A 56094-nucleotide genomic window follows, 5' to 3' on the forward strand; every position below is an offset into this window, starting at 1 on the left:
GCGATCGGATCTACGGCGAGCAGGCGTCCCGTATGGCCAACTTCGCCGAATACGACGAGAAGACCAGGGGAATTCGCACGATCCCGGTCGTGGCGCTGCGCCGCGCGTAGTCCGGCGCGAGGCCGCCGCCTCGGCGCATCCGATGCCCCGAGTGCGGCGGCCGATCAATAGGGCAACGGCGAATTGGCCGCGACCCAGGCCTTTTCGGCGTCGGTGCCGGTCCCGGGCGGCCACAGCCCCTCGATCATCCACAGGTCGCGCGGGGTCTCGTCGACATGGAATTCCCAGTGCAGACCGCGATCTCGCGTGTAGGGGAGCAGGATCGCATTGAGGCGCTCGGCCATCCGGATGCGCTGCTGATCATCGTCGAGATGACGCGCGATGTGGGCGACGTCGATGCGCACGGTGTCGCCCGTGGGCTTGCCGCCGACATAGAAATTCGACGGGGTGATCTCGTGGAACAGGACGACGACGTAGAACTCCGGAAGGCCCACTCTCGAGTAGATGCGGGTGATGTCGGCGGCGAAATCCTGCTTGTCCTGCTCGGAATATACCCCGGCCGGGTGATGGATATTCCACAGCGGCATGACGAATCCTCTTGTCTCGGTGTCTGTTTCGGTGGATGAATGGGCTGCGTCAGCGGCCGATCGAGAGGGCGAGGTTCTCCACCGGCCCCGACAGGGCAGCCTTCACCCGCCTGGTCAGCTCGTCGACCAGGACCTCGTTCTCGCCCTTCTCCAATCCATCGGCCACCGCCTCGGCGACCGCCCGCGGGCTGATCTTGTCCGCGGTCAGGTTCTTGACCATGTCGGTGTCGGCGAAGCCCAGATGCACGCCCATCACCTGCGTTCCCTGCCCGGCCAGCTCGATGCGCAGGGAGTTGGTCAGCGACCAGATCGCGGCCTTGGACGCCCCGTAGGCGGCGGACCCGGCGCCCCACGACAGCACCGAATGGATATCGACCAGCGCGCCACCGCCGTTGGCGCCGAGGATCGGCGCGAATGCCTGCGCGATGCGCAGCGGTCCGAAGACGTTGGTGTCGAACGTCGCTACGACGTCGGCGATATCGGCGCTCAGTAGCGGCGCCGGGCGCAGCAGGCCCGCGTTGTTGACGACGATGTTCACATCGGTCGCGCGCGCGGCGACGGTGGCGACCGAATCGGGGTCGGTGACCTCGAGGGGCAGTGGCACGATGCGCGCGTCATCGCTGTCGGCGGGCCGTCGCGCGGTGGCGTAGACCTTCGTCGCGCCACGCCGCAGCAGTTCCTCGACGAATGCGCGGCCCAGGCCGCGCTGTCCGCCCGTGACGAGCGCGGTGGCGCCTTCGATGCTGGTCATCCTGAGTCCTTTCGATGTGATCGGGCGCTCGCGGCGACGCGGATTCGGCCCGATCCGGCGATGTGCGTACCCTCTACTCAAATAGATTATTGCCATCATCTATTCCGATGCGCAAGACTGGAGACAGAGAGCCGAGGAAAGGGGACCACATGCCGCGATCGTCCCGAGCGCAGGCGGAAGTACATCGCAAGGAGGTCCTGGACGCGGCCTCGGCGCTGGTCCGGCGCGAGGGCGTCGGCGGCGTCACCGTGCCCGAGGTGATGGCCGCGGCCGGGCTCACCCACGGTGGGTTCTACCGGCACTTCAAGTCCAAGGAAGATCTTGTGGCGCAGGCATGTTCGGCGGCCAACGCGGAGAAGGAACGCGAACGCGAGCAGATCCGCGCGGCCGGTCCGGACGAACCCGCCGCGCGCCGCGTATTCATCGAGCGATACCTGTCCACCCCGCATCGCGACACCCCGGGGCAGGGCTGTGGGATCGCCGCGCTGGCGGGGGATGTCGCGCGTGCCGAGCCCGGCAGCCCGCTGCGCGAGGCCTACCTCGACGGCGTGCACGGAATCCTGGACGACCTGGCCAAGTTCGACGAAAATCGTTCCGGCGGTGCCGATCGCGACCATCTCGTCGAGCTCGCCGTGCTCGCGGGCGCGTTGATGTTGTCCCGGGCGACCGCGGACGATGAGCTGTCCGAACGAATCCTGGCCGCCGCCAAGGACTTCCTCATCGACGGCTGAGTATCGACTCGACCCGCCGCGGCGGATTCAGCCAGATGTTCGCCCGCGGGCCTCGGCCTTCGCGCGACCTTGCTCCGTGATCGGATATGCCGTGCTCGATGCCCCGCTGACTTCCGCGACCCGATCCGTCAGGCGCCACTGTGGCGCCGGTGACGGATCAGTGCCCCGATCGCATTGCCGCACCTAATGTTTCGTCGTCGATAGCCGGCCCGGACAGGGGATGGGCGGCGCCGCTGCGAAGCCCGTCGAGCAGCACGCCCATGTGCCGCCGCCAGGCCTCGGGTGCGCGCTCGCGGGCTCCGTCGGTCGCGCGCACGACCGACCACAGCAGCAGTCCGATATCGGTCACGTCCACATCGTCGCGCAGCGCGCCGGATGCCTGCGCCCGCGCGATCACCTCGCGAAACAGCCTGTGCCCGCGCATCTTCGTGATCTCGAGGGGGCTCTCGGGCGGCAGCGAGCGCACGCAGAGGTCGGTGAATCCGCGATCGACCGCCTGCCATTGGGCCAGGGCCGTCAGGTGATCGACCAGACCCGTCCACGGGTCGGGGGCCGCGAGCGCGGCCTCGGCGCTGCGCGCCGACCGTTCGACCCGCTCGAGCATCGCCTCGCCGATCAACGCGTCGCGGGTGGGGAAGTGGTTGTAGAGCGTTCCGATGCTGACCCCGGCATCGCGCGCGATCGCGTTCAGGGAGGCGTCCAGGCCCTCGGCGGTGAATCGGGCCCGGGCGGCGGCGATGACCTTCTCCCGGTTGTCGCGGGCGTCCCGGCGGCGCGGCCGCGCGCTGCCCGGGACCGCGTTCGTCGCCGTTCCGACCGCCTCGACCATGCCTCCAGCCTAACAACTTGAACGCCCCCTCGATTTCGCGCTAAGTTGAGAGGGTGCTCAAATTGAGTACCCTCTCAACTTCGTGAAAGGACATCCCCATGGCTCATCTCGCAGTCTTCGGCGCCGGTCCCGCTCTCGGCCTGTCGGCCGCGCGTCGCTTCGGCCGCGCCGGATACTCGGTCACGCTCATCGCCCGCAACCCAGACAGGCTCGAGCAGATGCGCGCCGTCCTGGCGGCCGACGGCGTCGAGGCCGATGTGCAGGTGGCCGATCTGGCCGACGACCCGCAGGTTGATGTCGCGCTGAAGGATTTGCGGGCGCACCACGGCATTCCGGATGTCGTGCTGTACAGCCCGTCCGGTCTCGATCGGCTTCCGGTGGATGCGCTCGCCCTGGACGCGGACACCCTGCGGGCCTGGCTGCCTACGAACCTGACGACCCCGGTCCGGATCATGCACGCCCTGCTGCCGGGCATGATCGAGCGCGGATCCGGCGCGATCCTCGTTGCGCAGGGCAGTTCGGTGCTGCACCCGCGGACGATGCTGGCCAGCGTGAGCGTGCCCCAGTCCGGCCTGCTCAACTACCTCTACTCGGTGGACCAACAGGTGCGCCCGCGGGGCGTGCGCGTGGGTAGTCTGCTGATCGGCAGGCTCATCGAGACCAGTGCGGCCGAGCAGGCATTCGACACCCGTCACTTCGACTCGGTGGACGCGGGCGAGTTCGAGCGGGTCCACCCGGACGCGCTTGCGCAGGATCTGTTCGAGATGGCGACGACGGACGCGGAGGTGGCACGCGAGGCATGAGCATACGGCGCCCGGCCGCGCATCGAGCGCGGCCGAGTATCGCGGCACGCGCCGGATTGTGGTGCGGCGCAGGCGGAGTCGTGGCTGCGCGCCAATGCCGAGCGTGCGGTGTCACGAGGCGACCGTGCGGCCCTTCCTGGTGCGCGACGAGGCCGTCCGGGGATACGACACTGCCCTCCGGTGGGTACCGGAGGGCAGGATGCGCGGAGCTATGCCGCTCGGCGTTCCTCGGTGATCGCCTCGGCCGCGGTCTTCTCGACCTCGGCGAATCCCGGGCGCCCGGTGCCGATGAAGGCGACCAGCCACGACATCACCGCGATGAACCGGTTGCGGAAGCCGACCAGGTAGAACAGGTGCACGGCCAGCCAGGTCGCCCACGCGATCAGGCCGGTGAACTTGATCTTGTCGTTGACCTTGGTGACGGCGCTGAAGCGGCTGATCACCGCCATCGAGCCCTTGTCCCAGTAGACGAACGGGGTGCCGGGCTGCTTCTTGCGGCGGATGATGTCCGCGACGTGGCGGCCCTCCTGCATCGCGGTCGGCGACTGGCCCGGGTAACCGTTGAGCGAGGTCATATCGCCGATGGCGTAGATATCGGCACGCCCGCCCACGGTGCAGTCCTGGTTGATGAGCAGCCGCCCGGCGCGGTCGGTCTCGCAGCCGGTGGCCTCGGCCAGCAGCGCGGCGAATCCGCCGGCCGCAACGCCCGCCGACCACACCACGGTCTCCGCCGCGATGCCCCGCTCGACGCCGTCCTTCGACTTGACGGTCACCTTGCCCTCGTCGATATCGGTGACGAAGGTGTCCAGCAGGACCTCAACCCCGCTGCCGCTCAACGATTCCCGCGCGTACTCCGACAGGGTGCCGCCGAACGGGGGCAGCACCGCGCCCGCGCCCTCGACGAGCGTGACCGAGATCTCCTGGTGGTAGTGCCGCTTGGCGAGCTCCTTCAGCTGACCGGCGACCTCGACGCCGGTCGGCCCGGCCCCGACGACCACAAAGCTCAGCAGCCGCTCCCGGGTGGTCTTGTCTGCTCCCGCGGCCTCGGCGAAGACGCGCTCGATCTGCGCGCGCAGCCGCGTGGCGTCGTCGATGGTCTTGAGCGAGAAGGTCTTCTCGGCGAAATCGTCACGGCCGAAATACGACTGGTTGGCGCCGGTGGCCGCGATCAGCGAGCCGTACCGGATCTGCTTCTGGCCCTCGGCCGTGTCGTAGGTGAGTACCGCGGCATCGGCGTCGACACCGACGACCTTGCCCAGGCGCACGTCCGCGCCCTTGTGGCGGCGCAGCACCTGCGCGATCGGCGGGGCAATGTCTGTGGCGGGGAGCACACCGGTCGCAACCTGGTACAGCAGCGGCTGGAAGAGGTGTTCGGGCGTACTCGAGATGAGGACGTAACCAACCCCCGACTTGCTCAACTGCTTCGCGGCGGCGAGCCCGCCGAAGCCCGATCCGACAATGACAACCTCTGCGGCTTCGATTCCCGCGTCCACGTTCTGCATGACATCCTCCTTCTGTCATTAGTAAACGCGATTCGGAAGCAGACTGTTTCACGGGTCAGGCGCATAATTTAGATGACTCTTATCTGGATCCCTCATGAATGGAGATCGTGATGGAACTGCGGCAGCTCTCGTACTTCGTCGCGGTGTGCGAGGAGTTGAGCTTCAGCCGGGCCGCCTCGCGGTGCTTCATATCGCAATCGGCTATCAGTCATCAGATCGCCAGACTCGAACATGATCTTGGTGTGCAGCTCTTCGAACGCTCGACGCGCTCGGTCGTCCCGACCGACGCAACCGCTCGGCTACTTCCCCTTGCGAAACAGATGCTAAGCCTCGAATCCGCCATTCGCGCAGCTGTGCGGGCATCCGGGCCGAGGATTCGCCTGGCCGCGAACATGTCCTTCGCAACAAGATCGCTGTCGGCCATCGCCGGCGCGAGGGAGGCGCATCCGGGTGCGGAGATCGAGTTCGTGATCAAACCGTTCCGCCAGCGCATCGCGGCGGTCGCGGACGGCGATTGTGATCTTGCTCTCATCCGCGGCAGCGTCGATCAGCCCGGTCTGACGGTCGAAGAACTGTGGGTGGAGGACCTCGTGCTGGCCGCCTCGACGACCCATCCGCTCGCCGGACGCGAGGACGTCACACTCACTCAGTTGGGTAGCTATCCGCTTCTGCTGCCCCCGGAACAGGAACAGGTGTTGCTTCACACGGTCGTCCGCGCCGCATTCGCGGACCTACCGATCCGTCCCACCTTCGGCCCGCCGATCCCGCCGGACCACACCGCCACCATGGAACTGATCAACCGCCCGGACGCCTGGACCATCCTGTACGCGAACAGTCCCCTGGAGGGGCTCGCGCGGCTCAACCTCGCGGGGCGTCCGCTGCGCATCCCGGTGTCCTCCGTCGTGCGCAGCGACGTGCGACTCTCGCCGATCTTGGTCACGCTGCTGGCGGCGCTGCACAGCTCCTGACCGCGCAGTCGGCCGGGCATGCCCGTGGCCGGGACCCGAGTGCCCGTCGCCCCGGCCGGAACATGGCGGGACGACGGGCACTCGAATGCCGGGACGACGGCGGGGGAGCGGTGCTCAGCCCTGCGACTGGCGGTGAAACAGATACTCCACCAAGGTGATCAGCGATCGCAGGCAGGTGCCCCGGTCCCGCGCGTCCAACGCGGTGAGCGGCGTGCTCGGCTCCAGATCCAGTGCATCGCGGATCTCGGTGAGCGGATAGCGCTCCGAACCCTCGAATTCATTGACCGCCACCGAATACGGCACCCCGCGCTCCTCGAGCACGGCCAGCACCTCGTCGGCCTTGTCGATGCGCCGGGTGTCTACCAGGACCAGCGCCCCTAGTGCGCCGCGCGACAGTTCCTCCCACAGCGGGACGAACCGGCGCTGTCCGGGGGTGCCGAACAGATACAGCGCCAGTTGCGGATTCAGCGTAATACGGCCGAAATCCATTGCGACGGTGGTGGTCACCTTGCCCGGTAGGCCCGCCATATCGTCGATGCCGACGCTGGCCTCGGTGATCGTCTCCTCCGTGCGCAGGGGTTTGATCTCGGACACGCTGCCCACAAAGGTGGTTTTGCCAACCCCGAAGTTACCGGCCACCAAGAGCTTGACCGACCGGGTCACTGTCTCGGGAACGTAGTCAACAGGGCGATTGGACTGCAGCGCAGGCTCAGACGGCGAGAGCGCGGAGCCCATTGAGTACCTCCTCGAGCAAAGCAAGCTCCGGCACGGCCGGAGCCGGGGCCGGTGTGGAAAGGTGGCCGCTGTCCAACAGGTCGGCGGCCAGGATCTTGATCACCGAGGGTGGCAGATCCAGATAGGCGGCGATCTCGGCGAGGGAGAGCACCCGGCTGCGGCTGCAGACTCCGAGTACCCGGCGCGCGTCGGGACTCGAGCCGGGTGACGGATCCTGCGCCGCCACAACGAGTGTCACCAAATCCAGCTCGCGACTGGGCCGCGATCGACCGCCGGTGCGGACATAGGACCGCACCAGATCGGGGTCGCGCCGGTGCCGACTCATCGCTTAGTGCTGGCGCGGTAGGCTACCGAGCTCGCGGCCGACCCGGCCGGCGAGCTCGTTCATCCGATGGGCAACCAGGCTGACATCGACCTCGGTGGTGGTGGAGACGCCGATGAGGGCGCCTTCGCCGGCCGCGGTGATGAAGATCATGCCGTCGTTGTACTCGGTCATGTTCTGCCGCACCGAATTCGCGGAGCCGCAGAACTCGCCCAGGGCCTTGCCTAGTGACCGTAGTCCGGAGGACGCGGCGGCGAAGCGTTCCGCGTCGTCCAGGGTGATCGCACCGACGTGCGCGATGCGCAGGCCGTCCTCGGACAGCAGGACCGCAAAGCGGACGCCGGGAACGTTGAGGTCCTCGAGCATCCAGGCCAGTTTGTTGCCGTCGGTGACGGCTGTACCAGGTGTGCCCATCAGGATGTCATCCCTTCGGTGTGTTCGTCGTAAGCGGCGCGGCCGCTCTGGGAACCGCGGTGCCACGCGTCGGCGATCTCAGGGTGTGGCAGTGCGGCGGAATCGGACTCGGGTCCGGCGGATAGGCGAGAGACGCTGGATACCGAGACAGTTCTGCGGCGTCGGCGCGGTAACCCGCCGGGGGTTATGTCGGAAACGGTCGAGGTGGTCATCGGCTCCTGCTTGATGACCGGTTCGTTCTCCTGGAACGGCACCGAGTCCAGGCCTGGCTCCGAATCGCGGGTAGATGACGAATCATGGACGGACACCGGCTCCAGCATAGGCACAGGCTCGCGAATCGGCTCGGGCTGCGGCATCGGTGCGGGGGTGATCGGCTGGGGCGCAACCGGTTCCACGGGTGCCACGGCGGATACGGTGGGCATCATCGGAGCCACGGACGGCACCGCCGTCGGGGGTGAAACCGCGGGGGCGATCGAGTCGGCGGACGGGCGCTCGGTCAGCAGCGACTCGGGCACGAACACCATCGCGCGCATGCCGCCGTAGGCGTTGGGCCCGTCGACGTAGACGCTGAATCCGTACCGTCGCGCCAGGGCCGCCACGCCGGGCAGTCCGACGCGGGGCGCGGGGCCGAGCTGGTGGATATCGATGGCGCGCTCGCCGGCCAGTACCTGGCGGGCCTCCTCCATCTGCTCCGCGTTCATCCGGACGCCCGCGTCGTCGATGATCACGGTGACGCCGTGGTGCCCCTCCTGAAAACCGATGTCCACGAAGGAGGTCGGGGGGGAGTAGCGCAGCCCGTTGTCCAGCAGCGTGGCCAGGGTGTGAACCAGCGGCTCGACCGCACGGCTGATGACGGTCCGCTCCAGCTGACCGGACCGCACGCGGGTGTAGTCACGCACACGGCCGATGGCGCCGCCGACGATATCGGTCAGCGACTGCTGGGGCCAGCGCCGGCCGGGCAGACCGCCACAGACGATGACGTAGGACTGCGCCTGACGAATCATCTGCTGCACGTTGTGGTCGATGATGGTGAGCGTCTCGTAGACATCGTCGCTGCGGTGCCGGCGCAGTGCCTCGCTGAGCACCTGGCCGACGTCGGCGCCCAGGCTCACGACCGAAGTGCCGAAGGAGCGCACGGCGGCACTGGTCACCTCCTGCGAGGTGGACTGCACATCCGAGCGCGCCTTATCCACCTCGGCCCGGGCGGCCTCGACCTCGGCGCGACCGGCGGCCTCGGCCCGCGAAACCGCCTGCTGGGTCTCGTAATCGGCCTCACGCCGGACCCGCTCCCGGGTCTCGGCCTGCATCGCGCGCAGATCGCCGATGTACCGCTCGGCCAGCCCGCGCAGCAGCCGCGGGAAGCGCTCCGCCCCGGCGGGCAGATCCACCTGGGCCTCCGCGTGCCGCCCCGCCTCGGCGGCGAAATTCATTGTGCTGGTAACGAAGTATTCGAGCTCGTCCTCGCGGGAGCGTAACTCGCGGGCGGCGGCTTCTGCCCGGGCGTGTTGCTGCGCAGCATAGAACGCCGCGTACACCGCCGCCACGACGGCGACGAGGAGTACTCCGGCGAGGGTCCACGAAATCGTCACGGCAGTAGATTGATTCATCAGTTCCCCAGTCGCCGGGTGCCCGGCCGCCTCGCCTTCCTGAACTTGTCGGCCGCGTTCACCGCGGCCCCGGACCACTCAATGCTCTTGTTCCGAAGGGCCACTGATGCCGTGCGCCCACCGGGAAGATCTAGAAATACCGACGGGCCAAGTGAATCCACGACCGACACCCACTGGAAATAGGACATCGATCGCTCCGTGGCCCGACGAGGGCCAACATTAGCAGCCTTTCGGGTCGGTAGCGACCGAACCGTTATAAACTCGACCCGCCGAAAACGCCAGTGGCCCCGGCTGTTTCCAGCCGGGGCCACGATAGGTGCTGCTCGCGAGCTAGCCCTTGTGCGCTTTGACCGCTTCGGTCAGCTGCGGGGCGACATTGAACAGGTCGCCGACAATGCCGTAGTCGCTGATCTCGAAGATCGGCGCCTCTTCGTCCTTGTTGACCGCCACGATGGTCTTGGAGGTCTGCATGCCGGCACGGTGCTGGATGGCGCCGGAGATGCCGAGGGCGACGTACAGCTGCGGGGAGACCGTCTTACCGGTCTGGCCGACCTGGAACTGACCCGGGTAGTAACCGGAATCCACCGCCGCGCGCGATGCGCCGACCGCGGCACCGAGCGCGTCGGCCAGCGGCTCGACCACCTTGTGGAAGTTGTCCTCGCTGCCGACGCCGCGGCCGCCGGAGACCACGATCGCGGCCTCGGTGAGCTCGGGGCGATCGCCGCCGACCACGGGCTCGCGAGAGATCACCTTGGTGACGCCCTCCTCCTGCGCGGGGACCTCGACGGTCACCTTCTCGCCCGCGGCCTGCTGCGGAGCGGCCTCGATGGCGCCCGGACGTACCGAGATGACCGGGACGTCGCCGGTGGCCTTGGCGTCCACGGTGAACGCGCCGCCGAAGATGGAGTGGGTGACCGAGCCGTCGGCCTTGACGTCGATGACGTCGACCAGCAGGCCGGAGCCGATGCGGGCGGCGAGGCGGCCCGACACCTCCTTGCCCTCGGCCGAGGCGGCGACCAGCACGGCGGCGGGGGCGGCCGATTCGGTCAGGCCTGCCAGCACGTCGACCTTCGGGGTGACCAGGAAGCCGTCGACGTCGTCGGACTCGGCGACGTAGATCTTCTCGGCGCCGGCCGCGGCCAGCGCGTCGGCGAGCTTGTCACCGGTGCCGGCGGGGCCGAGCACGACCGCGGCCGGGGTGCCCAGCGTGCGGGCGGCGGTGAGAAGTTCGGTGCTGACCTTCTTGACCGCACCGTCGGCGTGCTCCACGAGCACAAGTACTTCTGCCATTGTCTTTATCTCCTGGGGGTTGCTCGAGGGGCGGGAATCAGATGATCTTCTGGCCGACCAGGTAGGCGGAGATCTGGTTGCCGCCCTCGCCCTCGTCGACGATCTTCTCGCCCGCCGTGCGCGCCGGCTTCGGGGTGACGCCGGAGACGGCGGAGCCCGCGTTCGCGACGCCGACCGTGTCGGGATCCACGCCCAGGTCGGCCAGGGTGAAGGTCTGCACTTCCTTCTTCTTGGCGGCCATGATGCCCTTGAAGGAGGGGAAGCGCGGTTCGTTGATCTTCTCGGTGACCGAGACGATGGCCGGCAGTGTGGCCTCGAGCTTGAACACGCCCTCGTCGGTCTCCCGCTCGCCGGTGATCCGCTCGCCGTCCACGGTCAGCTTGCGCAGATGCGTGAGCTGGGGCAGGCCCAGGTACTCGGCGATGATCGCGGGCACGGCGCCGCCGCGGCCGTCGGTGGCCTCGTTGCCGGCGATGACCAGCTCGATGCCCTCGATCTGGCCGAGCGCGGCCGCGAGCACGTAGGAGGTCTGGACGGCGTCGGAGCCGTGGATCGCATCATCCTTGATGTGGATGGCCTTGTCGGCGCCCATGGACAGGGCCTTGCGGATGGCCTCGGTGGCACGGTCGGGGCCCATGGTGAGCACGGTCACCTCGCCGCCTTGCGCCTCCTTGATCAGCAGGGCCTCTTCGACGGCGCGCTCGTTGATCTCGTCCAGGATGGCGTCGGCGGCCTCCCGGTCGAGGGTGTAGTCACCATCGGTCAGCTTGCGCTCGGACCAGGTGTCGGGAACCTGCTTGATCAGTACGACGATGTTCGGCATTGGTCTTCGTCGACCTCCTGTTCTGGTGGCACGTGAAGTGGGGTCGCACGGGTGTCGTACGTCCACAAAGTAGCTCAGCTCGGGACATTACCCTACGTTAAGTTACCCATGGGTAACTTAGGATGTGATGTTCTGCATCGCCACCTCCGGGCGTCGGTGTGATACGGGCAACCACTAACGTCGGGTGAATGAGTGAGGCCGTTTCCTCCCAGTCCGATGCCCTCGATCCGCTGCCGCTGACCGGCGAGCGGACGGTGCCCGGCATCCCGGAGGAGAACTACTGGTTCCGTCGCCACGAGATCGCCTATGCGCGACTGCTCTCGCGCTGCGCGGGTCGCACGGTGCTGGAGGCTGGATCGGGAGAGGGCTACGGCGCCAACATGATCAGCGGTGTCGCGGCCCGGGTGATCGGGCTGGACTACGACGCGAGCGCCGTCGAACACGTGCGCGCCGCGTATCCGGGCGTGGAGATGCTCCAGGGGAACCTGGCCGAGCTTCCGCTCGAGGACGGCTCGGTGGATGTCGTGGTGAACTTCCAGGTCATCGAACATCTCTGGGACCAGGCGCAATTCCTGCGCGAATGCCTGCGGGTGCTGGCGCCGGGCGGCGAGCTGCTGATCAGCACGCCGAACCGGATCACGTTCTCGCCGGGCCGCGATACGCCCCTGAACCCCTTCCACACCCGCGAGCTCAACGCCGCGGAGCTGTCGGAGCTGTTGGTGCAGGCGGGATTCCGGGTCGAGGTGATGACCGGCGTGCATCACGGGCCGGAAGTGGTTGCGCTGGACCGCAAGTGGGGCGGATCGATCATCGACGCCCAGATCGAGCGCGCGCTGGCGGGCGAGCCGTGGCCCGCCGACCTGGCCGCGGACGTCGCGGCGGTGCGCACCGAGGACTTCGAGCTGGACCTCGCGCCCACCGACGGCTGGGATCCCCGCATCGATGCGAGCCTGGACCTGGTGGCGATCGCGGTGAAGCCGTGAGCGGAGCGCAGCGGAGCGAACCATCAGGCCAGCGCGCCACGCGCACGACGGAGCCGAGCGCCAGCGAGGTGGAGTCGTGAGCGGAGCGCAGCGGAGCGAACCATCGACACAGCGGGCGTCGCGCACGACGGAGCCGAGCGCCAGCGAGGCGGAGTCGTGAGTGAGGAAGTACCGGGCCGGTTCACGCTGGTCCTGCATTCGCATCTGCCATGGCTGGCCCATCACGGCCGGTGGCCGGTGGGTGAGGAATGGTTGTACCAATCCTGGGCCGCCTCCTACATTCCCGTCGCGCGGGTGCTGAAAACCCTTGCCGCCGAGGGTCGTTCGCGGCTGCTGAGCTTCGGGATCACCCCGGTGCTGGCCGCCCAGCTGGACGACCCGCACTGCCTGTCGGGGATGCATCACTGGCTCGGCAACTGGCAGCTGCGCGCGGACGAGGCCGCGATGGCGGGCAATCTCGCGCTCGGACGCCGCGAGCACGCCCTGGCCGCGGAGGCGCTGGCCGACTTCGAGGAGCGATGGCGGCACGGCGGGTCGCCGGTGTGGCGCGAGCTGATCGACGCGGGGACGATCGAACTGCTCGGCGGGCCGCTCGCGCACCCGTTCCAGCCGCTGCTGGATCCGCGCCTGCGTGCCTTCGAGCTCACCGAGGGGCTGGCCGATGCCCGGCATCGCTGGGGCCACACCCCCTCGGGCATCTGGGCGCCCGAATGCGGGTTCACCCCGGGCATGGAACGAGGCTATGCCGCGGCGGGTGTGACGCATTTCATGGTCGACGGGCCCGCGCTGCGCGGCGACACCACGCTCGGGCGACCCGTGCACGAGTCGGATGTGGTCGCGTTCGGGCGGGATCTGCAGGTCAGTTACCGGGTGTGGTCGCCCAAGTCGGGGTATCCCGGGCACGGCGCCTATCGCGACTTCCATCATTACGATCACGCCACCGGGCTCAAGCCGTACCGCGTCACGGGCAAGAAGGTCGAGGGGCAGGACAAGGCGCCCTACGACGCGGAACTCGCCGCGGCGGCGGTGCGACGCGACGTCGCGGACTTCGTGGAGACGGTGCGCGAGCGGCTGCTGTCCGAATCCGCCCGGATCGGGCGTCCGGCGCTGGTGGTGGCCGCCTTCGACACCGAACTGTTCGGGCACTGGTGGCACGAGGGCCCGCAGTGGCTCGAACAGGTGCTGCGGGCGTTGCCCGAGGCTGGGGTCACGGTCGGCACGCTCGCCGACGCCCGCGCCGATGGCTATGTGGGGGAACCGGTTCCGCTGGACGACTCGTCGTGGGGCTCGGGTAAGGACTGGCGGGTGTGGGCCGGGGAGCAGGTGCGGGATCTGGTCGAGCTGAACGCGGAGATCGTGCAGTTCACCCTGGACACGCTGGACAAGCACCGCGCGGAGGCGCCCCCACGCACCGCGGAGGTGCGGGATCCGGTCGCGGATCAACTGCTGCGCGAGGCCATCCTGGCGGTCTCCAGCGACTGGGCATTCATGGTCAGCAAGGATTCCGCGGCCGGATACGCGCGCGACCGCGCCCACCAGCACGCGCACGCGGTGCGCGAGATCGCGGCGATGTTGGCGTCCGGTCAGCTAGCCAAAGCACGGCAGTTGGCGGCAGGATGGAGCGCGGCCGACGGGCTGTTCCCGGCGCTGGATGCGCGGCGACTGGGCGTGGGCTCCCCGGACCCGGTAATGCCAATGGAAAACAGGTACCCCGCATGAAGATCTTGATGGTGTCGTGGGAGTACCCGCCGGTCGTGGTCGGCGGGCTGGGCCGGCACGTGCATCACCTGGCCACCGAGCTGGCCGCCGCGGGGAACGAGGTCGTCGTGCTGGCGCGACGCCCGATGGGCACCGATGCCTCCAGCCATCCCACGTACTCCTATATCGAGGACCGGGTGCTGGTCGTCGCGGTGGCCGAGGATCCGCCCGCCTTCGACTTCGGCGAGGATATGCTCGCCTGGACCCTGGCGATGGGCCATGCGATGGTGCGCGCGGGCGTGGCGCTGAGCAAGCCCGGCATCGCCGAGGGCTGGGCCCCCGATGTGGTGCACGCCCACGACTGGCTGGTCGCGCATCCGGCGATCGCGCTGGCCGAATACTTCGACGTGCCACTGGTATCCACCATCCACGCCACCGAAGCCGGGCGGCACAGCGGCTGGGTGTCGGGCCGGGTCAACAAGCAGGTGCATTCGGTCGAGTGGTGGCTGGCCAACGAATCCGACGCGCTGATCACCTGCTCGGCCTCGATGCAGGACGAGGTGGAGCGGCTCTACGGCCCCGAGCGGGTGCCGATCCGGGTGATCCGCAACGGAATCGACGTGGCCGCTTGGTCCTTTCGCACCCGCGCGCCGCGCACGGGTCCGCCGCGGCTGCTGTATGTCGGGCGGCTGGAATACGAGAAGGGCGTGCAGGACGCGATCGCGGCGCTGCCGCGGATCCGCCGCGCGCATCCGGGCGCGACGCTGACGGTCGCGGGCGTGGGCACCCAATTCGATTGGCTGCGTGAGCGGGCCCGCACGCACCGGGTGGCGCGGGCGGTGAATTTCGTCGGGCGCCTGGATCACGACGAGCTGCTGGGCTGGTTGCACGGGGCGGATGCCATCGTGCTGCCCAGCCGCTACGAGCCGTTCGGCATCGTGGCGCTGGAGGCGGCCGCGGCGGGAATTCCGCTGGTGACCTCCAGCGCGGGCGGACTGGGCGAGCTGGTGGTGGACGGGGTCACCGGCGCGTCCTTCGAGCCGGCCGATGTCAACGGGCTGGTCGAGGCCGTCTGCGCGGTGCTGGACGATCCGGCCGCGGCGCAGGATCGGGCGTATTCCGCGCGAGAGCGGTTGACGGCCGATTTTGCCTGGGATGTGGTCGCGGCCGAGACAATTCAGGTGTACCAGGCCGCCAAGCGCCGCGTCCGGACGCCGCTGGGCCGTCCCGTTGTCGTGGAACGCCCACTGCCGGAACGGGATCCGAACTCCGACTGAATTCGTCCTCGTCCCGGCGCGCTGTCGGCCGGGATGCCGCGGTGGCTTCCGGCCGAGAGCACACCGCAATGACCGCGTACCCGGAATTCGGTTTCGGACCGATCGCTCACGGGTGTTACCTTCTACTCGATTTCGACATGAGCCGGTCGCGGGCCGGTTGCGCGTGGGGAGGATTCGGCAGTGGACAAGCTGCAGTGCGACTGGTGTGGGGTGCAGACGCCGCCCGGCACCGGCCGGACCTGCCCCAGTTGCGGTGCGCCGCTGGACGAGGCGAACAAGGTCAGCGATTCGGGCTGGCGGGAGGCGCCGCGGCTGCGGGACATGACCGAATTCCGGTTCGGCAACAGCACCTGCCAGGTCGAGGGCGAGCTGGTGCCGGTGGCCGAGATCGCGCTGGGCCCAGGCGATCAGGTGTACTACGAGCATCACGTGATGCTGTGGAAGGACGAGCAGGTCCCGATCTTCGCGCTCAACACCGGCGGCGGCATGAAGCGCTCGCTGGCCGGGATGCCGCACGTGATCACCGTGTCCCAGGGGCCGGGCCGGGTGGCGTTCTCCCGGGATTCGCCGGGCGAGCTGGTGGTGCTGCCGATGCATCCGGGTATGGAACTGGACGTGCGTGAGCACGCCTTCCTGCTGGCGTCCGGGAGCATCAACTATTCCTTCGTGCGCATCAAGGGCCTGGCCAACGTCCTGCACGGCGGCAACGGCATGTACATGGACCGCTTCATCACCCAGGGGTATCCCGGGCTGCTGATGCTGCACGGCTACGGCAACGTCTTCGAGCGGATGCTGCGGCCGGGGGAGAAGATCCTGGTCGAGCCGGGCGGATTCCTCTACAAGGACGCCACCGTGCAGATGCAGGCGGTGCCGCAGAACATCAAGGTGGGGCTGTTCGGCCGGTTGTATCTGGCCGAGATGACGGGCCCCGGCCGCGTCGGCATCCAGTCGATGTACGTGCACCACCGGTCCGGGTAGGCCGCGATGAATGCCTACACCTGCCTGTTCTGCCGTCAGCCCAGCGATCCCAACGCCCGCACCTGCCCCAATTGTGGTGCGCCGGTGGATATCCGGGCCGCCGTCAGTGCCTCGGGCTGGACCAAGCAGCCCGCGATCCGGGACATGGCCCGGATCCAGTTCGGCCAATCCCGCTGTCAGATCGAGGGAACTCTGCTCCCGGCCGCGGATTTCGCCCTCGCACAGGGTGATTGGATCTACTTTTCGCACCATCACCTGCTGTGGGCCGATCCGAGCGCACAGCTGGACAGGATGAGCCTCAAGGGCGCGTGGAAGCGGATGATGGGCGGGTTGCCGCTGGTCATGATGACCGGCCGCGGGCCCGGGCACATCGCGCTGGCCGGCACCCACGCCGGGGACATCGTCGTGCTGCCGCTGGCGCACAATCAGCGAATGTGGGTGCACGAGCACCGATTCCTGGGGGCCAGCGGCAATATCTCCTACGACTGGGCCAACAACAACGTCTGGTTCGTCACCGGTTCCGGCGACGACCGCAAGACGCACTATCCGCTGGGCATGTTCGGCGACATCTTCACCGCGCAGGGCGGCCCGGGGCTGTTGCTCCTGCACTCGCCGGGCAACACCTTCATTCGCGACCTGGCTCCGGGGCAGAGCCTGCTGGTCAAGCCGTCGGCGCTGTTGTACCGCGATCTGTCGGTGACCGCGCACCTGCACCTGGAATATCCGCACACCCGCGGCCTGGGATGGTGGCGCAGCTTCAGCTATCGGAGCATCTGGCTGCGGCTGGTCGGGCCGGGGCGCGTCGCCGTGCAGTCGGTGTACGTGCCGGAGGAGGAGTCCGAGGCGATCCGCTCGCATTCGCAGGCGACCGTGCGCCGCTGGTGAATCTCGCGGCTGTGCCTATGGCGGCGCTTCTGAGGGCCCTGCGTGGTTACGCAAGCTGCCTCCTCCGGGCCCGCAGTCGCCGTCGCGGCGGTGGCATTCTCGCTGCGGCCCAACATCATCGGGCTGTTCGCCTCGGTGCTCAACAGCCTGTCCGTGCCGATCATGCTGCTGTCGGGCATCCTGCTGCCGATGAGCCTGGCGCCGCACTGGCTGCGGATCATCGCCGACATCAACCCGTTCAAACATACGGTGGAGGCGGCGCGGGCGATGTTCCGCGGCGATTTCGGCGCCTCGGAGGTGTACCTCGGCACCGGGCTCACCGTCGGGGTCTCGCTGGCGCTCGTCGTGGTCGGCGCGCGCAGTTTCGCGCGGGAGAACGCCTGAGCGACAGCGGGGTTGGAGCCGCACGCCCCGGGATGTCCCGGGAAAGCGTCGGCAAGGGCCGTCGACGGCGTCCGCGGCATCGTCGAGTATCTTGCACACTCCGCCGGGTGCGGCGATCACGAGGTCACGATCGGGGATAGGGACGGGTGTGAAGATCACGAGCAGGCGTCCGGGAACGAGACTGTTCGGAAACTGGGCGAACTGGGCGCATCGGCGTGGTGAACGTCCGGTGTGACGCTCGTCTCGTTCACCCGACTGGCATCGAAACGACACTCGGCGGTCGCCCCAGGGCCGATTCGGGCTGGCTTCATCAGGACATGGCGACAAAGGCAGTATCAGATACCGCCCTTTTCACTCCGGGGGCGGCCCGCTCGACGCAGCCACAATACTCCCTCGTGGTGTCCTCCGATCTCGAGCACCGTACCGCGGCGCAGCGCCTGCGCTACCAGGTGTTCGCCGGAGAACCGGGCTTCAACATCCCCGAGCGCGCGGACGGGCTGGACGCCGACGTCTTCGACGAGCACTGCGACCACCTGCTGGTGCGCGACGAGCTGACCGATCAGTTCGTCGGCTGCTATCGGATGCTGCCGCCGGACAAGGTCGCGGCGGCCGGGGGTTACTACACGGCCACCGAATTCGACCTCACCGCAATGGATCCCGAGGGGCATCGGATGGTGGAGATGGGCCGGGCCTGTGTGGTACCCGATCATCGCAACGGTTCGGTGCTGACGCTCATGTGGGCGGGCATTCTGCACTACATCCAGCTCACCGGCTACGACTGGGTGATGGGCTGCGTCTCGGTGCCCATGCAGGACAGCCCCGCGGATCCGGCCGGGGTGAACGTGCGCGGTGTGCGGGATCTGTTGCTGTCCAAGCACGCCGGCGATCCGGCGCGGCGTGTGCGTCCGTTGAACCCGGTCGTCGTGGACGGACGCACTCTGGACGAGCTGGAACCGCCCGCGCGGCCGAAACTTCCACCGCTGCTTCGCGGTTACCTGCGCCTGGGTGCGTGGATCTGCGGCGAGCCGGCCCACGATCCCGACTTCGCGGTCGCCGATTTCGTCTGCCTGCTCGGCCTGGACACCATCAACCGCCGCTACCTCGAGCGTTTACAATCCGCCGCCACTGCCATGGATGGGCGGTGAGATCCGGTGCCTGCCTTATCGACTCCGGGTTCCTCGGTCCTGTCCTGTCCGCCCGGCGCGCCCGTGCACGCGTGGATGCCGTCGAGCCCCTGCAGTCCCGGCTGTGTCGAGACGGTCGCGCAGACCGGTGGGCTGCGCGCCGTGGGCCGGGCCATGGGCGTGGTCGGCCTGTTCGTCTCCTTCCCTGCGGTCAATGCACTTACCCCGCGCGGGCGGCGGCACGGTCTGCAACGCGGGTATGCCCGGGCCGTATTACGGTGCTGCGGAATCGGATTGCGCATCGTTGATCAGCGTTTCGGTGACGCCGGTGCACAAAAGCCGCTCGCCTGTGCCGATCCGGCGGGCGATGTGCCGGAGATACGGGCCGCCGGTGAGGGGCAGCTCGTCTCCGGCGCCGCCGATCCGCAGGGCCTGCTGGTCGTCGCCGGACATGTCGGCTGGACCGATGTGATCGCGCTGGCCGCCGTGCAGCCGATGGGCTTCGTGGCCCGCGCCGACCTGATCGAATGGCCACTGCTCGGCCGCCTGGCCCGGTTCATGCGGGTGATCCCCATCGAGCGGGAGCGGCTGCGGCAGCTGCCCGAGGTCATCTCGGCCATCGCCGCGCGCCTGCGCGCCGGTGATCGCGTCACGGTCTTCCCCGAGGGCACCACATGGTGCGGTCGTGCCCACGGCCGCCACCGCCCCGCGCTGTACCAGGCGGCCGTCGACACCGGCGCTGCGGTCCAGCCGATCCGCGTGCGCTACCTCGATCGCGACGGCAATGTGTCCACCGTCCCCGGCTTCGTCGGGACCGACACCTTTCTGGATTCCGTCAGCCGGGTGCTGCACTCCAAGGGCGTGACCGCCGAGATCGTGCTGCTCCCGCGCCAGACTCCCGGGCCGGACCGCCACGACCTTGCCCGACGCTGCGAGCAGGCGATCCGCGGCCCGGAAACGGTCGACATCGACGCCCACGCCACTGCGGTGGGCACCGGTCCGACCCGGGAGATCGTCCAGGACAACGAAATTCGCTCGACGGCGACCGTATCGTAAGGGTGTGACCCACCGTACCCCGCAGCGGAAGAAGCGGCTCAGCCTCGAGCACTCGGGGTAGCTGACATCGGCCTGGTTACCCAATCCGACGTAGGTGTGCAGGCCCGGGCCGCGCACCGCAATGGTGTCGCGGACCAGCGACAGCAACATGTTCCCACTCTGTGTGATCACCGTGATCGGTCCCGGCGGTATGTCGGGCAGGCCCACCAGATTCGCGCCGGTTGCCACGTTCATCAACCCCGAGGTGTTGGGACCTACCACCCGGATCCCGGTCTCGGCGATGACCGCGCGCAGAGCAGCATCCAAGCCGAACCCTCAGGACCGCAATGCAGAAGAGTTCGAACATTGACAGCAACTTCGCGCACCGGGCGGCCGGAGTCGATCACCCGATGTGCCGCCTCCACCCGATATTCGGGTGAATGCGATCGATGCGGGCACGCCCTCCGTCGAGTCCGGTCTATTCGGCCCAGATGTCTCGGACGTGGCCGATGTGGCGGCGGATCAGCTGTTCGGCCGATTCCGCGGCTCCCTGTTCGATGAGATTGAGGATCTCCACGTGCTCGTGGGCGGAAGGAATGAGTTCACCGCGTTCGGCGAGTGGGCGGACGCCATAGAGGCGGGAGCGGGATCGCAGTGACCGCACCGTTTCGACCAACTCGTTGTTGCCCGCGAGGCTGAGGAGGCGACAGTGGAATTCGGTGTCGATGGAGATGTAGGTGATGAAATCGTGCTCGGTCGCGGCCTTTTCGATGCCGAAGGCCAGGGTGCGCAGTTCGGCGAGCTGCTGGGGGTCGATGCCGGCGTCGGCGACCTTGCGTACGGTCGGGACCTCGATGAGCAGGCGGACTTCGGCGAGGTTGTCCAGCTCCTGTTCGGATGGCTCGCGAATGCGAAAGCCCTTGTTGCGCACGGTTTCGACCAAGCCCTCCTTGGCCAGGTCGATCATTGCTTCGCGGACCGGAGTCGCGGACACGCCGAACTGTTCGGCCAGTCCGGGGGCCGAGTACACGACGTCGGGGCGCAACTCGCCGGTAATGATCGCCCCGCGCAACTTCTCGATGATCACGTCGCGCATGCTCCTCCGGGGGAGGAACGACGTCAGTGTCGAGACCGGCGTATCGGTAGCGGACATCATTGCCTTCTTGTTGCGTGTGGGCGGATGAACGACGACCACGGGGATCGGCCCGTGTGATCTGGTCAGTTGCTATGGTACAGGCGAGACGACCAGTGACATATCACATATTACGTGCGCCATCGGGGACGGACCAAATCGCCGGTCCTCTCATCGATCCGTGGATCCTCACCTGAGGATGAAGCCGGGAACCAGCGAGTCGCGCGGGTCCACGACAAAGCGGCTGTCTCCCAACTTGTGCGCCGTGCCGACGACCTCGGGCACGACCGCGTCGTGACCGTCGGCCTGGACCCGCGCCACGGCCCGAGCGCGGAATCTGCTGCCGACGATCGAGTCGTGCACCAGAACCTCACCGTCGGCGAGACGTCCCTGGCTGGTCAGATGCGCGACCCTGGCCGCGGTGCCGGACCCGCACGGGGACCGATCGACCTCGCCGTCGGAGAACACCACGACATTGCGCTGGTGCAGCGCACCCTCGGCACTGAGTCCCTCGAACGCCTGGGAGGCGGTCGCGTCGTCGGGGTCGACGTCCTCGGTGAACATCGTTGCGTAGACGCCGGACAGGCGCGGGTCGCTCGGGTGCTCCGCCACGCGGGCGGCGTTGAGGCCATCCCGGATCTGGCGACCGATCCGAATCAGGTCGGGCAGGTCCGCGGGGCGAACGGCCAGGCCGAGGTCCGCGGCGGACACGACGGCGTACATCGCACCGCCGAAGGCGATGTCGCACCTGACGCGGCCACGGTCGGTCTCGACGTCGAGACCGGTGGAGTGCACCCAGCTCGGGACGTTGACGAACGAGACGTGGGCGATCTCGCCCGCCTCGAACGCAACGCGGGCGGTGACCCGCCCGGAGGGTACGTCGATCCGTACGTCGCGAGTGCCCTGCTCGAGTCGCGGCACGAGGCCGGATTCGACGGCCCACACACCCAGCGCGATGGTGCCGTGGCCGCACGCGGTGGAGAAGCCGTCCTTGTGCCAGAACAGCACCCCGAGATCGGCACCGTCGTCGTCGGGCTCGGTGACGAAGCCGCCGTACATGTCTGCGTGGCCGCGTGGCTCGCTGCACAGGAGCGCGCGCGCATGCTGCACCTGCGGGCTCGCGATCCCCCGGACCCGCTTGTCCGCCACGGTGGCGCCCTCGAGCCGGACCGCTCCGTGGGCGACGATCCGGAACGGCTCACCGCCGGTGTGGTAGTCCACTGTCTCGAAGCTGAACGACATCTCAGGCGCCAAGGTAGGCCTCCACTACTCGGGGATTGGTCCGCAACTCCTCCGAGGACCCCTCGAGGCTGGTCACGCCCGCCTCGAGTACGTAGCCGCGGGTGGCCACGGTAAGCGCGGACCGGGCGTTCTGCTCGATGAGGAGTACGGCGGTGCCCCGCTCGTTGATGGTTCGCACGACCTGCATGATCTGGGCGACCATGAGGGGGGCGAGTCCCATGGACGGCTCGTCGAGCATGAGCAGGCGCGGCGCGGCGATCATCGCGCGCCCCATCGCCAGCATCTGCTGCTCGCCGCCGGACAGGGTGCCGCCGTGCTGGTTGCGGCGGTCGCGCAGCCGCGGTAGCAGCTCGTACACCTCCTGGATCCGCTCCTCGATCGCCTTGCTGTCACGGACGGTGTATCCACCGATGAGCAGGTTCTCGTGGACGCTGAGCCGGGGGAAGATCCGCCGGCCTTCGGGCACGTGGACGATGCCCATCTCGACGAGCTCCCAGGGCTTGGCTGCGGTGATCTCCTTGCCGAACGCCCTGATCCGCCCCGACGTCGCGCGCACCAGACCGGAGATCGTGGCGACGGTGGTCGACTTGCCAGCGCCGTTGTTGCCGAGCAGCGACACCGTCTCGCCTTCACCGACCGTCAGCGACAGACCGCGCAGCGCCTCGACCCGTCCGTAGTTGACCACGAGGTCCTCGACCTCGAGGACAGGGGTAACTGTGCTCACGACTCGCCCTTCTCGCTCGGTGCCGCGGTGTGATCGCCGAAAATCTCCTCGTCGGTGGCGGCGGCCACCGCTTCGGCCTCGGCGTCGTCGGTGCCCAGATAGGCCTCGACGACTCTGGGGTCGGTGCGGATCTGGTGGGGTGTGCCGTCCGCGATCTCCTTGCCGTAGTTGAGGACGACGATGCGTTCGGAGACCTCCATGACCAGGCCCATGTCGTGCTCGATGAGCACGACCGCGGTCCCGAGGTCGCTGATGCGGCGCAGTAGGGCGAGCAGGTCCTCCTTCTCGTTGTGGTTCAGTCCGGCCGCGGGCTCGTCGAGCAGGAGCATCTTCGGTTCACGGGCCAGGGCCCGGGCGATCTCGACGCGGCGCTGCTCGCCGTACGGCAGGTTGCGCACTTCGTGGACCCGGCTCCCGCGCGCTCCGACGAAGTCGAGCCAGCGGTGCGCCTCATCGGTCGCGGTTTGCTCGCTGCGGTGGTACCGGGGAGTGTGCAGGACGGCGTCGAGGGCGTTCTGCCGGATCCGCACATGCATCCCCGCGCGCACGTTGTCCAGGACGCTGAGCTCGCCGAACAGCCGCAGGTTCTGGAACGTGCGGGCGACCCCGCGCGCGGCGATGACGGCGGGACGTTTGCCGGTGATATCGCTGCCGTCGAAGGTGACCTGCCCCGCCGACGGCTTGTAGAAGCCGGTAATGCAGTTGAAGGCGCTGGTCTTGCCGGCACCGTTCGGGCCGATTACCGAGAGGACCTCCCCTTCGTGCACGTCGAAGGTCAGGCCATTGACGGCAGTGACTCCGCCGAAGGCCACTGTCATGTCACGGACTTGGAGCAGCCCCGTGGCCGACGAACCGTTCCTTGCCAACTTGCCGTGTTTCGCGGTCACGGTGCGACCTCCTTTGCCGCCGTGCGGGCTCGTCGCTTCTCGATCCGCGACGGCTTTTCGTCGCCCCGGTGCGGCCAGATGCCCTGCGGGCGGAACAGCATCACGATGATGAGGAGGACGCCGAAGACGAGATAGCGCCAGTTCTCCGCTCCTCGTAGCAGCTCGGGGAGCAGGGAGATGACGAGCGCGCCGATGACGACGCCGGGCGTTGAGCCCATCCCGCCGAGGACCACCGCCATGAGAATGAGCGCCGACCAGAGGAAGTTGAAGCTAGTTGGCGAGATCGCCGTCTGGTGCACCGCGAAGAGCACACCGGCTATCCCGCCGAAGATCGCTCCGGTGATGTACGCCGCGAACTTCACCCGGTAGGTGTGGATGCCCATCGCCTCCGCGGCGTCCTCGTCCTCGCGCACGAACCGCCAGGCCCGGCCCAGCCGCCCCTTGCCGAGCCGCGCCGAAGCCAACACCGCTGCTGCGACGACAGCGACGACGATCCAGTACGTCGTGATGTCGGAACGCAGGCCGAAGTCGCCGAAGTTCGGGATACCGAAGATCCCGTTCGGGCCGCCCGTGATATCGAGATTGTTCGCGGTGATCCGGATGATCTCGCCGAATCCGAGGGTGACGATGGCGAGGTAGTCACTGCGCAGTCGCAAGGTTGGGCCGCCGATCACCACCCCGCCGATGACGGCTGCGATCACGACGACTGGGATCGTGAGCAGAATGGGCCACCCCAGCGATGTGGTGAGGATGCCGGATGTGTAGGCGCCGATCGCGAAGAAGGCGGCGAAGCCCAGGTCGAGCAGACCGCAGTAGCCCACGACGATATTCAGGCCGACGGCGAGCATCACGAAGATGAGTGCGTCCGTTGCGATCCGGATGCTGTAAGACGAGGAGTTGACGAACGGCAGCGCAACGGCAAGGGCCATCACAACCCAGCCGAACAGCGGGTGGCTGATCGCGCGGCTTACCGGCGTGACACGGCCGGCTGCATCTGCGGGCGCGAGGCCGGAGCCGACGCGACCGACCGTGGACTTGCCGGCCTCGTCGACGGCTTGCACGAAGCCGGAGGGGGCGTCGACGGCCCCGTCTCGGGCCGGGATCGAGTTATCGTTGCTCATCAGACCCGCTCCGTCACTCGCTCGCCGAGCAGACCGGTTGGTCGGACGGTCAGGAACAGGATCAGGAAGCCGAAGGCGAAGACGTCTCGCCACTCGCTGCCGAGCGCGGCGGTTCCGAAGGACTCGAGCAGCCCGAGAACGACAGCGCCGAGAACGGCGCCCCGCAGGTTGCCGATGCCGCCGATCACTGCGGCGGTGAACGCCTTGAGGCCGATGATGAAGCCCATGAGGAAGTCCACCTTCCCGTAATACGCGCCGGCCATGACTCCGGCCGCACCGGCCAGCGCCGAGCCGATGAAGAAGGTGCGCGAGATGACGCGGTCGACGTTGATGCCCATCAGCAGGCAGGCTTTCGGATCCTGCGAGATCGCACGCATCGCGCGACCCGCCCGGGTCCTGTTGACGAGCTGGTCGAGGGCGATCATGAGGCCGACGGCGATCACCGTCATGGCGAGCTGGGCGTAGGTGACCCGGGTGCCCAGCACGGAGATGGCACCGTTGCCGAAGCCGACTGGATAGACACGCGGGTTCGGGCCGAACCCGACGGCGATGCCGTACTCCAGCGCGAAGCTGGCGCCGACCGCAGTGATCAGCACCGACAACCGCGGTGCTCCGCGCAGCGGCCGGTAGGCGACCCGCTCGAGGACGAGCCCCACGGTGCCGGTGACCAGCATTGCCACCACCATGATCAGGATGAGTACGACGATCGAGCCACCCCCGCCCAGCGAGCCGGCAGCCGCGGTCAGCAGCGCATAGCCCGCGAAGGCACCGAGCATGTAGATGTCACCGTGGGCGAAGTTCAGCAGTTTGATGATGCCGTAGACCATCGAGTAGCCGAGCGCGACGAGAGCGTAGAACGAGCCGACGAACAGGCCGTTCAGGATCAATTGGATGAAATATTGCAGGTCCATGGCACAGTCCTAAATGCCGGGAGCTGGCGGGGCCAGCAGGAGAGGGTGATGCGGCGGGCTCGCCGGCGCGGGCTATTGGCGTCGGCGAGCCGAGGGTCACTTGTTGAGCACGAAGGTGTTGCCCTGGACCACGAGGATGCCGAAGCCGCCCTCGCTGAGGGTGTGCTCCGGGGTGAACTTGAGCTTCCCGCTGAAGATCGGGAACCCGTCGATCTTCTCCAGCGCGGCGACGATGTCGCTGCCCTTGGTCGAGTTGGCTTTCTTGATCGCCTCGGCTGCCACGCGCACGGCGTCGTACGACTGCGTCGAGTAGGGCCCGGGGTCGGCCTTGAAGGCGGCCTTGTAGTCGGCGATCCACTTCTCGCCGCCAGCAATCGTCTGCGGCGTCTGCGTCATGGTCGCCAACACGCCCTGGGCGTTGGCGGCACCGGCGATGGAGATCATCTGCTCGTCGACGGATCCGTCCGCGACCATGATCTTGCCGGTGTAACCCGCCGCGCGAAGCTGCTTTATGAGCAGCCCGCCCTCTTGGTAGTAGCCGGTCCAGTACACGAAGTCCGGCTTCGAGTTGAGGATCGAGGTCACCGCAGCGGAGTAGTCCGACTCGCCAGCGGTCACCGACTCGTGGTCCACGACCTTGACCGATCCGACTGCCCCGAGTTTGTCCCCGGTGCGGGTGCTGATGTCCTTGGAGTACGACGTGTTGTCGTCTGCCAGCGCGACGGCCTTGACGCCGGAGGACTTGATGAAATCGACCGCCGCTTGGGCCTGCTGGGCACCGGTGCCGTTGAGCAGGAAGACATTCGGCAGCTTGCTCTTGACCAGGTCGTTGGAGTTCGCGGCCGGGATGATCATCGGGACGTCGGCCTTGTTGAAGATCGAGAGCGTCGGCAGGGTCGCCGACGAGCAGTAGCCGCCGACTGACACGGTCACGCCCTCGGTGACGAGCTTGGCGGCCGCCGACGCTGCTGTCCTCGGGTCACACGCATCGTCTTCGGGGACGAGCTCGAGCTTGCGGCCGAGCACACCGCCGGAGGCGTTGATCTCGTCGATCGCGAGCTGCGCGCCGTTCTTCATGTACGGCCCGATCGCGGCGCTGCTGCCACTCAGCGGCGCTGCCATGCCCAGCCGGATGTCGCCCTTTCCGCCGTCACCTCCGCCGCCCGCCGCCAGACCGCCCCCGCCACAGGCAGACAGGGTCAAGGTCAGGGCGACTGCCGCCGTGGCGCCGATCCACGCTTTACGAATCATGTGTATCTCCACTCCTGGTCAACGCCTCAGGCGTCAGGTCCGCGCTAAGCCACCGCGGTGTGACTCTGCTGGAACCGAGGCCTAGCGTAGAGACCGAATACGGCTAGTGCAATAGCACATTGCATAAAGTTCTCGCGGGAGGCAGACTGAAGCCGGCGCCCCGGAGGCTCACCGAACAAGCCTCTTGCGAATCGCAGTGCAATATCACATTCTATTCGTGCTCATCCTTGATTCAGGAGACTCCACAACATGACCATCTCGAAAGAGAACCCCTGGCGCGGCCTCTACACCGCGACCGCACTGCCGTTCAACGACGACCTCAGCGTCGACTACGACGGCTACGCCAGGCACGTCTCATGGCTGGCCGCCAACGGCACCGATGGCGTGTGCCCGTCCGGCTCGCTGGGCGAGTACCAGACGCTGACCCCCGAAGAGCGCGCCCGCGTGGTCGAGGTGGCGGTGCAGGCCTCGCCCGAAGGGTTCGGCGTGATGCCCGGCGTGGCAGCGTACGGCTCGAGGGAGACCATTCGCTGGATCGAGCAGGCGGCCGAGGTCGGCGCCCAGTCGGTGCTGCTGCTTCCGCCGAACATCTACCGTGCGGACCGTCAGTCGGTGCTCAACCACTATCGCGAGGCTGCCAAGGTCGGGCTGCCGATCGTGGCGTACAACAACCCTTACGACACCAAGGTCGACCTGACCCCGGACCTGCTGGCCGAACTCCACTCGGAGGGTCTGATCAAGGCGGTCAAGGAGTTCTCCGGCGACGTTCGCCGCGTCTACGAGATCCAGGAGCTGGCACCGGATCTGGATATCCTCATCGGCTCCGACGACGTCGTGGTCGAGTTCGGCCTGGCCGGCGCGGTCGGCTGGATCGCGGGCTACCCCAACGCGATTCCCGAGGCCACCGCCGAGCTGTACCGGCTGGCAACCTCCGGCAACGTCGAGGACCTGAAGGCGGCCATGCCGCTCTACCGCGACCTGCACTCCCTGCTGCGGTGGGACTCGAAGACCGAGTTCGTCCAGGCGATCAAGCTGTCGATGGACATCGCCGGCCGCAAGGGCGGTCAGTGCCGCCCGCCGCGCAGCCCATTGACCGCCGAGCAGGCCGAGACGATACGCCGCGACACCGAGGCCGCTCTGGCCAAGGGCTACCGCTGATCGTGGTTGGGCGTGCAGCCCGGGATCGCCGTCGAACGATCCCGTGTTGCTGATGAGGGGCGAGAGCCTCGGAGAGGAAGAGATCATGATGGCACCCAGTGGGCAGACCACCGGCGCAGGTGGTCGTTCGACTGGTCTGACCCACCTCAGCGCAGTCGCCATCGCGGAGCTCGTCGACGGACCCAGTGCGGTCCGCGTCCTCACCGAGGCTCTCGTATCAGGGCACGTCGATCCCGAACAGGACAGCCCGAGGCTCTTCGCGCCCTCCGGGCCGGGCGCCGAGTTCCTGATGATGCCCAGCGCTACCGGCGGCGCGTCGGGAGTCAAGGTTCTCACCCTCGCGCCGGACAACCCCGAGGACGGACACCCGAACGTCCAAGGCGTCTACGTCTTGTTCGAAACCGAGCACCACGCGCCACTGGCGGTTCTCGACGCTGCGGAGCTGACACTGGTGCGCACCCCGGCCACTACGGTGATGGCCGCGCAACACCTCATCGCCGCCCGCCTCGGCGTAGATCCTGGATCCGCGGTTCGCGCACAGCGGGTGGTCGTCTTCGGCGCCGGCCCGCAGGCCGAGCGCCATATCGCGTACCTCAACGCCGTCCTGCACCCTGACGACATCGCCGTGGTGGGACGCCGCCCTGAGGGGGTAGACCCGCTCGTCGCACGGTCGGCCGCTCTCGGCGCTCCGGTCCGACCCGCCGACGCCGCGCGGGACCTGCCGCGGGCGGACCTCATTGTCTGTGCCACGTCCTCCCGCACTCCGCTCTTCGACGCCGGCGATGTACCCGCCGATGCCGTGGTGTGCGCGATCGGCGTACACGGCCCCGACAAGCGCGAACTCCCCGCGGAGCTGGTGCTCAATGCCGATGTCGTGGTGGAGAGCCGGGCCTCGGCGATGCGTGAGTCGGGCAACCTGCTCCTTGCCCGGCCGGCGACCGAGTGGGTCGCGGACGCCGAGCGAGGACGCCCGCTGGCCAATCTGGCCGAACTGGTGACCGGCCGCTTCACCCCGTCGCCCGGTCGCCCGGCGGTCTTCTCCGGAGTGGGCATGGCCTGGGAGGACCTGGTTGTGGCGCAGCACGCCTACGACCGCTACCGGCAACGCGCGTGACGCGCCAAGATCTATGTCCACGTTGGAGGAATGATGTATGACACCCGCACCGACCGCATCGACCATATTGTCCTCGGTGCGCAACGGGCCGCGACGCAGTGGTCCAGCCGAACCCGCACCGAGCGCGCCGCAGTGCTGCGGGCCGTTGCGGACCGGCTCGATGGTGCCGCCGACATGCTGGTCCCGCTCGCCATCCGGGAGACGCGCCTCACCGAGCAACGGCTCCGCGGCGAGCTGGCGCGCACGACGTTCCAGCTGAGGCTGTTCGCCGAGACGGTGAACGAGGGCGGCTACCTGGACGCGCGCGTGGACCACGCGGATCCGGACTGGTCGATGGGGCCGCGACCGGACCTGCGGCGTACCCGCGTCCCCTACGGCCCGGTGGTAGTGTTCGCCGCCTCCAACTTCCCCTTCGCGTTCTCCGTGGCCGGCGGCGACACCGCCTCTGCCCTCGCTGCCGGATGCTCCGTGATCGTGAAGGCACATCCGGGCCATGTCGGGCTCTCCGCCGCGACGGCGCAGGTGGTGACCGAGGCGTGCGACGAGTTCGGCGCACCGAGCGGGCTCCTGCAGATCGTCTACGGCCAGGAGGCCGGGGTGGTCGTGCTGACGCACCCGCAGGTGAAGGCTGCGGCGTTCACCGGCTCCATCCCCGGCGGGCGAGCGCTGTTCGACCTGGCGTCGTCGCGCCCGGAGCCGATCCCGTTCTACGGCGAGCTCGGGTCGGTGAACCCGGTATTCGTCACTGCCTCCGCGGACGCCGACCGCGGCGTGGACATCGCCGCCGGGCTGGTCGGGTCCTTCACGCTGGGTGCGGGCCAGTTCTGCACCAAGCCGGGCGTGGTCCTCGCACCCGGCGACTCCCACTTGTTGGCATCTTTGCGCGCCGGCGCGCTGCCGTCGGCCGCGCCGCTGCTCAACGACAAGATCACGGCCGGCTACCTGAGTGGCCAGCAGCAGCTGCGCCGGCATCCCGCTGTCACCGTGGTCGCCGAGGGGGAGGATCCGCTCAACGACCCGCCCGCTCCGACCGTCCTGTCCACCTCGGTGCAGGATCTGTTGGCCGACCCGGAAGCGCTGCTGGCGGAGTGTTTCGGCCCGACCGTCCTGATCGTCGAGTACGCCGACGAGCAGCAGCTGGTCGAGGTCGCAGAGCAGCTGGAGGGACAGCTCACCGCGACCCTGGTGGCCAACGAGGACGACCAGATCGCCGGGCAGCTGACGACCATCCTGGCCTCGAAGGCCGGCCGACTGCTGTGGAACCAGTGGCCCACGGGCGTCTCGGTGACCTACGCCCAGCAGCACGGAGGCCCTTACCCGGCAACTACCGCTGCCGGGACCACCTCGGTCGGCACCGCCGCCATCGATCGGTTCACCAGGCCGGTGGCCTATCAAGGATTCCCCGACTTCCTGCTTCCGAGCGAGCTGCGCGACGACGCCGACGTACCGCGCAGAGTTGACGGGAAGCTCACCTGATCCGCACCGCTGGAGTATCCGAGAAAGGGCAACATGAGGACAACACGCATCATTCACGCTGTGGACTCACACACCGAGGGCATGCCCACGCGCGTCATCACCGGCGGCGTCGGAGTCTTCCCCGGTGCCACGATGGCGGAGCGCCGCCAATGGTTCATCGACAACAACGACGAGCTGCGCACGCTGCTGATGTTCGAGCCGCGCGGCCACGCCTCCATGTCCGGATCGATCCTGCAGCCCCCTACCCGGCCTGATGCCGACTACGGCGTGCTCTTCATCGAGGTCTCGGGGCTCCTTCCGATGTGTGGCCACGGCACCATCGGTACGGCGACTGTGCTGGTCGAGACCGGGATGGTCCCCGTCGTCGAGCCGGTGACCACGATCCGCCTCGACACGCCGGCCGGTCTCGTCGTCGCCGAGGTCGCCGTACGAGACGGGCACGCGGAGTCGGTCACCATTACGAACGTGCCGTCGTTCAGCCTCGCTCTGGACCAGGTCGTCAAGGTCGAGGGGTACGGCGACGTCCGCTACGACATCGCGTTCGGGGGCAACTTCTACGCGATCGTCGACCTCGACGACCTCGAGCTGCCGTTCGACAGGGCGGCGAAGCAGCAGCTGATCGACGCGGGGCTGGCCATCATGGACGCGATCAACGAGCAGGCCAGGCCGGTGCACCCGGAGCGCTCGGACATCAACGGGTGCCACCACGTGTACCTCGAGGCGCCGGGTTCCACCGCCCAGCACTCCCGGCATGCCATGGCGATCTACCCCGGTTGGTTCGACCGGTCGCCCTGCGGCACTGGCACCAGTGCCCGGATGGCACAGCTGCACGCGCGAGGCGAACTCAGCCTCCATACCGACTTCGTCAACGAGTCGTTCATCGGGTCCACGTTCGTCGGCCGGCTCGTCGAGGAGGTCGAGCTTCCGGGCACCGAGGACGGCGAGACGATCCGTGCCGTCGTACCCACCATCACCGGACGGGCATGGGTCACCGGCACCGCGCAGTACATGCTCGACCCCACCGACCCATTCCCTGCGGGGTTCCTGCTGTGACCGCACTTTCCGGGCCTCCCGGGAGGGTGGCATGAGCGATCACCTGCCCAAGGGCGCAGAAGTCGTGGTGATCGGCGCGGGTGCGGTCGGCGCGGCCTGCGCGTACTTCCTGGCGCGGGAAGGCTTCCGCGTGCAGGTGCTCGAGCAGGGCCGGGTTGCGTCGGGGACCAGTAGCGCGGGTGAAGGCAACCTGCTGGTGTCGGACAAGGAGGCCGGCCACGAGCTGGACCTGGCTCTGTACTCGAACTCGGTGTGGCACGACGACCTGGCCGAGTTCGGTCAGCTATGGGAGTTCGAGTCCAAGGGCGGCTTCGTCGTCGCGTCGAGCCCCGAGGGCGCTGACGCGCTACGGGAACTCGGCGCCCGTCAGCGCCGGGCAGGCATCGAAACCGTGGACGTCGACGCAGCCGACATTCGCCAGTACGAGCCGTACATCCGCAGCGGCCTGGCGGCAGCCGCGTACTACCCGCAAGACGCCCAAGTGCAGCCCATGCTTCTCACCGCCCATCTGCTGCGGCTGGCACGAGGCATGGGGGCTGTCATCTCCACAGGTATCGAAGTCACCGGGATCGAGCACCATGACCTGGGGGGCGAACGACGAGTCAAAGCCGTCCGCACCAGTCGAGGAACTATCGCCTGCGACCACGTGGTGAACGCCGCCGGCACCTGGGCGAGCGAGATCGCGGCGATGGCTGGGGTCGACGTACCCGTCCTTCCCCGGCGTGGCTTCGTGCTCGTGACCGAGCCGCTGCCGCCCACGATCAACCGCAAGGTGTACGCCGGCGAGTACGTCGCCTCGACGCAATCCTCCGACGAAAGCCTGCAGACCTCTACCGTGATCGAGGGAACGCAGGCCGGGACCATCCTGATCGGGTCCTCGCGGGAGCGGGTCGGGTTCGACCGCACCGTGTCGTTGCCGGTTCTGCGCGAGATCGCCGCCAAGGCCCTGGCGTTGTTCCCTTCGCTGGCCCGGGTCCGCATCATGCGCACCTACATGGGGTTCCGGCCGTACTGCCCCGACCATCTGCCCGTGATCGGCCACGACTCCCGCCTCACCGGGATGTGGCACGCGACCGGGCACGAGGGCGCCGGCATAGGGCTGTCGGTCGGCACCGCGAAGCTGTTGACTCAGGCGATGGCCGGCAAGTCGCCCGACCTGGACCTCTCCCCCTTCGCCCCCGCTCGCTTCTCGGCTGGTGACCACGCATGACAAGACATCCGAAAACCCAGGCCGGTCCGCGGACAGCTGAGGATGGCGGCACGTCCGTCGTACATCTCACCCTCAACGGCCAGGAGCTCCTCGCCCACCCCGGCCAGACCGTGGGTGCGGCACTCATCGACGCCGGGATCCAGTCCTGGCGCACCACCCGGAAGAACGGCCGCCCCCGAGGCCTCTTCTGTGGCATCGGGATCTGCTACGACTGCCTGATCACCGTCGACGGCGCACCCAACCAGCGCGCCTGCCTCGTCCCCGTCCGCGAAGGCATGCAGCTGAGCACGACCGCTGCGCCGGTCGGCCCGGCAACTGACGCTCCCAACGACGGAGGGACCGAGCGATGAGCACCAACCCGACCCCTCCTGGACAAACGGTCTGCGCGTTCGACGTAGCCGTCGTCGGTGCCGGCCCAGCCGGCCTGGCGGCCGCCGCAGCTGCGGCCGACCGGGGCAAAACCGTCGTGCTGGTGGACGCCGGTGCCCAGATCGGCGGCCAGTACTGGCGTCATCCGGACGAGCGCGCCCCGCGTGGGCCGGAGGCGGAAGGCCATCACGACTGGAAGCTGTTCACCGAGCTCCGCGAGAAGCTGCGCCGACACCGGCAGATGGGCGCGATGGTTCACCTTCCCAATGCCCAGGTGTGGTTCGTGGAGCCCACCGCGCCTGCCGACGCCGATGACCGGGAAGGGGGCTGGACCCTCCACCTGACTCCGACGATCGTGGGCGTCGACACCGCTGAATCGACGCCCAGGCTTGTCGTCGCCGCCAGGCTGATTCTCTGCCCAGGTGGGTACGACCGCCAGCTGCCCGTCCCCGGTTGGGACCTCCCCGGAGTCATGGCTGCCGGCGGCGTACAAGCCCTCCTGAAGGGACACCGCACAGTCGCCGGCCAGCGCGCTGTCGTCGCGGGAACGGGCCCCTTCCTCCTTCCGGTCGCCAAGCAGCTCGCCGATGCCGGAGCGACAGTCGTGGCCGTCTGCGAGGCCAATGCCCTGACCGGATGGGCGCGTCACGTCCGCGCCGTGGCAGCCCTTCCTGCCAAGGTCGCCGAGGGTGCGGAGTACGCCCTGGCGCTCGCGCGCCACCGGATCCCGTACCGGACTCGCACCGCGGTGACTCGCATCGACGCCGATCCCACCGGCGCCAAGGCGGTCCAACTGGCCAAGCTTGATGATGCGGGGCGGGTTGTCGGCCCCACGACGACCGTTGACGTAGACCTGGTCGCCCTGGGCTGGGGCTTCACCCCTTCGATGGAGCTCATCACCGCGGTGGGCGCCCAAACCAGGATCGACGTCGACCAGTCTCTCGTCGCCGTCGTCGACGACTCGCAGCGCAGCACCACGCCAGGTGTGTACGTCGCCGGTGAGGCAACCGGAGTCGGCGGGGCACTGCTTGCGGTAGCCGAGGGTGAACTTGCCGGGATCGCGGCGGCCGACGCGCTCGAGGTCCACGCTATGCACATTCGTCGACTGCGTGCGCGGATCCAGCGCCTCCGTGCCTTCGCCGCCGCCATGCACCAGGCGCACCCGGTTCCGGCGCGCTGGCATGAGTGGCTCACCCCGGACACCACGATCTGCCGGTGCGAGGAGGTCAGCTTCGACACCGTCTGTCGGGCCCGCGACGAGCTCGGCGCCACCGATGTACGGACCGTCAAACTGCTGGCGCGGCCAGGAATGGGCTGGTGCCAGGGGCGCGTGTGCGGGTTCGCCACAGCCCAGCTCGCCGCTGCCGCCGAGAACCGACCCCTCACCGTGGAGGATCTGCGACCGCTGGCCAAGCAGACCCTCTGCGCCCCCATAGCCTTGGAACTTCTGGCCCAGGTCACCTCGGAATCCACCGACGAGGCCCGCCGATGAAGTGAGGAAGGGCTGTCGTTGGTTGCTCTCAGCGCGGCCGGACACGTGCCCGGCCGGTACTCACCACGGTGGATCCAGACGAGGTCGCTGTATGCGCGATTCGGGAACTGGTGATCGACTCACACGCGCTGATCACTGAACTCGCTGGCCGCGCAGCGGAAGCGGGGGTCGAGCTGATCATCGGCACCGAGGCATCGCACGTCGTCGTGGAGAACGGAGCGGCGTGCAGACCTCCACGGTCGTGCTCGGGGCGTCGAATGTGGTGGTGTGCACGGGGATTGGTACCCGTGCGCTGCTCGATCGTTCGGGGTCGGTCGTCGCCGGGGAACTGACGTCCCGGTTGGAGACGATGATGGCGTTTCCCGGGCGTGCCGTACTCGCCTCGCGGTACGCACCGCAACGATTCGTGCGCGACGAGGCAGACTGGCCCGTCCCACTCTTGACGTCTACACCCATCTGGTGGACGGCCAGCAGGCAGGCGCACTCTCCCTGGTCGAAGCGTTGCACAGCGGTCTGCGGGAATACCGCAAGACGGTCATCGGGTTACGACTCGTGGGTAAATCGTAGAAAAATCGTAGAACCGGAAGGGATACCCCCAGGATGCCCAGGTCAACGGTCGGATAGGCTAATACGGTCATGAAGTCGGTCTTCCCGGGTGCGGTCGGTGCGGTGCCCCAGACGGTCTACCTCGATCACGCGGCCACCACACCGATGTTCCCTGCCGCCATCGAGGCGATGGCCGCTGCGCTGAGCACGGTCGGCAATGCCTCGTCGCTGCACGGGTCAGGGCGGGCCGCGCGGCGGACCCTCGAGGAGGCGCGGGAGTCGATCGCCGCCGATCTGGGGGCGCGGCCCTCGGAGGTGATCTTCACCTCGGGCGGGACCGAGAGCGACAATCTCGCCCTCAAGGGCATCTACTGGGCGCGCCGCGACGCCAGTCCCACGCGCACCCGGATCCTGGTGAGCGCGATCGAGCATCATGCGGTGCTCGACGCCGCCGAATGGCTCGAACAGCACGAGGGCGCCCGGGTGAGCCTGCTCGAGGTCGACCGTGACGGTGTGGTGTCCCCGCAGACGCTGCGCGCGGCCCTGGAGCGGCACGCCGACGAGGTCGCCCTGATCTCGGTCATGTGGGCCAACAACGAGGTCGGCACCATCGAGCCGATCACCGAATTGGCGGCCGTGGCACAGGAATTCGACGTGCCGCTGCATACCGACGCGGTGCAGGCCGCTGCCCAGCTGCCCATCGACTTCGGTGCGAGCGGTGCGGCCGCGGCCAGTTTCGCCGCGCACAAGCTCGGCGGGCCGCACGGCGCGGGCGTGCTGCTGCTGGGCCGCCAGGTGCCGTGTGTACCGCTGCTGCACGGCGGCGGGCACGAACGCGATCTGCGCTCGGGGTCCTCGGATGTGCCCGGCGCCGTCGGGCTGGCGACCGCGCTGCGCCAGACGGTGCGGGAAATGGCCGACCGCGCAGTGGAATTGACGCTGTTGCGTGACGAACTGATCGCCGGTGTGCGGGCCGCGGTGCCCGATGCGGTGCTCAACGGTCCCGCGCGCGGGCGGCTGCCCGGCATCGCGCACTTCACCTTCGCCGGCTGCGAGGGCGATTCGCTGCTGATGCTGCTGGATGCCGCCGGGGTCGAGTGCTCCACCGGATCGGCCTGCAACGCGGGGGTTTCCGCACCCAGCCACGTGCTGCTGGCAATGGGGGCGAACTCGCGCGAGGCCCGGGGATCGCTGCGATTCTCGCTGGGGCACACCACGACCCGAGCCGATATCGACAGAGTGCTCGAGGCGCTGCCGCCGGTGGTGGAGCGGGCTCGGGCGGCAGGATTGGCAAGTATGAAGGGAGGTATGTGATGAGAGTGCTTGCGGCAATGAGCGGCGGCGTGGATTCGGCCGTGGCCGCCGCGCGCGCGGTGGATGCGGGGCACGAGGTGGTCGGCGTGCATCTGGCGCTGTCCGAGGCGCCGGGGACGTTGCGTACCGGCTCCCGCGGCTGCTGCTCCAAGGAGGACGCCGGCGATGCCCGCCGGGCGGCCGATGTGCTCGGCATCCCTTTCTACGTCTGGGATTTCGCGGACCGGTTCAAGCAGGACGTGATCGACGATTTCGTCGCGTCCTATGCGGCGGGTGAGACGCCGAATCCGTGCCTGCGCTGCAACGAGAAGATCAAGTTTTCCGCGCTGGCCGATCGCGCGGTGGCACTGGGCTTCGACGCGGTGGCCACCGGTCACTACGCGCGCCTGGACGACGGCGTGCTGCGCCGCGCGGTCGACGTGGACAAGGATCAGTCCTATGTGCTCGCGGTGCTGACCGCCCAGCAGCTTTCGCGCGCGATGTTCCCCGTCGGGGACACTCCCAAGCCGCAGATCCGCGCCGAGGCTGCCGAGCGCGGGCTGGCGGTCGCGAACAAACCCGACTCACACGACATCTGCTTCATTCCCTCCGGCGACACCCGTGCGTTCCTGGGCGCCAGGATCGGCATCCGGCCGGGCGCGATCGTCGATTCGGGCGGGCACAAGCTCGGCGATCACGACGGCGTGCACGGCTTCACCATCGGTCAGCGCAAGGGACTCGGGCTGCCCGGCCCCGCCGCGGACGGGCGTCCCCGCTACGTCACCGGGATCGACCCCGACTCGGGAACCGTCCGCGTCGGTGCGGCCGAGGATCTCGACGTGTGGAGCGTGCGGGCGGATCGGGCGATCTGGACCTCCGGTGCGGCGCCCGCCGGCCCCCTCGAGTGCGTCGTGCAGGTGCGCGCGCACGGGGGCACCGCCCCCGCGATCGCCGAGGCCGTGGACGGCGGGCTCGTGGCGCGCCTGCGGGAGCCGTTGACCGGCGTCGCCCGTGGCCAGGCCGTCGTGCTGTACCGGCCGGACGCGCTCGGCGACGAGGTGATCGGCAGCGGCACCATCACCGGTACCGGAAGCGAGCGGGACGAGGTCGTCGCGACCCCGTCCGCCTCGAACAGCGGCGAGTGAGCCTGTCGGCGGCACTGCTGCGCCGGTGTCGCCGGAAAGCCGGAAGTCTTCGCCGTCGCGAACACGATGGTCGTTCCGCCGTGGGGCGGCTGTCGAATCGGCTGTCCGGAGAATCGCTCCTGCCCCGGGTGATGCGATGATCATCGGATGGTGGCGTATCCGCCTGCGAATCCGGGACGACAACGAGCGAGTGGGGATTGTGCGCTGTGGGTACTGAGGTAAATGGTGAGGTACTGCGCGGCGGCATCGCGACCGGCGTCGGGTCCTGGCCCGGAACCGATCCGCGGGAGGCCGCCGCGACCATCGTCGGCGAGCTGGGCGATCTGGTGCACCTGGTCGAATTGCCAGGGCGGGGTGCCGGTTCGGACATGATCGGGCGAGCGAGCGCGCTGCTGGTCGATCTGCCCTTCGATACGACCACCCGCGGCTACCGCCTCGCGGCGCGGCCGGGAGCGGTGTCTCGGCGCGCCCGCGACCTGTTGCGGACGGATCTCGACGCCCTCGAAGAGGCCTGGGAGGGTGCGGGATTCGAGGGATCGGGCCGCGCGCTCAAGGTGCAGGCCCCGGGTCCGCTGACGTTGGCCGCGCAGGTGGAGCTGGTGGGTGGGCATCGCGTGCTCACCGACTCCGGTGCGGTGCGCGACCTTTCGGAATCGCTGGCCGAGGGCATGACCCGGCACGCCGCCGAGATCGAGTCGAGGCTCGGCGCGAAAGTCGTTGTGCAGTTCGATGAGCCGTCGCTGACCGCGGTGCTGGAAGGATCCCTGAAGGGGACCGATCTGCTCGACACGGTGCGAGCGATTCCCGCGCCCGAGGCGCTGGCCGTGCTGGACGCGGTGATCACCGGTGTGCCGGGGCCGGTCCTGGTGCACACCTGCGCCTCGCGGCCCGCCCTGGGCTTCCTGCGTGGGAGCGCCGCCGCCGCAATCGGTTTCGACCTCGCCACCATCGGCACCGCCGATCTCGACGACATCGGCGAACTCCTGGAGGCCGGAAAACAGCTGGCGCTGGGCCTGATTCCGGCGCAGACCCCACCCGGGCCGTTCACCTGGCGCGAGGTTGCCGAACCCGCCGTGCGTCTGGTCGATCGGCTGGGATTCCCGCGCCGCGCCCTGGCCGATCGCGTCCTGGTCACCCCGGCCTGCGGACTCGCGAATGCCCCGCTGTCCTGGGCCCGCCGGGCGTTGACGCTGGCCACCGAAACGGCACGCGCCTTCGCCGACGAACCGGAATCACTGACGTTCGACTGACTCGAGGCGTAGGTGGCATCGCCGTGCCCACCGACACCGGTGCCTAGCTGGTCCTCAGGAGCCGAAGTAAGGCCGAGCGCCCGGATGGGCGAGGGTCCAGTTGCGGGGCTTGCCGGGTGGGTAGGTCACCGGGATCATCTCGCCGGGGGAGGGCCACCGGTTCACATCCCAGGCATAACGGCCGTACACGGTCTCCCCGGCGACCGACGGACCCGAAATGGTGCCGGTGATGGTGACGTACTGCTCGCCCTGTGCCGCCGGTCGCGGGCTGACGCCGGTGACGTACAGCGTGCCCGACTCGGCCTGGGCTCCGGCGAAGAACGATCTGCCGCGCCCGCGCCGGTACATCGTCAGCATGCTCACCAGCGCGCCGGCGATCACCACGATGAACACGATCTGCAGCAGCATGAACTCCATGCTAGGCGCGCGTGCGGTGGGTGGCGCGTGGCGGGCGCGGCCCTCGGGCCGCTCAGCTCGCGGTCAGCTCGCTGGTCCCCTGTGCTGTGCGGCGCAGCTGCCAGACCGTCGTGCGCCGGGACTGCGAGCGCCCGTTGCCGCGATCGACCAGGGTGCGGTTACGCGTGGTGAAGATCAGCTGGGCCCCACGGGAATTGGTCTCCGGATTCTGGAACAGCTGGATCAGCCGATCCGCCGTGTCACCGGTCAGGTGGGCGTCGATATCGTCCACGGCCAGCACACGCCCGGTGTCCAGGGCGTCGAGCACGGTGGGCAGCAGCCGCAGCAGGGCCAGGGTCGCGGTGGATTCGTCGGCGATGTCGAAGGGCGTGGCCGAACCCTCGTGCACCAGGCTGAGCCCGGCGCCGCGCCGGGTCACCATGCGGGTGAAGAGGGTATCGCGGGCCGCGCGCAGGTTGCTCAGCTCGCGCTCGAGGCCGACGGGAGACAGACCGTGCGTGCGCTCGAGGTCGGCGGCGCGCGCGGGTGAGGCCAGGCAGGCATCGAGTTCGGTTGCCGCGCCCGCGATCTCGACATCGAGATCGCGCAGATAATCGGCGTACATCGGATCGTGCTCGGCGATCAAGATGTCCTCGATGCCCAGCTCGGCGGAGCGCAGCAGGGTCAGCAGCCGGGCGGCGTTGTCGGCCGAGCGGGAGATGTGGCTGCTCAGGCGGTGCGCGGTCGTCTGCGCGTCCTGGTGCCCGCGCACCACCTCCAGCTGGGTGGAGAACCAGCGGTACGCGGGCACCAGCGCCTCGGCATACATCTGCCCCGCCAGGCTCAGCAGCAGCGCATTCGGGCGTACCAGCGGCGCCAGGGCGCCGATGCCGTAGCGGACCGGCTCGAACATCGGGCCGACGCGGATCTGTTCGCCCTCGCGCTCGTAGACGATCCGCTTGCGATTGTGCGGATGGCTGTGCAGCCACTCGGCGCAGATGTCGGCGTTGTCCAGGCGGAACCCGTAGCTGTACGGGATGCCCTCGGCGACGAACGTGACGGCGAATTCCGAAGGGCGGTCGGCGAATCCGAGGTGCGGGGTGCGCGCCGGCCCGGCGTACGGGTCCCAGCCGGTGACCGAGTTCAGCACCGCGTCGCGCATGTGGCCGAGGGCATCGACGAGGCTGGACTTACCGGACGCGGCCGGGCCGTGCACGGCGGTGACCGGCGCGGGGAGTGCCCCGGCTCGGCTGCCGGTCAGACGCAGCTCCTGCGGTCCGGCCAGCGATCTGTGATTCGTCACCTGAAAACTGCGCAGCACGCGAGTAATCCTGCCGTCCGGGTTGCACGGGGCCGACACCGGGCCGCCGCACCGCCGGCCCCGACGTCCGCGTGTGTTGCCGGAAGCATGCCCTCGGCCATTGACAGGCAACCATTTGGGTGCCTATCGTGAAATATGCATCCGAATGGTTGCCTATGGAGAGTGGTGAGCAGGTGTGGACGACGAGGCCTGTCGGGCAGCGGTCTTCAAGGCGCTGGCCGACGACAGTCGCCGCCGCCTGCTGGACAGCCTGAACGCGCACAACGGTCAGACCCTGCGGCAGCTGTGCGCCGGCCTCGAGATGACCAGGCAGGCCGTGAGCAAGCATCTCGCGGTGCTGGAGTCGGCCAACCTGGTGAGCACACGCCGCAACGGCCGGGAGAAGCTGCACTACCTCAACGCCGAGCCCATCAACGCCATCGCCGATCGCTGGATCAATCGCTACGACCGTGGCCGGACGCAGGCCCTGGCCGACCTGAAATCCGTATTGGAGAGTGTCGCAATGACATCGGAGGACACGCACATGACCACCCGTGCCGACACGACCGACGAATTCGTCTACACCACATACATCAGGACCACGCCGGAGCAGTTGTGGCGCGCGCTCACCGAGCCCGAATTCACCCGCCGCTACTGGGGCGCCACCTTCGAGACCGACTGGCGCGCAGGCTCGTCCATGGTCTGGCAGCAGCGCGACTGGACAGGCAGCGATCCGGCGCAGCAGGTGCTGGTATCGGAGCCGTACCGGCGGCTGGCCTACACCTGGCACACCTTCGACGCCGCCTTCGGCCGGGAATTCGGTTTCAGCACAGCCGAACTCGCGGCGTTCGCCGCCGAGCCCCGGTCCACGGTGAGCTTCGAGATCGAGCCGCAGGGCGAGGTCGTGAAGCTGACCGTCGTGCACGGCGGATTCCCGTACGAGAGCGCGGTACGGCGTTCCATCGGGCAGGGCTGGCCGGGCATCATCGCCGGGCTCAAGACGCTGCTGGAGACGGGCGAGCCGATGCCGCAGCCCGTTCCGGCGCAGAACTGAGGCGCGCGCCGCGCGGAGTATGCGTCCTTCCGCATACACTCGGTCGGGAGCGAAAGGACACCCGATGAAGACACGACTGAACTGCCCCTGCGGGGAATCGATCGTCGGCACCGACGAGGACGATCTGGTCGCCAAGACGCAGGCCCACCTGACCGAGAATCACCCCGGGCACGACTACTCGCGCGACGAGATCCTGTTCATCGCCTACTGATCCGCACCGCGATCTGCGTGCGGGACGGGCGCGGACATCTCAGGCGATACCCACCGCGTCCGGCATCAGCAGTCCGCTGACCCGATCTATGAACCCATCGAGGGCGGCCAGGGAGCATTCGTCGCAATGGGTGACACCCGGGAACTGATCGGATGTCGCGGCGAACGCCCCACGTTGGCGGGACCAGTGGACCTGGATCGCAGACAACCGGATCCGTCGGTCGAAGTTGTTCATCGGACCACCTCGGCATTGGGGGGTTGCGGCCAGTTTTCCTACTGTGGCGCAGAATCTCCTCCCAAGCGAGGGCCGAAGGTCCCGACCGGCACAAGCCGTCCAGTTCGTCAGCCGCCTCCTGACGAGGACATTCGGCGGGCGGGGTAGCTGGGATTCGAGCAGCGTCGGCGTCGTTCAGTGGCCAGGGAGCTGGGTCTGTGGTGCTCAGTCGATGCGAATGCCGGACAGCGCGCGCTTCGCCTCGGCGGCCAGGGCGGCGACGACCTCGGCGGCCGAGTCCACGCGGGTGACCCGGTCGACGGCCTGACCGGCCCACACCGGCGCGGCGTCGAGATCCACTCGCGCCATGGCCTCGGTGAACTCCCGCTGGGTGCCCAGATCGGCGCGCAACTCCTCGTCGCGCCCGCGCCAGGTGTCCAGGAATGCATTACGCAGGGTGCGGGCCGGATAACGATGCGGCCAGGCCGAACCGCGGGCGATATCGAGGGTGCGGTTGGTTTCGGTGTCCTCGCCGTGGGCGTTCACCAGTGCCTGGCGGACCTTCGGGTCGACGAGGGACTCCGCAGTGGCCTGAAACCGCGTGCCGATCATCGCCCCCGCCGCGCCCAGCGTCAGGACCGCTGCCAGCGCCCGGCCGTCCGCTATGCCACCCGCGGCGAGCACCGGGACCGGGCCGGCGAGATCGACGATCGTCGGCACGAAAGACAGTGTGCCCGTGCCGTTCTCGCCCATGTGCCCGCCCGCGTCGGAACCCTGGGCGACGATGATGTCGGCGCCGAGATCCAGCGCGCGGCGGGCGGAGTCCACATCGCTCACCTGCAGGATCAGCAGCGCGTCCGAGGCGTGGATCCGATCGGTGAACGGCGTGGGGTCGCCGAACGACAGCAGCACCGCCGCGGGCCGGAATTCCAGGGCCCGCGCGATCGCCGCCTCCCGCACCCCCCACGTGAGAAATCCGACACCCCATGGCCTTTCGGTGCCGGCGGCGGCCAGACGCAGCTCCGGCTCGAGCCAGCCGAGATCGCCGTGGCCGCCGCCGACCAGTCCGAGCCCGCCTCCCTCGGACACCGCCGCGGCGAGCGCGCCACCGGCCTCGCCCCCCATCGGGGCCGAGGCGATCGGGTGCCGGATCGACAGGGCGTCGGTGAATGCGGTGCGCAGTGTCATGGCTCGATACTGCCAGGTGTGGGGAGCCGGGACCCCCGCCGGCGGGACGGGGTCAGTCGCAGGAGCCGGTGCCGGCCTTGCGGATGCCCGCCACGGCATCGGTCTGCTGCTGGCTGGTCAGCACCTTCCACTCCGGGCCGTTCTTGAAGCCGTTGACCACGGTCTCGGGATCGCGCGCCGAGGCGGGCAGGCTCTTGTCGGAGAAGATCTTGACCATCGCCTTGCATTCGGACGTGTACACCGCCGAGTGGGTGTTCGCGCCGTCCGAACTGCTCGAAGACGCATCGGATTTCGACGAACCATTGCATCCCGCGAGGACGGCGGTGCACGCCAGGACGGCGAGGGGCAACCCGATGCGCTTGACCAACGAAGTCATGAACCAACCTAAATCTGATGTGCGGGAAGTACTCTGATCCCTCCCCAATTGCCAAGGGATGGTATCGGTCCCGCGAATTGCCGACAAACCTATTTCAGAGGGAGCAGCCGTGGACGACGGCACGTTCCTCGAAACGACCTCCGACGCACTGTCTTCGCTGTCCGCGGTCACCGCGGTGGCATTGGGCAGCTCGCGGGGAATGGGTGACGAACGAGAAGGCGCTGCTCGCCCGAGCCCGGTTGAGCGGGGTTGACGGGGAGATCGAGGCGATGACGCACGACGATATATCCGCGGCGATCGCGCGGGTGCGTGCGCTGTGCGAGGCCGAACTCGGGAAGTTCTGGAACTGCTCGGAGTCGGACGCGCTCTGACCGGGGCTCACCGTCCATCGGCGAGATATACGAAATCTCTCGGGAAATTCGGGCATGTGCCTGGATGTGTCGTGGAACACTTCCGAACAGCGGAAGATATGTTCCGCATCAAGAGAGGAAGTGGGCCATGAGGCGTTTCGCATGGCAACTTGCACGGCATCGGGGCGCGGCGAGCCCGCAGCGGCCCGAGGATGCGAAATATCCGGCCGGGCAGCTCGTCGCGTACGGCATGCAGCACATTCTGACCATGTACGGCGGGGTGATCGCGCCGCCGCTGATCGTCGGCGGCGCCGCCGGGCTGTCCGCGGCCGAGATGGGGCTGCTGGTCACCGCCGGATTGTTCGTCGCGGGCCTGGCCACCCTGCTGCAGACCCTCGGTATCGGGCCCTTCGGCAGCCAGCTGCCGATCGTGCAGGGCGTGTCCTTCGCGAGCGTGTCGACGATGGTCGCGATCTCGCATACGGGCGGGCTGCGCGAGGTGTTCGGCTCGGTGATCGTCGCGGGGGTCATCGGGCTGCTGCTGTCCTCGTTCTTCGCGCAGCTGGTGCGGCTGTTCCCGGCGGTGGTGACGGGCTCGATCATCACCGTGATCGGCATGTCGCTGATGCCGGTCGCGTTCGGTTGGGCGATGGGTAACAACCCCGGCAAGCCCGGCTACGGATCTATGGCCAATATCGGTTTCGCGGGCCTGACCCTGCTGATCATCCTGGTGATCAGCCGCCTGTTCCAGGGCGCGATCTCGCGGTTGTCGATCCTGATCGGGCTGGTCGCGGGCACGATCGTCGCGGCGACCGCGGGGCACGCGGACTTCTCCGCGGTGCGCACCGCGCGCCTGGTCGCGCCCCCGCAGCTGTTCCACTTCGGCTCGCCGCGCTTCGATGTGGGTGCGATCGTGGCGATGACGATCGTCATCGTGGTCATCATGACCGAGACCACGGCCGACATCCTCGCGATCGGCGAGGTCGTGGGCACCGAGGTCGATGCCAGGCGGGTCGCGGACGGGCTGCGCGCCGATATGGCCTGCACCGCGGTGGCGCCGGTATTCGGCTCGTTCCCGTGCAGCGCGTTCGCGCAGAACGTCGGTCTGGTGGCGCTGACCGGTATCAAGAGCAGGTTCGTGGTCGCCACCGGCGGGCTCATTCTGGTGCTGCTCGGGCTGCTGCCGGTGGTCGGGGCGGTGGTGTCGGGTATCCCGTATCCGGTGCTGGGCGGCGCGGGACTGGTGTTGTTCGGATCGGTTGCGGCCAGCGGGATTCGCACGCTGTCCCGCGTGAACTATCAGGACAACCTGAACATGGTGATCGTGGCCGTCGCGATCGGCGTCGGCATGATTCCCATTGCGGCGCCGAAGTTCTGGGATGCGTTTCCGGACAAGGTCGGAGTGGTGCTGAACTCCGGGATCAGCGCCACGGCCATCGTCGCGGTCGTGCTGAATGTGGCGTTCAACGAGTGGAAATTCGGGAAGCGAACGGGCGCTTCGGTTTTCGCGGCGGCTGAGGACAATCGCGATCGGTTCGGCGAGCGGATCGACGACGACATCGAGCCCTGAGGGATATCCGGCCGCCGCTGAGGGGCTTTCGGTCCCGAATTCAATGTCGGTACCGAGAGCTGCGGCGGCCGAGCGTATTCCGGATCAGGGCAGCACGCCGTACACGTGGGTGGGCCGGATGCGGGCGATCAGCCGGCGGTCGGCGACCATGGCGCGCCGGTAGTCGTCCCAGTCCGGGTGCTCGCCCGACAGGCCGCGGTAGTAGGCGATGAGCTCGGCGACGGTCGCGTCGCCGGGCTCGTCGGCGACCGGGGTCAGCTCCACCTCGCCCTCGATCACCGCGTACGCCCAGAAGTCCGGCCGGGTGATGTGCAGCGCGGCCCACGGCTCTCGCCGCAGATTGAAATACTTGGCCCGGTCGGCCGTGATCGAGATGCGGAACAGGTCGTCTTCGGCGAGCCAGTAGTCGACGTTGGAGAGCTGCGGGCGGCCGTTCCTGCGCAGGGTGGTCAGCACCGAGTGGGTGTGGGCGCGGGCGAAATCGAGTGCTGCGGCGAGTTCCATACGCAGTGCAACCCGGCTTCCGCGGTCCGTGTTCCGGTCGCGGGGCGTGTGCGTCGGCGGTCCGCGTGCGCGCTGCCGAGGTCACGGCGAAATGTCGGCGAGGGACGATATGGTTCGAGTCGTGAGTGAGCTGGCGAGGGAATCGACGACACCGGGTGCAGCCGGCGGCGCGGTCGGTGCGGCTACCGCGGAGGTGCGGTCACGGTGGCAGCGGCTGGCCGAGGAGGTCCGCGAGCACCAGTTCCGGTACTACGTGCGGGACGCACCGATCATCTCCGACGGCGAGTTCGACGCGCTGTTCCAGGAGTTGCTGGGGCTCGAGCGGGAACATCCGGATCTGCGCACTCCCGATTCGCCGACCCAGCTGGTCGGCGGCGGATTCGCGACCGATTTCACCGCCGTCGATCATCTCGAGCGCATGTTGTCGCTGGACAACGTGTTCGACGCGGAGGAGATGCGCGCCTGGATCTCTCGGGTCGAGGCCGAGACCGGCCCGGACATTCACTTCGTCTGCGAGGTGAAGATCGACGGCGTCGCGCTCAACCTCGTCTACGAGGACGGCCGCCTGGTGCGCGGGGCCACCCGCGGCGACGGGCGCACCGGCGAGGATGTCACGCTCAATGCCCGCACCATCGAGGACATCCCCGCCGAACTCGCAGCCACCGCCGAATTCCCGGTCCCCAAGCTGCTCGAGGTGCGCGGCGAGGTGTACTTCCGGCTGGAGGACTTCGAATACCTGAATGTCGCCATGGTCGCCGAGGGCAAGGCACCGTACGCGAATCCGCGCAACACGGCCGCCGGATCGCTGCGGCAGAAGGATCCGGCGGTCACCGCGCAGCGGCGGCTGCGGATGATCTGCCACGGCTTCGGCCGGATGGAGGGTTTCAGCCCGGCCTCGCAGTACGAGGCGTACCGCGCCTTGGCGGCGTGGGGGCTGCCGGTCTCCGCGCACACGGTGCGGGTGCAGGGCGCCGATGCGGTGCTGGCCCGGGTCGCCTACTGGGGCGAGCACCGCCACGACATCGAGCATGAGATCGACGGCCAGGTCGTCAAGGTCGACGAGATCTCCCTGCAGCGCCGGCTCGGCGCCACCTCCCGCGCCCCGCGCTGGGCCATCGCGTACAAGTACCCGCCGGAGGAGGCGACCACCAGGCTGCTGGACATCCAGGTCAACGTCGGGCGTACCGGCAGGGTCACCCCGTTCGCGGTGATGGAGCCGGTCAGCATCGCGGGCTCGACCGTTGCCATGGCCACCCTGCACAACGCCGCAGAGGTGGTGCGCAAGGGCGTGCTGATCGGCGACACGGTGACCATCCGCAAGGCCGGCGATGTCATTCCCGAGGTGCTGGGGCCGGTGGTGGACGCGCGCGACGGCACCGAGCGTGCCTTCGTGATGCCCACGCGCTGTCCCGAATGCGGCACCGAACTCGCCCCGGCCAAGGAGGGGGACGCCGACATCCGCTGCCCGAATCAGCGGTACTGCCCCGCGCAGCTGCGCGAGCGGGTGTTCCACATGGCCGGGCGCGGCGCGTTCGACATCGAGGCGCTCGGTTACGAGGCCGCGATCGACCTGCTCAAATCCGGCGTGCTCACCGACGAGGGTGATCTGTTCGATCTGTCCGAGGAAAAGCTGCTCGGCACAACGCTTTTCGTCAACAAGGACGGCAGCCTGTCCGCCAACGGCCGCCGCCTGCTGCAGAATCTCGACGCGGCGAAGGATCGCCCGTTGTGGCGGGTGCTGGTGGCGCTGTCCATCCGGCACGTCGGGCCCACCGCGGCCCGGGCGCTGGCCTCGGAATTCGGCAGCATGGACCGCATCGAGGCCGCCTCGGACCAGGAGCTGGCCGATGTCGACGGCGTCGGCCCGACCATCGCGGCCGCGTTGCTCGAATGGTTCACCGTCGATTGGCATCGCACCATCGTCGAGAAGTGGCGCGCGGCGGGCGTGCGCATGCGGGACGAGCGCGACGCCTCCATCGAGCGCAATCTCGAGGGCATGTCCATCGTGGTCACCGGTTCGCTGCAGGGCTTTTCGCGCGACGAGGCCAAGGAGGCGATCCTGGTGCGCGGCGGCAAGGCGGCCGGATCGGTCTCCAAGAAAACCGCCTTCGTCGTCATCGGCGATGCGCCCGGTACCAAGGCGGCCAAGGCCGAGGAGCTGGGCGTGCCGATCCTGGACGAGGACGGGTTCCGCCGACTGCTCGAGGAGGGACCCGAGGCCCTCACGCCGGCCGAGGCCGGGGAGGGTGAGGAGTAGCGCCGCGCGCGACGGTGGTATGCATGGCGGGGTCGAGTATCGGTGAGGTGAGGGTGTGACCGGAGCGGAGCGGAGTGAACCGATGTGCCAGCGCGCTGTGCGCACGGCGGAGCCGAGCGCTAGCGAGGTGGAGTCGTGAGCAGGAATTTCGAGATTCGCCCGGCGCGCGAGGCGGAGTACGCCGCGATCGGTGCGCTGACCGTCGAGATCTATGTCGGCGAGGGGCATGTGGATCCGGAGAGCCCGTACGTTGCCCGACTGTCCGACACCGCCACCCGGGCGAGGTCGGCGGATGTCCTGGTCGCCGCGCGCGACGGTGAGGTGCTCGGCTCGGTCACCATCGCGCGTCCGCGGACTCCCTTCTCCGACATAGCCCGCACGGGCGAACTCGAATTCCGGATGCTCGCCGTCGGCAAGCGCGCCCGCGGCGCCGGAGTCGGTGCGGCCCTCGTGCATACCGTGATCGACACGGCCCGGGCCGATGGCTTCGCTGCCGTGGTCCTGACGACCATGCCTCTCATGGCCGATGCCCGCCGCATGTACGAGCGGCTGGGCTTCGTCCATGTGCCGGAACGGGATTGGGTGACCGATGCGGGTAAACCGCTGACGGTGATGCGGCTGCCCATAGGCGACACATCAGCGGTGTCGACGGCCCGCCCGGCGTAGGCGAGCGGCCGGCGCCGGGGGTGTGCCGGCGGCGAGCCGCTAGCCGAGCACCGTGGCGACGATGCCGGAAAGGTAACCCAGGCGGGCGATTTCGGACGGACGGAACTCCGGGCCGCCGGGTCGGCCGAGCATGAGTACCTTGCTGGTGTTGCCGAGCGGGGCGGCTGCCAGCTTGGTGTCCATGTCCTTCCAGATCTGGGGCACCCAGTCGGCCTCGCCGTCGAGGGACATCGGCTTCTCCAGCGGCATCCAGGGGGCCGTGGCCGCCTGGGTCTCTGGTGCGCTCTGGCTGCCCACCACCCGGAAGGCGCCCTGCGGGCCGATGTCGAGCACGGTGCTCCAGCCGACGCGCAGCACCCGCGGCACGCCGTCGACGAGCACCTGCAGCCGGTCGTCGCGGGCGCTGGCCACCTGGTCGATCAGCTCGAGTTCCCGGTGCGTGTCCAGCACGCCGGAATACGGCCGGAGGGAATCGACGCGGATGTCCTCGATCGATTCGGCGGCGGTGATCAACGTATCCGGCAGTGCGCCCGGGGTCACCTCCACGACGATGTCGTCGATCGCGTAACCAGCGCCGCGTTCGACGACATCGAGCGAGAGGATATCCGCGCCTACCGACCCCAGGGCGAGGGCCAGCGATCCGAGACTTCCTGGGCGATCCGGAAGTTGCACGCGGAGCAAAAATGACACGTGCGTTCCTTCTTCCTGTGCGACCGAGACTTTCGGACGGGTACCCGTGCCTGGCCATCTTTACACTCGCGATGTGGGGTACACGAACCGATACATTCGCGGTGACGTATTCCACTGGCATTGTCGGCCGAATCCGGTCGTTCGTGCCACCCGAACCAGGGGTGACTTTGAGCGGTCAACCCGGTGTCCGGCGGCGGACCGGCTCCTGTGCGCGCCGTTGGTGGCAGACTCGCTAGGCTGAACCTGCCGAACCTTATTGAACCCGCCCGCCGAAAGGGGTCCCGCGGTGCCCGCCATCTCCCGCGACGAGGTCGCACACCTCGCCCGGTTGTCCAGGCTCGCCCTGACCGATGAAGAGCTCGACCTGTATGCGGGTCAGCTGGATTCGATCCTGAGCCACGTCCAGGTGATCTCCCAGGTCGCCGCCGACGTCCCGGCCACCGCGTCGCCGAATCCGACCACGAACGTGACCCGCGCCGATGTGCCGGTGGCGTGCTTGAGCCCCGAGCAGGCGTTGTCGGGCGCGCCCGCGGTGGACGAGCAGCGGTTCCTGGTTCCCCAGATCCTGGGAGAGGGCGAATGACCGAGCTGACCCGGCTGTCCGCGGCCGAACTGGCCGAGAAGATCCACTCGCGTGAGGTCTCCTCGGTGCAGGTCACCGAGGCGCATCTGCAGCGCATCGCGGAGGTCGACGGCGAGCTCAACGCGTTCCTGCACGTCGCGGGCGAGCAGGCGTTGCTCACCGCGGCCGAGGTGGACCGGGCGATCGCGGCCGGGACCGTCGCCTCACCGCTGGCGGGTGTTCCGCTGGCGCTCAAGGATGTCTTCACCACCACCGACATGCCCACCACCTGCGGATCGAAGATCCTCGAGGGCTGGGTATCGCCGTACGACGCGACGGTGACCGCCAAGCTCCGCGCGGCCGGTATCCCGATCGTCGGCAAGACCAATATGGACGAGTTCGCGATGGGCTCGTCGACGGAGAACTCCGCGTACGGCCCGACCCGCAACCCGTGGGACACCGAGCGCATTCCCGGCGGATCGGGCGGCGGTTCGGCGGCCGCGCTCGCCTCGTACCAGGCGCCGCTGGCCATCGGCACCGACACCGGCGGATCCATCCGCCAGCCCGCCGCGGTCACCGCGACCGTCGGCACCAAGCCCACCTACGGCACGGTGTCGCGGTACGGGCTCGTCGCGTGCGCGTCGTCGCTGGACCAGGGCGGCCCGTGCGGCCGCACGGTGCTCGACACAGCCCTGCTGCACGAGGTGATCGCGGGCTACGATCCGCGCGATTCCACCTCGCGCAATGTGCCCGTCCCGGATGTCGTCGCCGCGGCCCGGCAGGGGGCGCAGGGCGATCTGCGCGGCCTGAAGGTCGGCGTGGTGAAGGAGCTGCATTCGGACAGCTACCAGCCGGGCGTCATCGCTTCCTTCGACGCGGCGGTGGCCGCGCTGAAGGATCTCGGCGCGGACGTCGTCGAGGTGTCGTGCCCGAACTTCGAGCACGCGCTGCCCGCCTACTACCTGATCCTGCCGAGCGAGGTGTCCTCGAACCTGGCGCGCTTCGACGCGATGCGCTACGGCCTGCGGGTCGCCGACGACGGCCGCCACAGCGCGGAACAGGTGATGGCGGCCACCCGCGAGGCCGGGTTCGGTCCGGAGGTCAAGCGCCGCATCATGATCGGCACCTACGCGCTCTCGGCCGGCTACTACGACGCCTTCTACGGTCAGGCGCTCAAGGTGCGCACCCTGATCGCGCAGGACTTCGACCGGGCCTACGAGCAGGTCGATGTGCTGGTGTCGCCCACCAGCCCGTTCACCCCGTGGAAGCTGGGGGAGAAGGTCAACGATCCGCTGGCGATGTACCTGTCGGACCTGTGCACGCTGCCGACCAACCTGGCCGGTCACTGCGCGATGTCGGTCCCGTCGGGGCTGAGTAAGGACGACGGACTGCCGGTCGGGTTGCAGATCATGGCGCCCGCACTGGCCGACGATCGGCTGTATCGGGTGGGTGCGGCGTACGAGGCCGCCCGCGGCCCGATCGCCTAGAGAGCACAACACGACAGGGAACGCCGGGACGCAGGTCCCGGCGTTCCTGTTGTGCTTGGTGTGCGATGCACGCGGGGTCGTCGCCGGATATGAGGCGAGCAGCACGTCGATGATCGGTTGACCGAGGTTCCCCGGGGCTGTGCGCAACTGCGCGAAAGTGCGCTGTCCACAGGTGGATACGCATGTGAATAGGGCCCTTCCGATATTGCCGGGTGTGCGCACACTGTGTTGGCAAGTTGTGGGCAACTTGTCGAGAATCCGGTCGTGACGGCGCGAATTCGGTTGTCCCCATGGGTGGACAGCTATGTGAACGGCCGCCGGGTGAGATGTGCGAGTTGTCAACAGCCGCCCAACGCGGTGCCCTGATCGATGCCGTATCGGTGCCCGTGGCCGGGCGGTGTGGACAGGGCCGACAGCAGATCCGCGCTGGTCTGGACGAATGTGACGAACGGGACCCATTGTGGGTGTGGGGCATCCGGGCGCACGCCGGTGAGATCGGGTGCTCGCCACAGCAGTTCGGGCGACCACTGCACGACCGGATCGGACGAATTGGCCAGAACCGTCGCGCCGGAGCGATGTACACGATCGGCCGGCGGACCCGCCCACAGCGCCGCGCAGGCGCGGCGCCGCTGATCGGCGTCGTCGGTGAACACCGCGCTGCCCGCGGTCGCACCGAGGCTCTGCCCGTAGATGTACAGGTGCGGTGGATGTTTCAGCCCGGACAGGCGGTGTTCGAGCGCGCTGAACAAGGCCCGTTGGGATAGCTCGGCCGTTCGGCGGTCGAACAGGAAACTCATCCAGCTCGGGGTGTCGGTGTATTGCAGGGCGACCATCGCCACGTTGCCACCGAACCGCCGGCTCATCCCGGTCGCCGCGTTCGCGTCGACCCAACCCGAGCCGGTCGGCACCATGACCACGATATTTCCCCGGCTCAGCCCGCCCGAGTGCTCCAGCTCGCGCATCGCCAGGGCGACACGGGAATCCAGGTCCGGCGCCGATTCCAGGCCGGCATACACCCGGATCGCGCGGCCGGGCCCGGACATGAATCTGCGGCCCTCGCTACCCAGGGACGACCAGTTCATCGCCGGTCCGGTCCGGTCCGCCGCCGTCAAGGAGACAGCCTGCGGCCCAGTGGGATCGGCCGCGGCCCGCGCGGGGCGCTGCGACCCGGTCAGCGTGGGCAGCAGGGCCAGGGGCACCGCGAGCGCCGCGACCAGCGCCACGCTGAGGCCGCGGGCCCGGCGCACTCGGCGTGTCGCCCACCGTATTCCGCCGCACACGCCGATCAGGGTGGCCGCGACCAGGGTCGCGCCGACTGCGCATTCCAGCCAGTAGAGAAGGCCGGCGTGCGGGAAGCCCATGGCCGTCCGCAACCGGTTCTGCCATCGCCAGGCCTGCGCCACGGCGGCGGCCACGACCAGCGCGCAGCCGGCCAGGATCGGGATCCGCAGCCGCCGATCGGGATCGAAGGGGCCACGTCGCAGCAGCATTCGCAGCAGGCCGCCGGCTCCGACTGCGAGCGCGACGAGCACCCCGGTGAGCAGTCCCTGTGCGGTCGGTGTGCGCGGCAGCAGACCGGGCGCGAGCGAGACGGCGACGCCGAGAGTGACCGCGATCGCGGCGCCGGTGCCCGGGCGGCGAGGTGCGGCCGTTTCCAGCTCGTCATTTTCGGAGCTGTGCTCGGAAGAGTCTGCCAATACTCTGGTCATCGAAAGTTCCTGTAATCGTGACGAATACGACGTTTCATGCGTGCGCGGCAGCCGTGCGACCGCCCGGGAGCGACCGGTCCGATCCGCGCCTGCAGCGGTCATCGCTGGTACTTCCGACTCGCGCCGGAGGCCGTGACGCGCTGGCGCTTGCGGCGCACGAGTTCCACCGTGAGCAGGGCCAGCGCCGCGAGCACCAGGGATGCGGGTGCGCCGACGGCCAGCAGCTGGTGGCCGAGCCGCTGGCCGGACAGCCGGGCGCCGAACAGGTACTCGGGCCGGGGCGCCGCATAGTTCTGGCGGCGCGAGTTCAGGTCCACCGCAGTACTCGCGACACTCGCCATGACCTGGCAACGTCCCTGGTCCAGGCCGTGCCGGTGATCGCAGGCGGCATGCATGCGCCGATCCAGCACGGCGTCGACGGCCTGCCGCGCCCACGGGCCCAGCGGCCTGCCGCGATCGTCGGCGTAGCGCAACATGTCGTAGCCGAGGTCGTGCGCCTGGCACGCGGTGGCGAATTCGGCAGGGAGCGGCACGGGGGACGAGCAGGCGCCCAACGGATCCACCAGCAATCCGCCGCGGACCACCGGCCGATACCCGTGCTCCGCGGCGAACCCCGCCGGAATCTCCACCGCCGCCGGATGCGCTCCGGTCAGCTCCACCACCGCGGCCCGCGCCGCCGGATCCTCGCCACCACCACCCGACGTCGCAGCCGAAACCGGTTGTGCCACCGCGAGAACCGACACCGCGGCGACCGCCGCCACGAATGCCCCCGCCCACCACCGGCCCGCCCGTCCGCCCTGCTCGGGCTCGGACCCTGTCGACGGCGCGGGCGATGGTCCCGGCACCTGGTGAAACGCCGCGCCGGTGTCGCCAGGCGCCGCCACATCGCCGTCGGATTCTCGCGTGTTCTCGGTGAACTCGCACTCGTCCGGCAATTGCCTGACATGCTCCGTGGATTCGCACTCGGTGCCGCGCCGTGTATCGGGTGCGGATCTGTCGGCCGAGCGCGATTGCCGAGTAACGTGATCGGCGACATCCTCGGCGGTGACCGCCCCTTCCTCGGCTGCGGAGGCCGACCACACAGCGTTCGGGGACTCGCACCCGGGGCGGGGCGCGTCCGTGCGACACGGGGGCCGGTGAGTCGGGACAGGGTCGGCGGGTGGGACCGGGATGGGGGACTCACTCATGGTGCCGACGGTAGGAATCGGCGACGGAATCGGGCCTCACGCTGGGGATCTGTTTGTGGGCGGGTGTGGCGGGGGAGGCGTTGGCGCACCCCGTACCGGGGTAGGGGGTGGGAATTCACCCGGGGGTATGACGGCGGGGGCGCGCTCGGATTCCTACTGTCTTAGCTATGGCTCGGATGACGCGCTCGGCGCGGACGGTGGCACGCACGGCACGTGACCCGCGGCAGGCGCAGCAGGCATTCGATGTGGTCGTCGGCGTCGTGACCGCGATCCTGTTCGCGGTGGCGTGGCCGACGCTGCACATCACCCATCAGGTGCCCGCGGCCGCGCAGCCGTTCATCGCCGGGCTCGCGGTGTTCCCGCTGGTGCTCATACGCGTGAATCCGGCCCTGGGATGGGCGATCTCGGCGGGCTCGGCACTGCTGATCGCCCTGGCGATCCCGCATCAGCCGAACAACCACCTGCCGTTCCAGGTCGTGCACATCCTGGTGTTCTTCCCGCTGCTGTTCGCCGTCGCGATCCGCGCGCAGATGCAGATCGTGGTGGTGGCCTGGGTGTCCTCCTCGCTGCTGTTCGCCACCACGATGGCCGCCACCGGCGATTCGTTCGCCTCCTCGGCCTTCGGCTGGCCGATCGCGATGACCGGACTGGTGCTGTTCGGGCTGCTGGTGCGCTGGCTCGTGCTCTCGCGGCGGGCACTGGTCGAACAGGAGGAGGTCAACGAGCTCGAGCGGGCGCGCCGGGCGGTGCTCGAGGAGAAGGCCCGCATCGCCCGCGACCTGCACGACGTCGTCGCGCATCACATGTCGATGGTCGTGGTGCAGGCGCAGACCGCGCCCTATCGGGTCGAGGGCGTCTCACCGGCGGCGCGAGCGGAATTCGAGTCGATCGGCGCGTCCGCGCGCGAGGCTCTCAACGAGATCCGCAGCATGCTGGGGGTTTTGCGCAGCGACGGACAGTTGCCCGATCATGCGCCCCAGCCTGTGGCGGCCGATGTGCTCGCGCTGCTCGAGGGTGTGCGTCGCGCCGGCGTGCCGATCGACTGGTCGATCGACGGTGTGCTGCACGAGATTCCGGACACCATCGGTCTAGCGTTGTATCGCATTGTGCAGGAGTCGCTGTCGAACGCGTCGCGCCATGCGCCGGGCGCACCGGTTCACACGAGCATGGCGGTGCGCGTCGGCATCGTGGAGCTGGTGGTCACCAATGGCCCTGGTACGAGCGGAATCCGGGATTGTCCCGAGGCCGATACCGCGCCCGGCACGGCCGACGGA

General features: G+C 68.6%; 57 protein-coding genes (2 of these 57 only partly in view). 31 read left to right on the plus strand and 26 right to left on the minus strand.

What is annotated here, in order from left to right; genetic code table 11:
- Positions 1-110, plus strand: the 3' end of a protein-coding gene (locus tag KO481_RS19265) for a nitroreductase/quinone reductase family protein (protein ID WP_215918577.1). The gene continues 310 nt to the left of window position 1, outside the view; 110 of the gene's 420 nt are visible here — the last part of the coding sequence; the start codon falls outside the window, past its left edge; its stop codon occupies positions 108-110.
- Between the two features lie 54 nt (positions 111-164).
- Here the strand turns inward: KO481_RS19265 and KO481_RS19270 are convergent, their stop codons facing one another.
- Together KO481_RS19270 and KO481_RS19275 are read right to left on the minus strand one after the other, a co-directional pair.
- On the minus strand, positions 165-587 hold the full coding sequence (locus tag KO481_RS19270; RefSeq protein WP_215918578.1) for a tautomerase family protein: 423 nt from the start codon (positions 585-587) through the stop codon (positions 165-167).
- A 49-nt stretch (positions 588-636) separates the two neighbouring features.
- Positions 637-1338 carry an SDR family oxidoreductase gene (locus tag KO481_RS19275; RefSeq protein ID WP_215918579.1) on the minus strand — a complete coding sequence of 234 codons (702 nt, stop codon included), beginning with the start codon at positions 1336-1338 and terminating at the stop codon, positions 637-639.
- A 149-nt stretch (positions 1339-1487) separates the two neighbouring features.
- On the opposite strand from KO481_RS19275, the gene KO481_RS19280 reads away from it, so the two are divergent.
- Positions 1488-2069, plus strand: a complete 582-nt coding sequence (locus tag KO481_RS19280) for a TetR/AcrR family transcriptional regulator (RefSeq protein ID WP_215918580.1) — start codon at positions 1488-1490, stop codon at positions 2067-2069.
- Positions 2070-2226: 157 nt separating this feature from the next.
- On the opposite strand, the gene KO481_RS19285 is transcribed toward KO481_RS19280, so the two are convergent.
- Entirely contained in the window at positions 2227-2898 is a 672-nt protein-coding gene (locus KO481_RS19285) for a TetR/AcrR family transcriptional regulator (protein WP_215918581.1), read from the minus strand.
- Positions 2899-2996: 98 nt separating this feature from the next.
- Here KO481_RS19285 and KO481_RS19290 point away from each other — a divergent pair, with 98 nt between their 5' ends.
- Positions 2997-3701 carry an SDR family NAD(P)-dependent oxidoreductase gene (locus tag KO481_RS19290; protein ID WP_215918582.1) on the plus strand — a complete coding sequence of 235 codons (705 nt, stop codon included), beginning with the start codon at positions 2997-2999 and terminating at the stop codon, positions 3699-3701.
- Positions 3702-3910: 209 nt separating this feature from the next.
- Here KO481_RS19290 and KO481_RS19295 read toward each other — a convergent pair whose 3' ends face one another.
- Positions 3911-5203, minus strand: a complete 1293-nt coding sequence (locus KO481_RS19295; RefSeq protein ID WP_215918583.1) for an NAD(P)/FAD-dependent oxidoreductase — start codon at positions 5201-5203, stop codon at positions 3911-3913.
- Between the two features lie 110 nt (positions 5204-5313).
- Here KO481_RS19295 and KO481_RS19300 point away from each other — a divergent pair, with 110 nt between their 5' ends.
- Complete coding sequence (locus KO481_RS19300) at positions 5314-6171, plus strand: LysR family transcriptional regulator (protein ID WP_215918584.1); 858 nt, start codon at positions 5314-5316, stop codon at positions 6169-6171.
- Positions 6172-6285: 114 nt separating this feature from the next.
- Here KO481_RS19300 and KO481_RS19305 read toward each other — a convergent pair whose 3' ends face one another.
- The 6 genes from KO481_RS19305 to KO481_RS19330 all read right to left on the minus strand — a co-directional run bounded on the left by KO481_RS19305 (position 6286) and on the right by KO481_RS19330 (position 11362).
- Positions 6286-6834, minus strand: coding sequence for a GTP-binding protein (locus KO481_RS19305; RefSeq protein WP_308166681.1), 549 nt, complete (start codon positions 6832-6834; stop codon positions 6286-6288).
- 46 nt (positions 6835-6880) lie between these two features.
- Positions 6881-7231: a DUF742 domain-containing protein gene (locus KO481_RS19310; protein WP_215918586.1), complete on the minus strand. Its 351-nt coding sequence runs from the start codon at positions 7229-7231 to the stop codon at positions 6881-6883.
- A 3-nt stretch (positions 7232-7234) separates the two neighbouring features.
- On the minus strand, positions 7235-7642 hold the full coding sequence (locus tag KO481_RS19315; protein ID WP_215918587.1) for a roadblock/LC7 domain-containing protein: 408 nt from the start codon (positions 7640-7642) through the stop codon (positions 7235-7237).
- The gene (locus KO481_RS19320; RefSeq protein WP_308166682.1) at positions 7642-9231 is read right to left on the minus strand and encodes a sensor histidine kinase; all 1590 of its coding nucleotides are present in this window, start codon (positions 9229-9231) and stop codon (positions 7642-7644) included. The genes KO481_RS19315 and KO481_RS19320 overlap by 1 nt, the downstream gene beginning before the upstream one ends.
- 348 nt (positions 9232-9579) lie before the next feature.
- Positions 9580-10539, minus strand: a complete 960-nt coding sequence (locus tag KO481_RS19325) for an electron transfer flavoprotein subunit alpha/FixB family protein (protein ID WP_215918589.1) — start codon at positions 10537-10539, stop codon at positions 9580-9582.
- 37 nt (positions 10540-10576) lie between these two features.
- On the minus strand, positions 10577-11362 hold the full coding sequence (locus KO481_RS19330) for an electron transfer flavoprotein subunit beta/FixA family protein (RefSeq protein WP_215918590.1): 786 nt from the start codon (positions 11360-11362) through the stop codon (positions 10577-10579).
- 188 nt (positions 11363-11550) lie between these two features.
- Here KO481_RS19330 and KO481_RS19335 point away from each other — a divergent pair, with 188 nt between their 5' ends.
- From KO481_RS19335 to KO481_RS19370, 8 genes are all read left to right on the plus strand, one after another.
- Positions 11551-12345 (plus strand): class I SAM-dependent methyltransferase, encoded by a 795-nt coding sequence (locus KO481_RS19335; protein WP_215918591.1) that lies wholly within the window; start codon positions 11551-11553, stop codon positions 12343-12345.
- Between the two features lie 156 nt (positions 12346-12501).
- Entirely contained in the window at positions 12502-14064 is a 1563-nt protein-coding gene (locus tag KO481_RS19340; RefSeq protein ID WP_215918592.1) for a 1,4-alpha-glucan branching protein domain-containing protein, read from the plus strand.
- Complete coding sequence (locus tag KO481_RS19345) at positions 14061-15320, plus strand: glycosyltransferase family 4 protein (RefSeq protein WP_215918593.1); 1260 nt, start codon at positions 14061-14063, stop codon at positions 15318-15320. Before KO481_RS19340 ends, KO481_RS19345 begins: the two co-directional genes overlap by 4 nt.
- Before the next feature lie 180 nt (positions 15321-15500).
- Entirely contained in the window at positions 15501-16298 is a 798-nt protein-coding gene (locus KO481_RS19350; protein ID WP_215918594.1) for an AIM24 family protein, read from the plus strand.
- A 6-nt stretch (positions 16299-16304) separates the two neighbouring features.
- On the plus strand, positions 16305-17183 hold the full coding sequence (locus KO481_RS19355) for an AIM24 family protein (protein ID WP_215918595.1): 879 nt from the start codon (positions 16305-16307) through the stop codon (positions 17181-17183).
- A gap of 42 nt (positions 17184-17225) precedes the next feature.
- Positions 17226-17567 (plus strand): ABC transporter permease, encoded by a 342-nt coding sequence (locus KO481_RS19360; protein ID WP_308166683.1) that lies wholly within the window; start codon positions 17226-17228, stop codon positions 17565-17567.
- Between the two features lie 317 nt (positions 17568-17884).
- Positions 17885-18712 carry a GNAT family N-acetyltransferase gene (locus tag KO481_RS19365; protein WP_215918596.1) on the plus strand — a complete coding sequence of 276 codons (828 nt, stop codon included), beginning with the start codon at positions 17885-17887 and terminating at the stop codon, positions 18710-18712.
- Positions 18713-18718: 6 nt separating this feature from the next.
- Complete coding sequence (locus KO481_RS19370; protein ID WP_308166684.1) at positions 18719-19747, plus strand: lysophospholipid acyltransferase family protein; 1029 nt, start codon at positions 18719-18721, stop codon at positions 19745-19747.
- A gap of 457 nt (positions 19748-20204) precedes the next feature.
- On the opposite strand, the gene KO481_RS19375 is transcribed toward KO481_RS19370, so the two are convergent.
- The 7 genes from KO481_RS19375 to KO481_RS19405 all read right to left on the minus strand — a co-directional run bounded on the left by KO481_RS19375 (position 20205) and on the right by KO481_RS19405 (position 26994).
- Entirely contained in the window at positions 20205-20879 is a 675-nt protein-coding gene (locus tag KO481_RS19375; protein WP_215918597.1) for a GntR family transcriptional regulator, read from the minus strand.
- A 168-nt stretch (positions 20880-21047) separates the two neighbouring features.
- A complete protein-coding gene (locus tag KO481_RS19380) occupies positions 21048-22100 on the minus strand; it encodes a proline racemase family protein (RefSeq protein ID WP_215918598.1) in 1053 nt (350 codons plus the stop codon).
- A gap of 1 nt (position 22101) precedes the next feature.
- A complete protein-coding gene (locus tag KO481_RS19385; RefSeq protein WP_215918599.1) occupies positions 22102-22824 on the minus strand; it encodes an ABC transporter ATP-binding protein in 723 nt (240 codons plus the stop codon).
- The gene (locus tag KO481_RS19390) at positions 22821-23711 is read right to left on the minus strand and encodes an ABC transporter ATP-binding protein (protein ID WP_308166685.1); all 891 of its coding nucleotides are present in this window, start codon (positions 23709-23711) and stop codon (positions 22821-22823) included. Before KO481_RS19390 ends, KO481_RS19385 begins: the two co-directional genes overlap by 4 nt.
- Positions 23708-24832: a branched-chain amino acid ABC transporter permease gene (locus KO481_RS19395; protein ID WP_215918600.1), complete on the minus strand. Its 1125-nt coding sequence runs from the start codon at positions 24830-24832 to the stop codon at positions 23708-23710. The genes KO481_RS19390 and KO481_RS19395 overlap by 4 nt, the downstream gene beginning before the upstream one ends.
- Positions 24832-25743, minus strand: coding sequence for a branched-chain amino acid ABC transporter permease (locus tag KO481_RS19400; RefSeq protein WP_215918601.1), 912 nt, complete (start codon positions 25741-25743; stop codon positions 24832-24834). Before KO481_RS19400 ends, KO481_RS19395 begins: the two co-directional genes overlap by 1 nt.
- Positions 25744-25839: 96 nt before the next feature.
- Complete coding sequence (locus KO481_RS19405; RefSeq protein ID WP_215918602.1) at positions 25840-26994, minus strand: branched-chain amino acid ABC transporter substrate-binding protein; 1155 nt, start codon at positions 26992-26994, stop codon at positions 25840-25842.
- A gap of 249 nt (positions 26995-27243) precedes the next feature.
- Between KO481_RS19405 and KO481_RS19410 the strand changes: the two genes are divergently transcribed.
- The 10 genes from KO481_RS19410 to KO481_RS19455 all read left to right on the plus strand — a co-directional run bounded on the left by KO481_RS19410 (position 27244) and on the right by KO481_RS19455 (position 39100).
- Positions 27244-28152, plus strand: coding sequence for a dihydrodipicolinate synthase family protein (locus tag KO481_RS19410; protein ID WP_215918603.1), 909 nt, complete (start codon positions 27244-27246; stop codon positions 28150-28152).
- An 85-nt stretch (positions 28153-28237) separates the two neighbouring features.
- Positions 28238-29266 carry an ornithine cyclodeaminase family protein gene (locus KO481_RS19415; RefSeq protein WP_245401173.1) on the plus strand — a complete coding sequence of 343 codons (1029 nt, stop codon included), beginning with the start codon at positions 28238-28240 and terminating at the stop codon, positions 29264-29266.
- 30 nt (positions 29267-29296) lie between these two features.
- Complete coding sequence (locus KO481_RS19420; RefSeq protein ID WP_308166686.1) at positions 29297-30742, plus strand: aldehyde dehydrogenase (NADP(+)); 1446 nt, start codon at positions 29297-29299, stop codon at positions 30740-30742.
- A gap of 60 nt (positions 30743-30802) precedes the next feature.
- Positions 30803-31795, plus strand: coding sequence for a proline racemase family protein (locus KO481_RS19425; RefSeq protein WP_308166687.1), 993 nt, complete (start codon positions 30803-30805; stop codon positions 31793-31795).
- 31 nt (positions 31796-31826) lie between these two features.
- The gene (locus KO481_RS19430) at positions 31827-33005 is read left to right on the plus strand and encodes an NAD(P)/FAD-dependent oxidoreductase (protein ID WP_215918605.1); all 1179 of its coding nucleotides are present in this window, start codon (positions 31827-31829) and stop codon (positions 33003-33005) included.
- Positions 33002-33355: a (2Fe-2S)-binding protein gene (locus KO481_RS19435; RefSeq protein ID WP_215918606.1), complete on the plus strand. Its 354-nt coding sequence runs from the start codon at positions 33002-33004 to the stop codon at positions 33353-33355. Before KO481_RS19430 ends, KO481_RS19435 begins: the two co-directional genes overlap by 4 nt.
- Positions 33352-34866 carry an FAD-dependent oxidoreductase gene (locus tag KO481_RS19440; RefSeq protein WP_215918607.1) on the plus strand — a complete coding sequence of 505 codons (1515 nt, stop codon included), beginning with the start codon at positions 33352-33354 and terminating at the stop codon, positions 34864-34866. The genes KO481_RS19435 and KO481_RS19440 overlap by 4 nt, the downstream gene beginning before the upstream one ends.
- 636 nt (positions 34867-35502) lie before the next feature.
- The gene (locus KO481_RS19445) at positions 35503-36726 is read left to right on the plus strand and encodes a cysteine desulfurase family protein (protein ID WP_215918608.1); all 1224 of its coding nucleotides are present in this window, start codon (positions 35503-35505) and stop codon (positions 36724-36726) included.
- Positions 36726-37850: a tRNA 2-thiouridine(34) synthase MnmA gene (gene mnmA, locus KO481_RS19450; RefSeq protein WP_215918609.1), complete on the plus strand. Its 1125-nt coding sequence runs from the start codon at positions 36726-36728 to the stop codon at positions 37848-37850. The genes KO481_RS19445 and mnmA overlap by 1 nt, the downstream gene beginning before the upstream one ends.
- A 206-nt stretch (positions 37851-38056) precedes the next feature.
- Positions 38057-39100 carry a methionine synthase gene (locus KO481_RS19455; RefSeq protein ID WP_308166688.1) on the plus strand — a complete coding sequence of 348 codons (1044 nt, stop codon included), beginning with the start codon at positions 38057-38059 and terminating at the stop codon, positions 39098-39100.
- Between the two features lie 54 nt (positions 39101-39154).
- Here the strand turns inward: KO481_RS19455 and KO481_RS19460 are convergent, their stop codons facing one another.
- Together KO481_RS19460 and KO481_RS19465 are read right to left on the minus strand one after the other, a co-directional pair.
- A complete protein-coding gene (locus KO481_RS19460; RefSeq protein WP_215918610.1) occupies positions 39155-39508 on the minus strand; it encodes a hypothetical protein in 354 nt (117 codons plus the stop codon).
- 61 nt (positions 39509-39569) lie between these two features.
- Positions 39570-40817 carry an AAA family ATPase gene (locus KO481_RS19465; RefSeq protein ID WP_215918611.1) on the minus strand — a complete coding sequence of 416 codons (1248 nt, stop codon included), beginning with the start codon at positions 40815-40817 and terminating at the stop codon, positions 39570-39572.
- A 175-nt stretch (positions 40818-40992) separates the two neighbouring features.
- Here KO481_RS19465 and KO481_RS19470 point away from each other — a divergent pair, with 175 nt between their 5' ends.
- Positions 40993-41850, plus strand: coding sequence for an ArsR/SmtB family transcription factor (locus KO481_RS19470; RefSeq protein WP_215918612.1), 858 nt, complete (start codon positions 40993-40995; stop codon positions 41848-41850).
- A 64-nt stretch (positions 41851-41914) separates the two neighbouring features.
- Entirely contained in the window at positions 41915-42061 is a 147-nt protein-coding gene (locus tag KO481_RS19475; protein WP_215918613.1) for a DUF1059 domain-containing protein, read from the plus strand.
- Positions 42062-42100: 39 nt separating this feature from the next.
- On the opposite strand, the gene KO481_RS19480 is transcribed toward KO481_RS19475, so the two are convergent.
- The 3 genes from KO481_RS19480 to KO481_RS19490 form a co-directional block, all read right to left on the minus strand.
- Positions 42101-42295: a hypothetical protein gene (locus tag KO481_RS19480; protein ID WP_215918614.1), complete on the minus strand. Its 195-nt coding sequence runs from the start codon at positions 42293-42295 to the stop codon at positions 42101-42103.
- 204 nt (positions 42296-42499) lie between these two features.
- A complete protein-coding gene (locus KO481_RS19485; protein WP_215918615.1) occupies positions 42500-43462 on the minus strand; it encodes an NAD(P)H-dependent flavin oxidoreductase in 963 nt (320 codons plus the stop codon).
- Positions 43463-43514: 52 nt separating this feature from the next.
- Positions 43515-43838: a hypothetical protein gene (locus KO481_RS19490; protein ID WP_215918616.1), complete on the minus strand. Its 324-nt coding sequence runs from the start codon at positions 43836-43838 to the stop codon at positions 43515-43517.
- Between the two features lie 203 nt (positions 43839-44041).
- Here KO481_RS19490 and KO481_RS19495 point away from each other — a divergent pair, with 203 nt between their 5' ends.
- Both KO481_RS19495 and KO481_RS19500 read left to right on the plus strand, forming a co-directional pair.
- Positions 44042-44209 (plus strand): hypothetical protein, encoded by a 168-nt coding sequence (locus tag KO481_RS19495; RefSeq protein ID WP_215918617.1) that lies wholly within the window; start codon positions 44042-44044, stop codon positions 44207-44209.
- 127 nt (positions 44210-44336) lie between these two features.
- Positions 44337-45758 carry a nucleobase:cation symporter-2 family protein gene (locus KO481_RS19500; RefSeq protein WP_215918618.1) on the plus strand — a complete coding sequence of 474 codons (1422 nt, stop codon included), beginning with the start codon at positions 44337-44339 and terminating at the stop codon, positions 45756-45758.
- A gap of 84 nt (positions 45759-45842) precedes the next feature.
- On the opposite strand, the gene KO481_RS19505 is transcribed toward KO481_RS19500, so the two are convergent.
- Positions 45843-46262, minus strand: coding sequence for a PPOX class F420-dependent oxidoreductase (locus KO481_RS19505; RefSeq protein WP_215918619.1), 420 nt, complete (start codon positions 46260-46262; stop codon positions 45843-45845).
- A gap of 109 nt (positions 46263-46371) precedes the next feature.
- Between KO481_RS19505 and ligA the strand changes: the two genes are divergently transcribed.
- Together ligA and KO481_RS19515 are read left to right on the plus strand one after the other, a co-directional pair.
- On the plus strand, positions 46372-48519 hold the full coding sequence (gene ligA, locus KO481_RS19510; RefSeq protein WP_215918620.1) for an NAD-dependent DNA ligase LigA: 2148 nt from the start codon (positions 46372-46374) through the stop codon (positions 48517-48519).
- Between the two features lie 135 nt (positions 48520-48654).
- Positions 48655-49185, plus strand: coding sequence for a GNAT family N-acetyltransferase (locus tag KO481_RS19515; protein ID WP_215918621.1), 531 nt, complete (start codon positions 48655-48657; stop codon positions 49183-49185).
- 39 nt (positions 49186-49224) lie between these two features.
- Here KO481_RS19515 and KO481_RS19520 read toward each other — a convergent pair whose 3' ends face one another.
- The gene (locus tag KO481_RS19520) at positions 49225-49875 is read right to left on the minus strand and encodes an ACT domain-containing protein (protein WP_215918622.1); all 651 of its coding nucleotides are present in this window, start codon (positions 49873-49875) and stop codon (positions 49225-49227) included.
- A gap of 286 nt (positions 49876-50161) precedes the next feature.
- Between KO481_RS19520 and gatC the strand changes: the two genes are divergently transcribed.
- Entirely contained in the window at positions 50162-50458 is a 297-nt protein-coding gene (gatC, locus tag KO481_RS19525) for an Asp-tRNA(Asn)/Glu-tRNA(Gln) amidotransferase subunit GatC (protein ID WP_215918623.1), read from the plus strand.
- Positions 50455-51924, plus strand: a complete 1470-nt coding sequence (gene gatA / locus KO481_RS19530) for an Asp-tRNA(Asn)/Glu-tRNA(Gln) amidotransferase subunit GatA (RefSeq protein WP_215918624.1) — start codon at positions 50455-50457, stop codon at positions 51922-51924. Before gatC ends, gatA begins: the two co-directional genes overlap by 4 nt.
- 338 nt (positions 51925-52262) lie before the next feature.
- Here the strand turns inward: gatA and KO481_RS19535 are convergent, their stop codons facing one another.
- Together KO481_RS19535 and KO481_RS19540 are read right to left on the minus strand one after the other, a co-directional pair.
- Positions 52263-53633: an alpha/beta-hydrolase family protein gene (locus tag KO481_RS19535; RefSeq protein WP_215918625.1), complete on the minus strand. Its 1371-nt coding sequence runs from the start codon at positions 53631-53633 to the stop codon at positions 52263-52265.
- Positions 53634-53731: 98 nt separating this feature from the next.
- A complete protein-coding gene (locus tag KO481_RS19540; RefSeq protein WP_215918626.1) occupies positions 53732-54568 on the minus strand; it encodes a hypothetical protein in 837 nt (278 codons plus the stop codon).
- Between the two features lie 419 nt (positions 54569-54987).
- On the opposite strand from KO481_RS19540, the gene KO481_RS19545 reads away from it, so the two are divergent.
- Positions 54988-56094, plus strand: partial view of a sensor histidine kinase gene (locus tag KO481_RS19545; protein ID WP_245401175.1) — the 5' portion only. It continues 177 nt past the right edge of the window; the window shows 1107 of its 1284 coding nt (coding positions 1-1107); it begins with the start codon at positions 54988-54990; the stop codon falls past the right edge of the window.

Source organism: Nocardia albiluteola (assembly GCF_018860155.1).
GTDB lineage: Bacteria > Actinomycetota > Actinomycetes > Mycobacteriales > Mycobacteriaceae > Nocardia > Nocardia albiluteola.

What these genes read in the sequence shown, in the direction of transcription:
- KO481_RS19365 (WP_215918596.1), top strand. Translation starts at nt 17,885, where the DNA reads ATGGCGACAAAGGCAGTATCAGATACCGCCCTTTTCACTCCGGGGGCG.
- KO481_RS19285 (WP_215918581.1), bottom strand. Translation starts at nt 2,898, where the DNA reads ATGGTCGAGGCGGTCGGAACGGCGACGAACGCGGTCCCGGGCAGCGCG.
- KO481_RS19490 (WP_215918616.1), bottom strand. Translation starts at nt 43,838, where the DNA reads ATGACTTCGTTGGTCAAGCGCATCGGGTTGCCCCTCGCCGTCCTGGCG.
- KO481_RS19380 (WP_215918598.1), bottom strand. Translation starts at nt 22,100, where the DNA reads ATGTCGTTCAGCTTCGAGACAGTGGACTACCACACCGGCGGTGAGCCG.
- KO481_RS19475 (WP_215918613.1), top strand. Translation starts at nt 41,915, where the DNA reads ATGAAGACACGACTGAACTGCCCCTGCGGGGAATCGATCGTCGGCACC.
- KO481_RS19415 (WP_245401173.1), top strand. Translation starts at nt 28,238, where the DNA reads ATGATGGCACCCAGTGGGCAGACCACCGGCGCAGGTGGTCGTTCGACT.
- gatA (WP_215918624.1), top strand. Translation starts at nt 50,455, where the DNA reads ATGACCGAGCTGACCCGGCTGTCCGCGGCCGAACTGGCCGAGAAGATC.
- KO481_RS19310 (WP_215918586.1), bottom strand. Translation starts at nt 7,231, where the DNA reads ATGAGTCGGCACCGGCGCGACCCCGATCTGGTGCGGTCCTATGTCCGC.
- KO481_RS19300 (WP_215918584.1), top strand. Translation starts at nt 5,314, where the DNA reads ATGGAACTGCGGCAGCTCTCGTACTTCGTCGCGGTGTGCGAGGAGTTG.
- KO481_RS19375 (WP_215918597.1), bottom strand. Translation starts at nt 20,879, where the DNA reads ATGTCCGCTACCGATACGCCGGTCTCGACACTGACGTCGTTCCTCCCC.
- KO481_RS19505 (WP_215918619.1), bottom strand. Translation starts at nt 46,262, where the DNA reads ATGGAACTCGCCGCAGCACTCGATTTCGCCCGCGCCCACACCCACTCG.
- KO481_RS19315 (WP_215918587.1), bottom strand. Translation starts at nt 7,642, where the DNA reads ATGGGCACACCTGGTACAGCCGTCACCGACGGCAACAAACTGGCCTGG.
- KO481_RS19290 (WP_215918582.1), top strand. Translation starts at nt 2,997, where the DNA reads ATGGCTCATCTCGCAGTCTTCGGCGCCGGTCCCGCTCTCGGCCTGTCG.
- KO481_RS19430 (WP_215918605.1), top strand. Translation starts at nt 31,827, where the DNA reads ATGAGCGATCACCTGCCCAAGGGCGCAGAAGTCGTGGTGATCGGCGCG.
- KO481_RS19325 (WP_215918589.1), bottom strand. Translation starts at nt 10,539, where the DNA reads ATGGCAGAAGTACTTGTGCTCGTGGAGCACGCCGACGGTGCGGTCAAG.
- KO481_RS19295 (WP_215918583.1), bottom strand. Translation starts at nt 5,203, where the DNA reads ATGCAGAACGTGGACGCGGGAATCGAAGCCGCAGAGGTTGTCATTGTC.
- KO481_RS19345 (WP_215918593.1), top strand. Translation starts at nt 14,061, where the DNA reads ATGAAGATCTTGATGGTGTCGTGGGAGTACCCGCCGGTCGTGGTCGGC.
- mnmA (WP_215918609.1), top strand. Translation starts at nt 36,726, where the DNA reads ATGAGAGTGCTTGCGGCAATGAGCGGCGGCGTGGATTCGGCCGTGGCC.
- KO481_RS19440 (WP_215918607.1), top strand. Translation starts at nt 33,352, where the DNA reads ATGAGCACCAACCCGACCCCTCCTGGACAAACGGTCTGCGCGTTCGAC.
- KO481_RS19435 (WP_215918606.1), top strand. Translation starts at nt 33,002, where the DNA reads ATGACAAGACATCCGAAAACCCAGGCCGGTCCGCGGACAGCTGAGGAT.
- ligA (WP_215918620.1), top strand. Translation starts at nt 46,372, where the DNA reads ATGGTTCGAGTCGTGAGTGAGCTGGCGAGGGAATCGACGACACCGGGT.
- KO481_RS19330 (WP_215918590.1), bottom strand. Translation starts at nt 11,362, where the DNA reads ATGCCGAACATCGTCGTACTGATCAAGCAGGTTCCCGACACCTGGTCC.
- KO481_RS19355 (WP_215918595.1), top strand. Translation starts at nt 16,305, where the DNA reads ATGAATGCCTACACCTGCCTGTTCTGCCGTCAGCCCAGCGATCCCAAC.
- KO481_RS19275 (WP_215918579.1), bottom strand. Translation starts at nt 1,338, where the DNA reads ATGACCAGCATCGAAGGCGCCACCGCGCTCGTCACGGGCGGACAGCGC.
- KO481_RS19410 (WP_215918603.1), top strand. Translation starts at nt 27,244, where the DNA reads ATGACCATCTCGAAAGAGAACCCCTGGCGCGGCCTCTACACCGCGACC.
- KO481_RS19400 (WP_215918601.1), bottom strand. Translation starts at nt 25,743, where the DNA reads ATGGACCTGCAATATTTCATCCAATTGATCCTGAACGGCCTGTTCGTC.
- KO481_RS19500 (WP_215918618.1), top strand. Translation starts at nt 44,337, where the DNA reads ATGAGGCGTTTCGCATGGCAACTTGCACGGCATCGGGGCGCGGCGAGC.
- KO481_RS19280 (WP_215918580.1), top strand. Translation starts at nt 1,488, where the DNA reads ATGCCGCGATCGTCCCGAGCGCAGGCGGAAGTACATCGCAAGGAGGTC.
- KO481_RS19485 (WP_215918615.1), bottom strand. Translation starts at nt 43,462, where the DNA reads ATGACACTGCGCACCGCATTCACCGACGCCCTGTCGATCCGGCACCCG.
- KO481_RS19445 (WP_215918608.1), top strand. Translation starts at nt 35,503, where the DNA reads ATGAAGTCGGTCTTCCCGGGTGCGGTCGGTGCGGTGCCCCAGACGGTC.
- KO481_RS19535 (WP_215918625.1), bottom strand. Translation starts at nt 53,633, where the DNA reads ATGACCAGAGTATTGGCAGACTCTTCCGAGCACAGCTCCGAAAATGAC.
- KO481_RS19405 (WP_215918602.1), bottom strand. Translation starts at nt 26,994, where the DNA reads ATGATTCGTAAAGCGTGGATCGGCGCCACGGCGGCAGTCGCCCTGACC.
- KO481_RS19460 (WP_215918610.1), bottom strand. Translation starts at nt 39,508, where the DNA reads ATGCTGCTGCAGATCGTGTTCATCGTGGTGATCGCCGGCGCGCTGGTG.
- KO481_RS19270 (WP_215918578.1), bottom strand. Translation starts at nt 587, where the DNA reads ATGCCGCTGTGGAATATCCATCACCCGGCCGGGGTATATTCCGAGCAG.
- KO481_RS19420 (WP_308166686.1), top strand. Translation starts at nt 29,297, where the DNA reads ATGATGTATGACACCCGCACCGACCGCATCGACCATATTGTCCTCGGT.
- KO481_RS19335 (WP_215918591.1), top strand. Translation starts at nt 11,551, where the DNA reads ATGAGTGAGGCCGTTTCCTCCCAGTCCGATGCCCTCGATCCGCTGCCG.
- KO481_RS19395 (WP_215918600.1), bottom strand. Translation starts at nt 24,832, where the DNA reads ATGAGCAACGATAACTCGATCCCGGCCCGAGACGGGGCCGTCGACGCC.
- KO481_RS19480 (WP_215918614.1), bottom strand. Translation starts at nt 42,295, where the DNA reads ATGAACAACTTCGACCGACGGATCCGGTTGTCTGCGATCCAGGTCCAC.